The sequence below is a fragment of the Streptomyces sp. NPDC029466 genome (assembly GCF_055574515.1).
In genome coordinates this window covers 1-57,671 of record NZ_JBVHZH010000053.1, presented here as the reverse complement: position 1 = coordinate 57,671, position 57,671 = coordinate 1, and the positions used below count along the sequence as shown (strand labels likewise).

The following is a 57,671-nucleotide window of genomic DNA, read 5'->3' as shown; positions in this document are numbered from 1 at the left end:
GGCGTCGAGCAGGACGACGATGCCGTCCTCGTCACGCTGGTCGAAGACCTCGGCGGCGGACAGGACGCACTGCCCCGCACCGACGCACTTGTCCTCGTCGATGATGACCTTCATCGGAATTCCCTTTCTCCGGTGGCTTGGTGGACGTGCGGCAGCCGGACCGGCTACCAGGTGACGGGCAGCTTGTGGACGCCGTAGATGAGCATGTCGTCGCGCATCGGCACCTGGTCCGCCGGTACCGCCAGCCGCAGGGTGGGGAACCGCTCGATCAGGGCGGACAGCGCGGCCTTCATCTCCACCCGGGCCAGCTGCTGCCCGATGCACTGGTGGACGCCGTGTCCGAAGGCGAGGTGCGGGCTGTAGGGCCGGCTGACGTCCAGCGCGTCCGGGTCGCCGGAGAACTGTGTCGCGTCCCGGTTCCCCGAGGTCAGGGAGGCGACCACGGTGGCGCCGGCCTCGATGCGGTGGCCGCCCAGCTCCACGTCCTCCAACGCGACCCGGCGCAGCCCGTACTGAATGATCGTCAGGTAGCGCAGCAGCTCCTCGACGGCGCCGTCCATGAGGGCGGGATCGGCGCGCAGTGCCGCCAGCTGCCCGGGGTTGCCCAGCAGGCACATGGTCCCCAGCGCAATCATGTTCGCGGTGGTCTCGTGCCCGGCGAGCAGCAGCAACGCGCCGACGCCGGCCACCTCTTCGTCGGTGAGCTGTTCGGACCGCACCAGGCCGCTGAGGATGTCGTCGGTGGGGTGGGCGCGCTTGGCGACGGCCAGTTGGTGGATGTGCTCGTTCATCGCCATATGGGCCGCAAGGGCTTCCTCCCGGCTCGCGTCGATGCGGAGCATCCGGCCGGAGTTCTCCTGGAATTGCTCGCGGTCCGCGTACGGCACCCCGAGGAGCTCACAGATCACCAGCGAGGGAATGGGCAGCGCGAAGGCCTGGAGGAGGTCGACGGGCCCCTCGGCGGCCGCCATCGCGTCGAGGTGCTCGGCGACGATCCGCTCCACTGCCGGGGCCAGCTTCTGCATCCGGCGCACCGTGAACTGGCCGGTGAGCAGCCGCCGGAACCGGGTGTGCTCCGGGGCGTCCATCATGATGAACATGCCCGGCCGGGGCGGCGGCAGCGGAGCGTCGTCCTGCGCGGGGTCGCCGGTCCGGAGCGGTCGGCGGTTGGCGCCGAACCGCGGGTCGGTGAGCACCCCCCGTACGTCCGCGTACCGGCTGACCAGCCAGCCCTTCCCACCGTCCGGGAAGGTCACCGGCGTGACCGGCTCCTCCTCCCGCAGCGTCCGGAACTCCTCCGGGGCGCTGAAGGGGCAGGCCCGTTCCATGGGCATGGGCCTGGCGGCGGGCTGTGTACCGGCGAGGGGCTCGGGGCCGGTGGGCTCGGCGCCGGTGGTGGGCTCGGGGCCGGTGGTGGGCTCGGGGCCGGTGGTGGGCTGCGTAGTGGTCATCGAACGGTCCTTTCCAAAGGGGGCGACAGATCGGGGCTCGGGTCAACGGGGGTGTCGCAGCGGTGCGTACCGACGGCGCGCAGGTGGACGCGCCACCCCAGGAGGGCGCCGAGCGCGAGGACGAGCGGGCCGAAGACATCGGCCGTGCCCAGGGCGACCGTCTGTCCGGACAGGAACAACGGGAGCTGGACCGACAGCGTCAGGAGATTGCCGGCGTAGACGACCAGATGGCCTTTGACGAAGGCCCGGCGGCGCACCGTGCAGCGGCGCCAACTGGTCCCCTCCCCCGTGATCAGCCCCACCAGCACGCCCAGCGGCGGCCAGCCGAGCCACAGCAGCACCGGCGTGACCACGGTCATCGCGCCGTGCAGCACGAGGTGCGGCAGGAAGAAGTTGACGGCGTCCCCGGTGCGCGCGGCCAACAGGCCCTGGACACAGACGACCGCGAGGAAGACGAGCGCCTGCCGTACGGGCTCCCTGCGCACCAGCCGGAGCAGGAAGACCCCGGCGCCGGTGGTGAGGGCGAGCGTCAGCGCGACCCCTAGTTGGTGGGTCAGGGCGAAGGTCAGGGTGAACCCGAAGACGGGCGTCACGTCGATCAGGGTGCTGCGCAGCCGTTTCCGGACGGCGGCGCGGACGGCGTCCGCACCACCGGGTGCAAGGTCTGCGGCAGGGTCCACGGGGTCTCCAGTCGTCGCGGCGGACGGTGGTCGGTCCGGTGTCGTGACTCCAGAGAAACGGGCCCCGTTGACCGGTCCCGGTCGGCAACCTGACCATTGCCTGACAGCCGGAGCCGGCGTGCGCCAGCGCCGCTCGGACCGCCGGGAACCGGCGGACGCGTGCGCACGTTGTCCTCGATGACTCCATGACGTGATGGGTGACTGCCATGCTTTCCGCCTCGCCGACGAGCGACGCACCGCTGCCCCGAGGAAGCGGGCAGCGGCTGCTCGTGGTGGATGACGACCCGCGGATGACGGAGCTGCTCCAGACCACGCTGAGCCTCGCCGGGTACGAGGTCGCGACCGCCGGCTGCGGTGGTGAGGCCCTGCGCGCCTACGCGGACCTGCCCCCGGATCTGCTGGTGCTGGATGTCCTGCTGCCCGACCTGGACGGATTCGCGGTCTGCCGGCGGCTGGTGGCCAACGGGGCGCGGCTGCCGGTGCTGTTCCTGACCGCGCGGGACTCCGTCGAGGACCGGGTGACGGGCTTCGCGATGGGCGCGGACGACTACCTCACCAAGCCGTTCAGCCTGCCCGAACTCCTCGCCCGGGTGCACGCGTTGCTACGGCGGGCCGGGCGGTCGGCGGAGGCCGGCCCGCTGCTGTGCTTCGCCGATCTGACCGTGGACGAGCGCAGCCGGCGGGTCCGTCGCGGGGACCGGCTGATCGCGCTGTCGCCGACCGAGTACAAACTGCTGCGCTACTTACTGATCAACGCCGACCAGGTGATGTCGAAGGAACAGATCATGGACCACGTGTGGCAGCACCACTTCGGCGACGGTGTCGTCGAGAAGCTGGTCTCCCGCCTTCGCGCGAAGGTGGACATCCACGCGCCCGCCCTGATCCACACCATGCGCGGCTTCGGCTACAGCCTGCGGCTCCCCGAAGGCGGGTGAGATGGCCGGCTCCTGGCGCGGCTCCCTGCGGGCCCGCCTGATGGTGGGCGTCGTCCTGCTGGCGACCGTGGGCATGGTGGCCGTCAACGTGGTCTCGCTGATCGGACTGCGGCTCAACCTCGTCGACGTCGCCGACGCCACCCTCACCAAGACCCGGGAGACCGTGCAGCACCGGGTGCGCGGCCGGCACACCCCGATCGACGAGGACAGCCTCAACTCCCTGGTGCCCGACGGCCTCTACGTCGCGCTGCTCGACGACCGGGGCCGGGTGGTCGCCCAGAGCCCCGCCCGGGACCCCGACGGGCAGACCGGCTCCCGCCCCGAACTTCCCGACCCGGTCCCCGACGGCTTCGCCGAGCACATCGTCACCCTCTCCGCCGAGGGGGCGCCCGTCCCCCGCTACCGCGCCCTGAGCTTCCCCTACGGCCACTCCGCCACGGTCCGGCGCGCCCCCGGCTCACCGCCCCAGCAGTTCAGCAGGGTGGTCGTCGCCAAGAGCCTCCAGCCGGCCGAGGACGTCGTGTACTGGCTGGTCGGCGCCGACTCCGCCGCCACGCTGGCCGTGCTCGGGGGCATCGTGCTGCTCAGCCGCGGGGTGCTGAACGTCGGCCTGCGACCGCTGCGGAACATGGCCACCACCGCGACCGCGATCGCCGACGGTGACATCGACCAGCGCATCGACGTCGCCGAGCGCCACTCCGAGGTGGGAGAGGTGGGCACCGCCCTCAACCGGGCCTTCGACGAGCGGCAGCGGTCCGAGGAGCAGCTCCGGCAGTTCGTGGCCAACGCCTCCCATGAGCTGCGCACCCCGCTGACCACGATCCGGGGCTGGGCCCAGCTCCATCTGCACGGGCTGGCCCAGGACCCGGCGCTCATCGAGCGGGCGATGCTGCGTATCGAGGGCGAGGCCACCCGGATGCACACCATGGTCGAGGAGTTGCTGCTGCTCGCCCGGCTCGACCAGGGCCGCCCCCTCGCGCACGCACCGGTGGATCTCGGCGCCCTCGCCGACGACGCCGTCACCGATGCCCGGGTCGTCGACCCCGGCCGGCCCATGACCGTCGAGGCGCCCGGCGAGGTGTTCGCCCGCGGCGACGAGGACCGGCTGCGCCAGGTGCTCCAGAACCTCCTGAGCAACGCGCTGCGCCACACCCCGCCGGACACCCCGGTGTCCGTGACGGCGCGCGCCCTGCCCGACGGCACCGCGCAGCTGACGGTCACCGATCAGGGCCCCGGGATGCCCCCCGCGACGGCCGAGCGGATCTTCGAGCGCTTCTACCGCGGCGACGAGTCCCGCAACCCGACCAGCGGCGGCACCGGCCTCGGCCTGAGCATCGTCCGCTCCATCACCGAGGCCCACGGCGGCACCGCCACCGTCCACACCGCCCCCGGCAAGGGCAGCACCTTCACGATCACGCTGCCTGCCGCACGCTGACGGCGCACCGGAGGCGGACGCGGCGGGCAGTCGGGCAGGTGGGCGGGGAAGCAGGCCGGCGGCCAGGCAGGGAGACGGCCAGTCGGGCAGGCGGGCAGGCGGGCAGGCGGGCAAGCGGGCAAGCGGGCAAGCGGGCAAGCGGGCAAGCGGGCAAGCGGGCAAGCGGGCAAGCGGGCAAGCGGAACACCCCCCGGACGGCGAACTACCCGCCATCCGCCCCCCGTTGACGATATTCCTCGGGTATCTCCTGCTCGAACCAGACCACCTTCCCGGTGCTCAGCAGCGTCGCTCCCCAGCGCCGGGCGAGCTGGTCGACCAGGAACAGGCCACGTCCGCCCTCGTCACCCGCCTGCGCCCGCCGCATCCGGGGCACCTGCGGCGAATCGTCGCCCACCTCGCACCGGAGCACATCGGTGCGCAGCAGCCGCAAGGCGATCGGCCGGGAGGCGTAGCGCACCGCGTTCGTCACCACTTCGCTGACCATGAGCTCGGTCGCGTCGAGCATCGAGCCCAGGCCCCAGCGGTGCAGCGCCCGGCGGGTCAGCTGCCGTGCCCGGCCGGCCGTTTGCGGCTGGGGGCTGAGGAACCAGTACGCGACGTTGAGCGGCGCGAAACCGTCGAACCGGGCGGCCAGCAGCGCCACATCGTCATCCCGGGTGTCCGGGTCCAGGAGGGTCAGCACCGCGTCGCAGAGCATGTCCAGCGGCGGCGGGGCGACCCGCGCGGCCACCTCCTCCAGGCGGCCACGCAGCAGCTCCATGCCCGTCCAGACATCCCTGTGACGCGACTCGACGAGGCCGTCGGTGTACAGGAGCAGCGTCCCTCCGGTGGGCGCGGGCAGCTCCCAGGTCTCGAAGGGGACGCCGCCCACCCCTATCGGCGCGCCGGGCGGGACCTGAAGCACTTCCCCCGAGCCGTCCGGGTGCAGCAGCACCGGAGGCGGATGCCCCGCGTCGGCCACCAGCAGCCGCTGCGATATCGGGTCGTAGATGGCGTACAGGCAGGTCGCCAGGTGCTCGCTGCCGAGGCGCTGGGCCTGCTCGTCGAGGTGGTACAGGACCTCTTCCGGCGGCAGGTCGAGCCGGGCGAGGGTCTGCACCGTGGTACGCAGCTGGCCCATCATCGCGGCGGAGGTCATGGAGTGGCCGATGACGTCGCCCACCACCAGCGCGACCCGGTTGCCGGGCAGCGGGATCGCGTCGTACCAGTCCCCGCCCACCTGGGAGGTCTCGGCCGCCGGCAGATACCGGCTCGCCAGCCGGACACCAGTGGTCTCGGGGAGCGACGACGGCAGCATCCGGAGCTGGAGGGCGTCCGCGGCCGAGGCCTCGTGTCCGTAGGGCATCGACGCGTCGACACCGAGGGCGGTGTGCGTGGCGAGCTGGGCGGCGACGAGCAGGTCGTCCGCCGTGAAGACGGGCCGGCCGGCCGTGCGCAACAGGACGACGGTGCCCAGCAGATGGCGGCGCCCGTACAGCGGGGCAATGATCAGCCGCCGGCCCGGTGCCGGTGCCGCCGCCATGCCCGCCACGGGCTCCAGCAGCTCGGCCACCACGGACCCGATCTCCGGCACGTCACCGAACACGGTTTGCCCGGCCAGCAGCAACTCGGCAAACGGCCCGGTGACCGTCGGACGCACGGGCCCGGCGCCCCCCGCGGGCGCCGCGGTAACCGCGCCTCCCGTCCCCTGAACGAAGCTGTGCAGCCGCAGCACCAGGGCCTCGGCCGGCTGCCCCTCCCCGGTCGGCAGCGGCTCCCGCAGATGCACGAGCACCGCGTCGGCGAACGCGGGAACCGCCACCTCGCAAAGCCCCCGCAGCACGTCATCCAGGCCGACGCCCCTGGCGATCCGCCGCCCCGCAAGGTCGAGAAACCGCAGCCGCTCCGACTGCGCCTCGGGGCCACGCTCCGGGGCGGAGGCACCGGGCCCAGGCTCCGGCTTGGAGGCACCGGGGCCACCCTCCGGCTCCGGCTCCGGCTCCGCGCCACGCTCCGCCTCCAGGTCCGGCTCCAGCTCCGGCTCAGAGGCACCGGGGCCAGGCTCCGGCTCGGAGGCAGCGGATCCACGCTCCGGCTCCGGCTCCGAGCCACGCGCCGCCTCGCCCGGCTGCTGGGCCGGCGGGGCCGTGTTCGTGTCGGCTCGGGGGTGCGGCTCCATCACTTGTCTCATCCGTCCGGAGGTGCCCGGGACCGCGCGGCGCGGTCTCAGCCGCGTCGCGCGCAGTTGAGAAAGATCTGCTCCTCGGGCGGCACGTCCGAGATCTCCGGCGCGTAGGTGTACGAGGACTCCTCAACGATCGCGAAGCCCGCCTGCTCGACGACCTCACGCAGGTCGTCCCGCAGATAGCCGGACACCCGGATGGCATGGCCGAGGAACGGAATCGCGAAGTAGTCCACGTCGGCCTCCACCATCGAGAGGGCGAAAAGACCACCGGGCAGCAGCAGGTCGTGGACCATCCGCAGTACGTCGGGGATCTCCCCCCGCGGCAGCATCAACAGCGAGAAGAAGGCCGCGACGGCATCGAAGCGACCCAGGTCATGAGGGCCGCCGAGCCCGATGTCGGCGATGTCCATCCGGTGAAACGTCGCCCCGGGCACATACTCCCGGGCAAGCTCCACCATCCCGCGGGACAGATCGACGCCGACCACCTCGAACCCCGCGTCCACCAGCTGCCGGGCGGTCGGCAGCCCGGTGCCACAGCCCAGATCCAGCACCCGTGATCCGCCGGCCAGCGACCTGATCAGCCACTCAGCGGCCGCCAGCTGCCCCTTCTTGTAAGGAAACGCCTCGTCATAGCGGTCACCGATCGCGTCGAACGCCTCGGCCTGCCCCTCACGGTCGAGCCGCACGCCCTCAGCACCGGCCTCGCCGCTCTCGTATTCCGCCTCGGCGAATCCCTTACTCACCCATTGCACCTCTTTATGTGCATTCACTCAATTATATCCGCCACACCCCTCCCATCCGCCACGGCCCGCCTCACCCCGCACCCGCCAAGCGCCCACGACCAGCCCACCCCAGCCCACCGAACAACCCCACCGAACAATCCCGCAGAACCCACAGCAGCACCGGAGTTCACCCCCCCGCCCACCCACATGCCCCCACACGCAAAACGGCCCCGGACACAAAGCCCGGGGCCGACAAGAACGCCGCTACGCAGCAAAGCCACAGCCCACCGCGTCCACACTCAGAGCCCCCTGTCGGATTCGAACCGACGACCTTCGCTTTACAAGTGGGGTCGAATCCGTGATCAGGAGTGTTGGATCAGGCTGGGTGGTGCTGTTCTTGCTGGTCAGCGCCACCCAGCCTGGTGCTGAGTCCTGCTTTCGGCACCTATTGCTCCGCCGTCCGCTCACGCATCGCTCACGCAGGGAAAGCTTCGACGCGGCGACGATTGAGTCCAAGGCCCCTCGTCCCGAATGAGGGTCGGGCGGGGGTGACGCCGAGTGGTTGCTGTTTCAACTGGTCAGAGCATTGGGGTGGGGGTATCGGGTGGCTTCGACGGGTCTTGGGGGGCGGGCCGGGCCCAGACGGCCCTCAGATTCTCTGGCTCGGTCCGAGGTCACCTCTCCGGCCTCGCCGAGACCTCTGGCATCTTTCGAGGTTCATCGGATGGCAGATTTCCCAAACGGAGTGCTCTAGCTGAACCAGCTCATTCCACCGGGCGCGCGCCTAAGAAAACCCAAACCGTGTGCTCCACGCGGTAGCTGGCGCTGGGTCACTACGGTTCCTCTTAGTCGGCGAAGCGAGGTCTGGTCCAACAGGCGGACCAGCCCGCTCGGTTGGCCATGTAATGAGGCATCGAGAATGGGGAGATCGACATGGAGTACAAGTTGCTGCTCATGACACTCGCCGCGCAGTTTGCGGTGATCACCGCGCTGCTGGGCGGGATTGTGTCGAGGGTCGGCGGGGCGGCCATGACGGGCGCAATTCGTGCGGGGGCGGCAACCTTCGCTGCCACGATGACCCTTGCTCTGTTGGCCATGTCCAAGGTTGGGCTGATGTAGCCGTGGGCGAACGCCGAAGCGAGAGCCGAGTAAGCCTGAGGGGGAGAGCGGGGATGGAAGTGAAGAGTGGGGCACAGCTCGAAGTGGGGCGGCTGACGCGCGCTCTGGCCGAACGCCTAAACGCACAGGACGCGTGCCGGACCGTTATTGGTCTGATCTATCTGCGCAACCGGGCGAGGGAGCAGCCCGCGGACATCTGGGGCGGCGGCGGACCCTCCTGGACCTGGCTCATCGCGCAAACGCGAAAGCCTCAACCTCTGGGCCCCCGCGTACAGGAGTGTCTCTCTGCCTGGCTGCCGGCGGGGCTCAGTGCGGATGGTGTGGACATGCGCCGAGACTTCGTACCGACTCTCCCGGCTACGGTCGACAGTCATCTGAGACAATTGATTGGGGCCATCGACCGCGTGGAACGAGTAGGCGACCTACTCGAACAGTGCCTGGAAGAACTGTCGTCCGCTCAGGCCAAGGGGGGCCACTACTTCACTCCCCGCGACATTGTGCGTCTGCTGGTCGAGGCGGTATCTCCGCAGGACGGGCAAAGGGTGCTCGATCCGGTCTGCGGGTCCGCCGGGTTGCTAGTCGAAGTCGAACGTCAGGTGCGTGAGCAGACCGGCCTCCGTACGAACGTGTCACTTACAGGCCGTGATCTGCACGCGAACACACTCCAGATCGCCCAGTTGAACCTCGCTGCCCGTGGGATTGAGGCGGACCTGGGGCAGCCCGTCGACAGTCTTGCGCGCCCAGCCGAGGCTCAGTACGACATTGTGCTGGCCAATCCGCCGTTCAACATGGGGCCATGGATGTCCCGTGACCCGGGCCGGAATGACCCACGCTGGCCAGAGGAGGCGCCGCCGCCCCGAGACAACGCCAACTTCGCGTGGATTTTGCACTTTGTGCATGCTCTTGCCCCGCAGGGCAGGGCCGCATTTCTGATGGCTGACGGTGCGGCTACCGGGTTGCGGCATGCCGAGCGGAGGATTCGCGAGCTACTCGTCCGCCGAGATCTCGTCGAGAGCGTTGTGGCGCTACCTCCCGGAATCTTTCCCCATACACGCAACTCCAGTTGCCTTTGGCTTCTCAATGGTGACAAGAGCCCGCACAGAGGCTGGGGGAGTGAAGACCGACGGGGCCAGTTCTTGTTCATTGATGCCAGAAAGGCCAAGGAGCTGGTGCCCGGCACCCGGCAGTGGCGACTAGCTCCTGACGGCGTGAGGGGGATCCTCGAAACTTTGGCCGCGTGGCGAGGCCCGTCGCTGGCGGAAGGCACGGCGTGGCTCGGCTACAAGGACGAGCCGGGCTGGTGCGTCTCCAGCACGGTCAAGGAGGTTGCTGCATGCGATTTCGATCTGCTGCCGCCTCTGTACACCTCCGAGCTGGACAACGGTGATCCGACGGGGCTGTACCGCGTGGAGGCGCTCAGAGAGGGGCTCTACGCAAAGTTCGGCCAGGCCCACGCGCTGGAGCGCGACCTGCGACGTGTTCTGGATGAGTTGTGAAACCTGACTCCGTGACGCGGGCCGGCAGGTGGATGAGCATGCCGCTCGCCAACGCGGCCGAGGACCTGTACGTCACATACGGCATCAGCGACCGCAACTTGCCGGACCACCAGGGAGCCGTGCGGACAGGCGACATTCGGCACGGTCGTATCACCACCCAGCAACCCGGTCGAGCGGGCACAGCCGAATCAAGGAAGACCCGGGCAGCTCTTCGGCGGGACGACTTGGTCGTCGTGCTTGTTCGGCGGGCAGGTGATGCGGCTCTGGTCACCGAGGAGCATGAGGGATGGGTCGCGACCCGGAGCGTTGGCATCGTCAGGTCCAAAAGCCCCTCCGTTACACGGTGGCTGAGAATCTGGTTGCGGACGCCCCGTGCCAGGGCGTGGATCGACCGGCACGTCAGCGCACACGTCGAACCGACCCTGAGTCTGGATGCGTTGAGGAAGATGCCCGTTCTGTTCCCGCCACGGGAGCAGTGCGAACGGATCGACGAACTGGTCACCCTCATCGAGGCTAAGCTCGCCCTCAATCTGAGCATCGCCGCTGACGCGATGGAACTCGCCGATGCCTATCACGCGGTCTGGACACGGCACCGTCCGTCCTGGCCTATCACCGAATTTGGCAAGGTCGCCCGCGCGCGGACCGGAAGATCAGCACCGGCCTCCGTTGGTGAAAGTGGCGTCCACACCACCTGGGTCGCACCCTCTGACGTCCTCAACGCTCCCCTGCCGTACATCGGAGCCACCGACCAGCAAGGCCCCGCCGAATCCGGCGTCGTCTGCGATCCGGGCACGATTCTGATCGCCACTCGGGCGGCGGGCGGGCGGGCCGTCGTCACGTCGCTGCCCGCCGCTGCTGGGCGAAGCGTGCTTTCGGTGCACCCCGCCGATCCCGTGGACCGATGGTGGCTCCTGCACGAACTGCGCTCCCGCGGCGCGGAGCTCGCCGATGCGGCTCAAGGCCGGCACGCGCGCGAAATCACTCAGCGCGCCTTCGGTCGGCTCCCCGTCTCCTGGCCGGACCTGGAGGTACGAGAGCAATTCCATCGTGTTGCGGAACCACTGCACAAGGTGGCTCAGCAGGTGCTCGACGAGAACAAATGCCTGGAAGAACTTCTCGGTACGTTGTTGCGTGAAATTTCCTCAGGAGCAGTTGGCCAGCCGCCCGTCGGCCACGAGGGAGACAAGTGGCAGCGATGAGGGCGTGACATCTTCTCGGTCGCGTCGCGCGGTCTTCGAAGCAGTGCTTCAGCTGGCCAGGAGGAGGTTGCACGGAGGCCATACGGGTGGAGGCGCTGGCACGCGTGAGTGTCCGCTGAGGCCGCCGGGGGATTTCAAGCCAGGTCCCCCACCAGCAGGTCAAGAGTCGCCTCTTCGTGGAGTGCGACGCCGAGAGCGGTCATGGCAGGCCCGAGGCCCGGGTCCCAGTCCGCGTCGACCGGCACGCCGTCGAGTGGTAGTTGAGGGACGCCCTCCGCCCGGCTGGCAGCGGCGAGGCGTTCGTAGTCCTCGGCGCCCATGCGCCAGGGCAGGGCTTCGTAGCGGCGGATGATCCGGTTGGCCAGAGCGATGCCCGGCCAGTCGAAATCGCCGTGATAGGCGAAGCGACAGCCGGTGGCGGCGAGGGCGTCGAGGAGTGTGAGGACCACCGTGGCGGCGCTTCCGGAGGTACAGACCAGGGGCTTGGCGCAGGCCGCATCAGCTGCGGCCTCTACCACGCGCGGGTTCTCGCAGATGTGCATGACGGTTCCAGCCGGCAGTTGGAGCTGGAGGTCGAGCAGATCGCGCGGTGTCAGGTGGGTCTCGGCATTATGGGTGGCGCGCTCTCGCAGCGATCGCTCTCGCCAGCCCTCGCCGGTGGGCCGGAGACCGTAGGTCAGCACCGTGCTGGAGACCTCGTCCGGTGTGACGGAGACCAGCCGCCACAACGCGCGACGGCCGGCTGCATTGCTGGGGAGTTCAGTGTCATGGGCCAGCGCGACGCCGCGTTGGACGAGCCGGGCGAGCCAGGTGCCGTCGTCCAGACCGTGCGCCGAACCGGTCGCCGTCGCGGCGAGCTCTCCTCGGCCTCGCGTGCCGGTGCGTTCCCGGTCGAGCAGCACGGTGAGTACCTGGACCGCCTGCTGAAGCGTCCGCACTGCCGCCTCGGGTGTCAGCCCTCTCGGAACGCCGGTGCGACGCAGTATCTCGGACCACTGCCGGGTCCACTCCTGCCCGGCGAACGGAGAGGCGTCGAGAGACGAGGTGAGCGACGACCACACGCGCCGGCGCTGTGCCGCGTCGTCTTCGCGGGCCGCGCGGCGGTCGGTGAGCGGTGGGCCGAGTTCCTCCAGGACCTCTCTCAGTCCGAGTCCCGCGGCAGAGGAGCGCAGGCGTGCGTCGAGCGCGTCGAGCCGCACCGTCACGGCCGTACCTGTGAGGGGTTTGCCCAGCAGGAGCGACAGGGCGTTCCGTTCCTGCGCACTCACCGCGGTCAACCGGAGGGAACCGGTGGACTGCACGCCGTTGCCTTCCAGACGTTTGCGTACCGCACCCCAGAGCCGGGCGAGACCTGGTTCTGCCAGCCAGTCGCGGGTGGAGGCCGGGAGCCCGCTCATACCGATGCCAGTCGCCGGTGCCGGCCGTTCCAGGTGTAGTGCAACGTGGCCACCCCGCGCACATGGGGGTCGCGGAGGCACTCGTAGATGTGGAGGGACGGAACCTCAGCCCAGTTGCCCATCAGCCGCTCGCTCGTGAGGACGAAGTCGAGATCGAGATCGACGAGGATGCGGCCCAGGCGTCCGTGGGTGGGTTCGTCGACCTTGGCGAAGGCGTCGTCCAGGAGGATCAGCCGCGGCGCGTGCGGGGCCGACTCGGCGAGACTGGTGAAGTGCGCGGCGGCGGCTGCGAAGAGGACGAGGTACGAGAGCACGCGCTGCTCTCCCTGGCTCAAGCCAGTGCGGCCGGTCAGTTTCCTCCTGCGCCCTGGGGCCGCGTCCTCGACCACGAAGGTGTGGAAACGGAACCATGCGCGGTAGTCCAGCGCGGTCCGCAGATGGGCCGTGTAGCCGGCCGAAGGGTCGGCACGGCGGGCGTCCTCGATACGGCGTTGCAGCACCTCGCGCAGCTGCTCGGTCTGCTCACGCGTCCGGAGGCTCGACGGGCTGCGCAGCAGCTCGACGGCCGCCCGCACGTCCGCGTCCACGTCCTCGTCGAGCTTCCACAGCAGTTCCACGCCGAGACCGTGCGAGGTCCGTACAGTCTTCAGCGTGTCATTGAGAGCCGCGACCAGGTTGGCCGCTGTGATGACCTGCGCGGAGAGATGATCACCGAGCTCGCCGGTCAGGAACCGCTGGAACACCTCGCTCTCGCGCTCAGTGAGCCGCCCCTTCGCCTCCGCGGACTGTACGGCGATCCGCTCGCCCACGACCGCGACATCGTGCGAGCCGTGGTCGTCGAGCAGGCGGCACACCTTGATGCCGTCGCGCTCCTCAAGCTGTGCGTCGTATCCGCCAGCCAGTTGGTCGCGGAGCGCCGTGTGCCGCTTGAGCAGGGTGTCGTCCGACACCTCGCCCCTCGAACGGTTGAGGGCCTGCTCCACCGCGTCGGCCAGTGAGCGCAGCGCGCGCAGACGGTCGCGGACGTCCGAACCGGGGTTGTCCGCTACCTGGCCGGGCAGAGAGGATCGGTCCAGACCCGCCCCGCTGATGACCTCCGGGCGGTCGAGAGCCTCGCGGAGGGTGCGGCCGGCGTCGAGGACTGTCGTCTCCTGGTCTGCCAGCTCCTCGCGCAGGCGCTTCTCCTCCTCTTCAGCACGCACACGCAGATCGCGGAGTTCGCTGTGGGCGCGCTCTGCCGCCGGGATGGCACCGGCGGCGTTCGCGATGCGTTGCTTGGCGTCCTGCTCGCGGGTGAGGACCTCCTCCTCGGACGATCCGACAGCCACCTCGCGGGTCCGCAGATCCTGTTGTGCGGTGCGCAGTTGGTGGAGGCGAAGCCGGTAGTTTCCTTCCGCCTCCAAGCGCCCCTCTCGGGCACACTCATACCGCCTGTCGTCCGCCTGGCTTCCGCCGAGCCGACCGACCGTACCGCTGACCGCTCTGCGCAAGTGACCGATACCGCTGAGCAAGGACGCCAGTGCGGTGCGTACGCGGTCCAGGGCGGTGGCGTCGGTGGGCAGGTCATGGGCGGTTGCGGTGGCGTCCGCCTCGGTGCGCGCCGACACGGCGAGAACGCGGGCGTCCTCGGCCAGCCGTGCCGCACGGGTCGCCTTGGCGGTCAGCTCCCGCAGCGCCTCCTCGTCCGAGACGGTCCTGCTCCAGGCGTCGGAGAGCTGCCGGGCCCGGGGAAAGTCCCGTTCCGCGAGGGCGAGGGCTCGCCGTCTGGAGTCGGCTGCGGCGAGTTCGGTACAGGCGTCGGTCAACCGCTGTTTCGTCTGCCCGAGCTGGCCGTTCAACTCAGAGAGGACGCGCCGCCGAGTCTCGGCGCGTACGGCTGCCCCCACGTACTCGGCGACGCTCTTGTGGTGTCGGCCGCGCAGAGCGCCCAGACGCCAGCTTCCGTCGTAGTGGACCACGCTGGCAGCGGCAGTCTCCGAGGCCGGTACGAGCGCGATGGCGGCCAGTAGGCGTTCGACGTGCTCGGACGTGATGCCGCACTCCGGCTGCGGGGCCGGGCGCAGCGCCGAGGCGAGAGTCTGTACTCCCAGCAGCTCAGGGCCGGGCTGGAGAAGCGTGTCCCGGGCGAGGGGGTCCAGAAGGGCACCGTCCGCGCTGACCCACGCGTCGAGGATTCCGCTTGCCTCCAGCGCCGCCTCCAGGCCGGCCCGGTCGGCGGAGGTCACGTGCTCCGCGAAGTCCACCAACCGGTAGAAGGGCGCTCCACCGGCCGGGTTCCTTTCGGCGATGCGGTGGTACGGGGCCGGCGGCTCGGGGTCGGTACGCCGCTCCCAGTCCTGCCTCTCCTTCGACAGGCGGTCGATCTCCTCGCCGAGCCGGGCGACGCCGAGCGCCAGCCCATCGCGGTGCCGGGTGAGGTCATCGGCGTACGGCTCTAGGGCCGCATGGGCCGTCTGACGCGCGTGGGCATCGATGTCGGGCGGCAGCGTGCGCTCCGAGAACGGGGCGTCAGAGGAGGTCTCGCTGGCTACTTCAGCGAGGACGGCATCCAGGGGCGGGCAACCGGGCCCCGCTGCGGTCCGCGTGCTCTCCACCCACGCGACGACCTCGTCGGCGTACCCACAGCTCTCCTCGGCGACCTTCTCTCGGCTCTCTTCGACACGGCCGGCGGCCTCCTCTGCCTCGCCCTCCAGCCGTTCCCTCTCCGTGTCGGCCTGAGCTGCCCTGGTCCGGGCTTCGTCGGCCTTCGAGGAAAGACGGGTTACCTCCTGGACCATCCGTGTCCGGTTCCGTACGACCGCTTCGACAGTTTCCAGCTGTCCCTGCCAGGAGCGCAGCCCGGCCTCTGTCGTGGCCGTGTCCACGCGAACCACCGGCCGGTGCCGTACGGTCTGCGGTTCCCCGTCCGGGCTCGTCAGCTCCGCCTGCGCAGCCTGGGAGCGGACCATGCGCGGCAGGGCAACCGCGTCGCCGAGATGTCCGGTGGGGAGCCCTGCCTTCTCCGCCTGGGACAGCAGCTCGCGGTGTTCGCTGCCCAGCTCGGTGAGCCGGCTCCCTAGGTCTTCGACACCCTCGGCCAGTCGTTCGGCCGCGCCTTCTTCCGCCTCGTGTGCGTTTCGCAGGGCGGTGAAGGCGGTCATGGCCGTGGTGTGCAGGGCCTCCACCGTGCTGCGGCGTTCCGACAGCTCGCGCAAGCTGCGGTAGGCGTGGCTGGCGTGCAGGGCGGCAAGGTCCGTCTGGGCGGCCTGTTCCTCTTCGCGCAGGGCCTCCAGCCCGGCTTCCGACTCCTCTTCCCGCCTCTTCAGGTCGCCCGTTCGCTGCGCGGCATCCCCGGCCGTTCGGCGTCGTCGGGAGAGGGCGTCCAGTTCCCGGCTCACGTCCCGGGCCGAGGTGCGCAGGACTCCGGCGAGGTAGCGGCGGTAGTCGGCGAGGAACGTGCTCAGCGCCGCGTCGGTACGTTCCAGGCGGCCGAGTTCGTCCCGTACGGCGTCCAGGTCGTGGAGGTTGCGTGCCACCTTCTCGACCACGTCCTCGTCGAGGCCGGGCAGGGTCTCGCTCAGCAGGACAGCCAGGCCCCCATGTTCGATGCGGTCCCCGACCGTGGGACGTCGCAGCCGGTGGAGGAGCTGGGTGAGATTGCGGTAGCGCGTCGCGTCGGTGATCCCGAAGAGATCCCGCGCTACACGGGCACGGTGGCCGACCGCTCGGTCCGTCGCGTTGTCGGAGCCGACGATCTCCTTGAGCCGGTCGACGGGCAGCGGCTTGCCCGCTTCGACCAGGAGCAGGTCTTCACCGACCCGCAGCGGGGTAACGAAGAAGGTCGGCACCACCTTCTGCGTCGACTTCGAGGCGCGGACGGCGACGCCGAGCGTCAGATAGCGGTGATCGCCGCCCTCGTTCGTACCCCGGAACTCCACCCACAGGTACCCGAGGCGGTTGGTCTGTTCGAACCCGTCCAGCATCAGCCAGGTGAATGTCGTCCGCCCGGTGCCGGTCGCGTCCAGTGCCCGGGAGTCGCCGTCCAGCAGGTACGGGAGCAGCATTTCCAGGGCCTTGGACTTCCCCGCGCCGTTCTTGCCGCGCAGCAGCAGCCGCCCGTCACCGAAGGCGAACTCCTGCTCGTCGTACTGCCAGACGTTCTGGATGCCCGCGCGGTGCAACCGGAAGCGGGTACCCGCCGTCGTCTTCGACGGGCCGGACCGGGGCAGCGGGATGAGGCCACGTGCGTCAGCGGTCATAGCGGCAACTCCTGCTGTGTTTCGGTAACGTCGCGGTTTGCGGCCGCTGTACGCACGGTGACACGGGTGGCGTAGCGGGCCGCTGCTGCGAGCAGTACCCAGCCCTCGCCGCCGGGCCTGGCCCCGCGGACGTCGGTCACCTGACGGCCTTCCGGCAGCTCTTCGGCGTACCCTTCCGGCAGTCCTTCTCCCTCGGCGCGCAGTGGACCGGCGGGGGCCATCAGCCGCATGCGGGACAGCAGGTCCAGCACGGCTTCCCGCAGAGCGTAGAGATCTTCCAGGTAGCCGCGCTGCCAGTTGCTGCGGTCTCCGTACTCGGCGACCAGGTCAGCCAGCAGCTCATCCACGAGGCCGTCCGGAACGGCCACCCCGACGACGAGTACGCCGCCGGTCGCCGGATGTCCGGGATCGGGTGGACGAAGCCGTTCCACGAGCCGTTCCACCAGCAGCAGCGCGGCTTGGGCGACGGTCCCTGTTCCTGGAAGGTGGAGATCGGTCAGCTCCTCCTCGGGGTCGACCAGTGCCACACCCTCGGCGCGGATCTCCGTGTCCAGGCCGAGGAGTTCGAGGAACGCCTGAGCTTCCCGGCGCTGGCGGGTGCGAAGCCAGTCGCGTTCGGCGTCGGTCAGCTCATCGAGATGAACGACAGGCGTTTCGACGAGCATCCGGCGCACGTAGGTACGAGGTCCTCCGAACCCCGGCTCCGCCGCCCGACGGACCAGATCGGCGCCGTCCCGGGACTGGGCCAGCGGTCCCGCGACGACGACGCGAGCAAGCTCGCGGTCCACCGTGATCAGAGCTTCCCCGCCAGCTTCCTGGGCGATGGCGGCCACCTGGCCCTCTGTCTCGACGAGAACACCCCACTCGACCAGCTGGCGCAGAGCCGCGACCAGGGTCCGTTTCCCGGCCGCCCGGCTCGTCTCCTCCAGTTCGACGTCCGCGTCAGCCGCCGCGGCCCGGATATCAGCGACCAGCTGCGACAGCAGCATCTGCTCGGGCGCGGTCACCAGCACCGAAAGAGCCAGCGCGAGGCAGGCGTACGTGTGCGGGGTGAAGGGGGTACCGGTGGACCGCACGAGCCGGTGTCCCGCCCGTGCTCCCAGCCCGGCCTTGAACAACCGGGCGTAGGAGCTGTCGACCAGGAGGCGATAGCCGAGCACTTGCTGGAACCGTTGGCCCAGCCAGTCGGCGTGCCGACGGACCAGCGGGAAGAGATCGGCGTGCGGGCCCTCCGACGTGACCAGCGGATGGGCGAGCAACAGCCTTGCAGCAGTACGACGTTCGGCTGCCAGGGTCACATCGTGTGCGGAGGGGAGGGTCATGACACGCTCACCTCCGCCTCACCGTCGGCCGTGGCTGAGGTCCGGCCGATGACCAGCTCCAAATCGTCCAGGAGCATGTTCCCGTCGGCCGAGTGGAGGAGCGTCCGGGCGCCCGCTGTCCGGTGCACGGTGAGCCGGATGCCCAGATCTGCGTCCTCGCTCAGCGCCGCGTCCAGACCGAACTGCGGCGTTCCGTCCCCGTCCGCACCGGCGCGCCGCTCGAGCTGCGCGTTCCCGAGTGCCGTGGCCAGCAGCTCCAGGAGGAGGCTCAGCGCCGCCGAAGTGAGCCGTACATCGTCGAAACGGCCCGACGCGCTGCGCAGCTCGTCTGCCGCTGCTTTCCTGGCCGCCGCCCGCTCACGCGCGGCCTCTCGTAGCCGCTCCTTCTGCGCGGAGTGGTCCTCCGCGGAGGCCGTCCGGCCCCGCTGTGCGCGGCTGCCCCTCTCGCGCAGCGCGACCGGGACCTCGACCACCGGGCCGGTCCACCAACTGGTGTAGGCGGGCACCACTTCGTCGGTGGCAGGTGGTATGCCCAGGTGGCGGGCGCCGTACAGCCCGAAGGCGGCGACGGCGATGTCGTGCGCGTCCTGCGGTGCGGCCTCGTCGAACCACCGGGCCAGCCGCAGCAGGTCCCGGCGGCGCGACATCTCCCCGGTGGCCGAACGCAGCATCCGCTTGGCGTTGGCCAGCAGGGACTGGAGGGCCCGCAGGGTGGCGTCACGCAGTTGATCGACCTGGCTGCCCTGACCATCAGTGTTGCTGAACCAGCCGCGCAGCCCCTGCCAGTCCGCGAGCTCGCGCCCGCGGCTGCGCTGCACCCGGGTCTCCGAGCGACCTTCGCTTTGCGGGGAGAGCCCGGCAAGGAGGCCCTGGGCCTGGGCGTCCAGTCGGTCCAGCAGGGCCGGAAGGTGCGGCCACAGCCTGTTCAGTGCCGCCGAGATGCGGGGCGCGCGGAAGGCCACGTCCTCCGTGATCGCCTCGACGTAGTCCAGGAGCAGTTCCTTGAAGCCCTGGTACTCGGCGCTGTCCAGGTCGTACCGGGCGAGCACCTGGCCGAGGTAGGCGTAGAAGTCCCGGATGGAGTCCGCGAACTCGGCGAACTGCACGAACAGCGTGCTGATTCGCTCCAGTCCGTCCTGCGGAGCGATACCGCCAGGCTCGGTCACCAGCTCGGCGAGCTCCCGGAGGCCGCGCTCGACCAGGGCCAGCAGCTCGTTGCTCACTTCGCGTGCGGCATCGGCCTCGGCCAGCACCCCGTCGGCGTCTCGCTGGATCCGTTCGCCCAGCCTCGACAACTGGTAGCGCGCGCGGGAACGCTGGTAATCGGTGATGCTGGACGCCTTCACCGTGTGGCTCCCGCGCAGCAGGTTGCCCCACCTCTCCAGCTGTTCCAGCCGGGCCGTGAGGGTGTCCGCGTCGAGCCCCGCACCTGGTCCGCCGAACTCACGCAGCTTCGCCAAGACGTCCGGAACGGCCAGGTCCGCAAGGAGCGTCCCGCAGAAGACCCGCATGATCGCGATGTGCTCCAGCCGCTCCGGCGCGCTCAAGTAGGCGTACGCATCCAGCCGCCTGCGCGCCTCGTCGTCGCCGGGTTCTGGCTGTGTACCGGGTGCGGGTGCCTCCATGCTTGCGAGGCTACTTGGAGCATTCAACTGTCGTTGGGACAAAGCTCGAAATGCTTCCGAGCATGCGGAAGTGACGTCCCTGTTTCCCCGATCGCCAACGCCTCAACACGAAGCATGGAACCAGGGGCGCACTACGCCCTTTCACTCGGCCAGGAAGAGGTCCCACCCGTCGAAGCGGCGGCGGACGCTGACCCGGTCGGTGGAGAACGAGCACGTTGAGACCGCTTGTTCATGTGAGCCACTCTCGATGCTGCTGCCTAACGAAGTCAGCGCCGTTATGCTCAGCGGGAATTCGCTGCTCTCAGTCCCATCGTGACTACGCAGTGCGGCGAAGCGCTTGACGTGCAGGCTCTTAGGCAAGCAACCTGAGTCGCTGATGAGGCGTGGGCGTACCCCTCGCCACCGTCCCAGCACGGCCGCCAGCCGCCGACAGGAGCACAGTGACCGCCCTGCACGCCCAGCAGCTCGAACACGCCCTTGATGAGCAGTTCACTGGGATCGTCGCCGTTGATGATCTGTCCAAGTTTGAGCAGCGAATCCAGCGGAGCTCATTTCTCTCCCGTTCCCTTGCTGCCCTGGCGATCCGCGAGTTCACGGGCTATCCACTGCAGCGCTGCGCCGAGTTCGTCATCGACTCATTCGGCGACCAGGGCATCGACGCCGTGGCGGTAGATCTCGCCTCAGAAGAGCCTCAGGTCTGGGTGGTGCAGGCGAAGTGGAGCAGCGACGGCACAGCCACCTTCTCAAAGGACGCTGCCCTCGACCTAAAAAACGGTCTGGAACTACTGATCGCCCGGGAGTACCAGTGCTTCAACGCTAAGCTGACGCCGCTCATCCCCGATCTGGAACGGGCACTCAGCAATCCGCGGGTACAGATCACCCTGCTGCCGGCCTGGGCAGGGACCCAGCCGATGGGGGCCGAGGCCAAGGGGGTGCTCGACCGGTTCTGCGCGGAGTACGAGGACTCGCTGCGCCTGCGCATCCTGCGGCTGCCGGACTTCATCCGCATCCTGCGCTCCGGAATCGCCGAACCCCAGATCAAGCTGAAGGCGTCGGCTTCGGCTGTCGATGTCAGTCCGATCAAGGATCCCATCCTGGCGTACCACGGCACGATCGGAGGAGCGGAGGTCGCCCGCTGGTACGAGGTCAACCATCACCGGCTCTTCCAGCGGAATATCCGAAATCCCCTCGGTGTGACCGCGGTAAATCGCACCCTTGTGGAGACCCTTCGTAGAAAGCCCAAGTACTTCTGGTATTTCAACAACGGGATCACGGTGCTATGCGACAAGGTGATCATGGGCCCTCGGGGGGACCTGGAAATGGAGGGAGCGAGCATTGTCAACGGCGCTCAGACGGTCGCCTCCATCCACGAGGCTTACCAGCAGACCCCGGATCTCGTGACACGCGCACGGATCGGTGTCCGCATCATCTCCTTGACGGACTGTCCGGAGGGCTTCGACCACGACGTCACCCGAACGACCAACACCCAGAACAGGGTGGAGCCCCAAGACTTCATCGCCCTGGAGAAGGTGCAGCAGCAGCTCCGCGACGACTTTTTGCTTCGGCTGCGGAAGACCTACGTCCTGCGCCGGGGCGAGGAGCCACCGCAGTCGAAGGACGACGGTTGCAACCTCAGGGAGGCCGCAACCGCGCTCGCCTGTGCCCACGCCTCTCCGGAACTGTCCTTCCAAGCCAACGTGGACATCGATCTTCTCTGGGATCCGAAGCAGCACCACCGGCTATTTCCGCTCCACCGTACCGACGCCGTGAAGACCTGGCGCACCATCCTGGTGCTCCGGGAGGTCGAGCGGCAGATCGGCGTACAACGCCCGCAGTGGGAGGGGCGCGCCGGCACACTCGCCGACCTTGGGCGACTGCTCATCGCCCACGTGACCTTCCAGCGCCTGCCCCGAGGCTGGCAGGAGGTCCCGGAGGCCGATTGGCCAACGGTACCGGCGCGCGTCGCCCCACTCGTTGGCGCCTCCGTCGCCACCTTGATCCACTGGATCGACACGGGGTACGGACCCAAGAGCCAGGTGAGCAGCATCTTCCGTAATGCGGAGCGATATTCCGACGTCGCCGGTTCAGCGCTGGCGACCCTACAGGGCGATAACCAGCCTCCGTCCCTCTCAGCGGAGTACCGCGCGTCCGAGCGTGAAGGGCACGCACGGAAAGCCAAGGCAGTCACCGTGATCTTCGAGAACAACGCGCTGGAGGAAGGGACACTCCTGGAGTTCCGCCCAGTGCCCGGCCGCGAACAGCAACAGCTCACCCCCTGGCTCACGGCGGATCCCCGCCGGGCGCGTGCAACCTGGACCCGGAACCGCCGTAACTGCCTGGTGTGGGCGGTGGACGGTATCGCCTACTCACCGACCGGCCTGGCCCAGAAGATGCTCGTGGAGGCCGGTCACCAGAGCAAACCGCTTCAGGGCACGCGGCGCTGGTTCGTTCCACAGCGCGGCTCCCTAGTGGACATCGCCGACCGGTTGCGCCAGGAAGCAGAAGAAGAGGAAGAATGAGCTTGTCGCCTAACCTCGCAGGACACGAGGCCAGCTGAGGGTGTCCGAACTCGCAGCCGCGACGACGAAGGCCCAGGCCGCTCGAGGCGGTCCGGGGCCTTCCCATATTCGTCAGTCAACGAGGTAGTGGGCTTCGATATAGGCGACGGTGGAGTCGTACGGCTCCCCTACAGGCTTCAACGTGTACCGACGGAAGACTGCAGCTGTGGCGCGGCGGGCACCTCGGTTGCGGGCATCGGCGTTGTCCCAAGACCGGGCGAGGGTCTGCGTGACCACCTGGTCAATCTCCTCAGCCAGGTTCCTCTCCGTGATTGTGAGGCCCGACGGCGCGTGGTCTTGGATGATTCGGGACAGGACACCCACGTGGTCCTCGTCGAGCACGATGACCGCTTCATTGGGGTGCTTCTCGGCGTTGACGACGGCGCGGGCGACCCGGAGCGCGTCGGCCAGGAAGTCGAGGGCGTCCTGGGCGTTCTGGATGATTCGGTCCCGCAGCAGCCTTATCCGCTCCGCGAGGGCGGTGTACTTCGCGGACTCCGGGTCGACACCCTTGTCGAGGGCGGCCTTGATGTGATCCAGGATCTCGGCTGCGGACGGCGGTGTCTTGTCCCCATCGTCGCCTGTGACGGGCTTGGGCCTGACGAGGGCCAGTAATTCCTTGAGGATGGCGATGCCCTGGGCGTCCAGGACGAGGGCTTCCTCCTGGGACGCGGCCACGGAGAAGGAGTGAACGTGAGCGTTGATGATCTCCAGGACCATCGGCCCAAGTTCGCCAAGTCGTTCCTTCCTCTCCTCGTCGGAGGACTTCTTGAACAGAGTTGTGTACACGGATCCGAACAGCGCAAAGCCGTCCTGGTACTTGGCTACCCGCTTGTCGCTGTTGATGAGCGGGTACAGGCGGGCCAGGAGTCCGTAGTCCTTGGCGAAGGACTGTGCGGTGTCAGGGTTGGCGTCCAGGAAGGCGTTGATGGCTCGCATGGACGCGTATCCATGGAACGTGAGGTCCAGGCCGTCCACGTCCGCGAAAAGGTCTTCGATGCGCGCGAATACCGTGCGGAACTCGGCGACCAGCTCGAACAAGTTGGTGACGAACCCGCCACCCTTGCCGGCCTTCTCTTGGGTGGGGTCGACGACGGCCCGCTGTACCTCCTCGGCCAGTCCGATGTAGTCCACGACCACGCCAGAGGTCTTCACGAACCCACTCGGGGACACCCAGGTTCGGTTCGGGCGGGTGATTGTTTGAAACAGGTTGTGCGCCTTCAGCGGCTTGTCCAGGTAGAGGACACCCTCGTTGGGTGCGTCAAACCCAGTCATCAGCTTCGCGGTCACCACCAGGAAGCACAACGGATCGTCCGGACTGAGGAACCGACGCTTCTGGTCCTCCTCCTCGACTTCCGAGAGCTTGTACGGGCGCATGGCGGGCTCTTCGTCCTTGGAATCCGAGACTGAGATGTTCACCTCTGCGGCGATGCGTTGGTGCTTGCCTACTTGGGCCAGTACCTGCGAAGCCTCGTACCCCGCGAGCAGTTCGTTGATCTTGCCCGTGTACGCCACTGCCAGTTCACGATTGAAGGCGACGACCTGAGCCTTCAGACCGTTGCGGTAGGCGCTAGCGAGGTAGTGATCCACGATGTCCTGGCAGACGGTGTGGATGCGGTCAGGGTTGGCGAACACTGAGGTGAGGCGCCCGAACTTGCGTGACAGGGCCTCACGGTCGGGCTCGTCCAACTCGAAGGTATCGGCGAACTCGTCGAATTCGTCCTGCAATGCCTGGTCGTTCATCTCAAAGACGACGGGGCGGGGATCCAGCATGACTGGCACCGTCGCCTCGTCCAGCAGGGACCGGGACACTGAGTACCGATGCAGCACTCTGCCCGGGTCGGTCTCCTCGCCGAAGAGGGCGAAGGTGTCTGTGGCGAGATTCCTGATGGGGGTGCCAGTCATACCGAAGAACTTCGCGTGCGGCAGCGCTGCGCGCATCTGTCCGGCAAGGGACTTCTTGTCGGCGGACTGGGTGCGGTGTGCCTCGTCGACCAGCACGATGATGTTGGTCCGGGTAGAGAGGTTCTTGCCAGCGTCGGCGAACTTGTGGACGGTCGTGGAGATGACGCCCCGCACGTCGTCGGCCAGCAAGGCACGCAGTTCGGCGCTTGTTGCCGGCTGATGGAAGTAGGCATCTCCCATTGCCGCGGTGAACACTCCGGACGTCTGGCGGACAAGGTGCGTCCGGTCCGAAAGCAGAATGATCGTCGGAGAATCGGTGCGGGTATCGGCCAGCATCAGCGAGGCGGCGAACACCATCAACAGCGTCTTACCAGAGCCCTGGTGGTGCCAAATCAAGCCCTTCGAGCCGCCTGCCACGACGCGCTGGTGGATCAGGTGCGCTGCCTCCATCTGCGGGTACCGAGGCAAGTACTTCTTGTCCGCCCCGCCACCGGAAGTGGCGAAAAGGACAAAGTTGGCCAGCATGTCCAGCACCGTCGCCGGCTTGAGAAGCAGTTCGACGGAGCGCTGTATGTCTGCCTGCCCCGACAGGTTCTCGTCGTCATCAGTGGACCGGAACGGCTGCCACAGGTTCGTGGGCGCGCCAGCTGCACCGAACCGCAGCTTCAGCCCATCTGAGGCGATGGCGAAGACATTGGGGGTGAAGAACCACGGGTACTCGGCGACATACACGTTGTTGATCTCGCGCGCGGCATCAGCCCACGCGGACTTAGCGGTAGGTGACTTCACCTCGGCTACTACCAGAGGCAGGCCGTTGACCCAAAACACAAGGTCAAATCGCCGGGATGTCTTCCCGGGGACCGTGATGGTTACTTCGTCGGACACCACTAGCGTGTTGGCGGTCGGGTGCCCGAAGTCGATGACCTTGAGGGTGTGCCACACCCCGCCGGCGTCGCGGAACTCCTTGTGCCCGCGCATCAGGCGCAGCACCTGCTCGTTAGCCCGCACCAGGCCGCCCTCGACTGCGTTCACCGTGGCGACGATCTCTTCGACGACCGCGTCCGCGTCGAACCCCTCGATCACTCCAGGGTTGAGTCGGATGATGGCGTCCCTCAGGTCGCCGACGAGCACCGTTTGCGTCGTCTCACGTTCCAGCGATCTTCCCGCTGTGAAGCCCCAGCCCATCGGGAGGGACCACTGGATCATCAGGTTCTGGAACTCACGCTCTCGAATGCCCTTCGCCACGTATTAGACCTCCAAGTCGGCGGACTTAATGTCGATGGTGCGATCCAGCAGCCCCGAAAGGAGCGCCACCCGAGCTTGCCGGAGGCGCTCCGCCTCAGCACGGAGGGCCGCGACCTGCCGGTCCACGGCGTCAGCCATCCGCGCGATGCGCTCCTGCTCATCACGAGGGGGGACAGGCATGACGATCTTGCTGAGGTTCGCGGCGGAGATGCGAACAACCTTGGTGACGCTCGTGAACTGGCGCTTATGCGTTTGGAATTGAGGCGAAGCGAAGAAATAGGAGGTGAATCTCGGGTCAAGATCATGGCGAAAGATGAAGCAGTCGTCGTGAACCGCCACGGCGTCCTCGCCCAACCACGCCACAGCCTTGCCGATGTCCTCGATGTTCTCGCTCGTCCCAGCGATCACCACATCGCCAGGATGTGCCAGGCGCATCGAGTCGCGGAAACTCTCGGGAAGATGCGTCACCGTGTGTGTGGCCGAGACCCCGTAGTCCGTATAGATCTGGCCGTAGTGGATACACCCGAGGCCCGACTCCACGTAGTCGCTCTTCACGAACCGGCGGCCGCGGGTGAGCTTTCCAGCCTCCGCCAGCGGAGCGGAGGACCAGCCTTCGCCGCCACGGCCCAGCGCATCGCCCAAGGTGGCGTTACGGACTCGGAGGAGGGCGTCTGCCTCATCCCCGAGTGCCGTGATCTGTCCGTCCACCGCACCAATGACCTCGACAATCCGCTCTTGCATGGGCAGGGGCGGGATGGCCATGACGATGTTCAGGAAGTCTGTCGGCTTCACACGCTCTCGCCTGCCGCCCATTCCTTTCGACGCACCTTGGAGCGCGCCCCACATGCGCTGCGTCGTCGTGAGCAGACGAAAGAAGTCGGGATCCAGGTCAGACGTGAACGCGAAGGTAGGGAACTCCTGAGAGGCGAACGATTCCGGAAGATCGCTGGGGGTGACCGTGATCGCGCCTTCGAACGCCTTGAGTCGGCTGTAGACGACAACGCCCTGGCCGATTCGGTTGAGCTTCTTGTAAGCGGTGGAGCTCCCCGCGACCGGATCGCGGTAGAGCAGTCCGCGCCCTCTGTTCAAGACTCCGACCGTTGGATAGGTCTGATGCGGGTCCACATCGATGACCTCAACGTTCGGCGTCAGGAACCGCGAGAGTGGTGCCCGACCCCAACCTTCCCGTGTGCTCGTCGCCGGGTCAGTCATCGAAGCCCTCAATGCCGGCACCCGCGAGCGTGGCGAGCATGTGCTGCTCAGTCTGCTGACGCTCGGCTCGGGATGCGTTGTATTCCTTGATCAGGGTGGGCAGGTCTGCCTCTTCGGCCGTGACCTGCTTGATGTAGCGGCTGATGTTGAGGTCGTAGCCGTTCGCTGCGATCTCGCTCGCGGGTACGAACTGGGCGACAGGAACATCAGTGCCGTCGGGGGCACGCGTGGTGCCGTCAGCCGCGACGCGGGAGTGATAGGCGGCCACCGCGCTGGCAATATCACCCTCGGTGAGCACGTTGCGGTTCTTCCCCTTAGCGAACCGCTTGGACGCGTCGATGAACAGAACGCCGTTCTTACGTTCGTCGATCTTGGTTCCGCGGGCGCGGAATACGAGGATGCAGGTCGGGATGGTCGTGTTGTAGAAGAGGTTGGCTGGCAGCCCGATCACGGCTTCAAGCAGGTCGTCGTCGATCACCCGCTGGCGGATAGCACCCTCCTGGCCGCCTCGGAACAGGACTCCATTGGGCAGGACAACGCCTGCACGGCCCTTCTCCGGATCCATGCTGGCGATCATGTGCTGCACGAATGCCCAGTCCGCCGTCGACTGCGGCGCCACCCCGCCGCGGGCACGCGGATCAGTCGTCCAGGGCTTCCATTTCAGGCTGTACGGAGGGTTGGCGACGATCACGTCGAACTGTTTCACGCTCCCATCCGGCTTCGTGAAGCGCGGATCCTTCAGCGTGTCGCCGACCTCCACCTTGAACTGGGTGAGGTTGTGCATGAAGAGATTCATGCGGGCCACACCGGCGGTGTCCTGTACAGCCTCCTGACCGTACAGCTTGAGCGAGTACCCGCGCCCGCCACGTGCCTTGAGGAGGCTCGCTGAGGCGATGAGCATGCCACCGGACCCGCAGGTCGGGTCGTACACAGATTCGCGGCCCTTGGGATCAAGGATCTCGACAATCAGCTCGACGACCTCGCGCGGGGTGAAGAACTGGCCAGCGCGGGTTCCGGACCCGTCGGAGAACCGCTTGAGCAGGTACTCGTAAGCCCCACCGAGCACGTCGTGGGACATGTTGCCCTCGTGCATCTTCGGGGTGCGGTCCATCGCCCGCATGACCGCCGCCAGGACCTCCCCCGACAGGACCTCTTCGGCAGCCCAGGTCATGGATCCGAACAAGCGGGAGAACTTGCCAGGGTTCGCCGTCTCAATCGCCTGCAGGGAGGCACGGACCCTCTTGCCGAGGCCGGGCTGGGCGATCGTGGCGAGGACGGCCGACCAGAGGGCACGAGGCTTCTGGAAGGTGTCCAGGTGGATGAACGGGATCTCAAACTGTTGGTAGTCGCGGTACTCGATCTCGTGCGCTTCTTCGGCGGAGAGGTCGGCCAGGCTCCCGTTCTCGACCAGAAACTCCTGGTGGTGGTGCTCCCAGGTGTCGGACAGGTACTTCCAGAACATCAGTGGGAAGACGACCGAGGCGTACTGCGCTTCGGGCATCGCGACGCGCAGCTCGTCGGCGGCGTCCCACAACCGGTTCTCGATCTCCTGCTGCGTCACTGCCATCAGTCGGGGGTGTCCTTGCTCGTCAAAAGGTGGCGGCCCGAAGGCCGTGGTGTTCCTGCCGGTCACCCTATTTCGGGCGTGCCCGGCATGTACACGACGGACGCATCCTGCCGGGGGAGCACAGGCGGGGCGCCGCATTCTCTGCGCGGGCGACTCGCCAACGATATCCCTCCCCAGGACCGCGAAATGTGGCAAATGACCCAAAACAAGGGATGCGGCCAGAAGCGGCCAGCCCCCCCCCCCGCTTGTTGATCTTCTCCCCCTCTAGCACACTGCCCGCCTGAGTCACGTCGCTGAACTCCGAGGTCAGGCACGCGCCATGGCCACCCTCCCGACCGGGACCCTGCCCAACTTCGGCTCCACACCCCGCTCCGTGGCAAGGATGTCTTGCTCACCTCCACCTGAGTAGCCGCCTGGCTGCTCGTTCCTGTATGTCGCGGTCTGTACTCAGCGCGGCGTCGGCGAGCAGATGAATGCGCCAGTACAGATGGAGCCGGCTTTCGGTCGTGACGTCGGGCCGACTGGCGAGAGTGAGTATGGGGGTGGGGTCGTCGAGGTCGAGGCGTACGACGAGGCGAGCGAGGTCGGACCGATGGTCGCCGAAGATGGCAAGCTCCCAGTCGATGAGCAGTCGGGAACCGACGGGTTCACGAAGGAGGTGGCTCGGCTGCAGATCGTGATGGAGCAGCACTGGCTGGATTGCGTTGTCGCTGGCGTCGACTTCTTGGTGGAGGCGTCTGACCACTGCGCGTAGGGCCGGGGCGGCTGTCGCGTACGCGTGCAGGCGGTCGTGGAGGTAGCCGGTCCAGCTGCGGTGTTGTCGTGCGCCGGCAAGGCGGCCGAAGTGTGTGCCGGAGATGCGGTGGATGGCGGCCAGCGGTTCGACGAGGTCCGACAGGAACCGATCGAGAGGCACAGGCTTCGCGTGTAGTGCGGCCTGTGCGGTCCATGGCGGGGTGCTACTGCCGCTGGACGCGGCGAGCAGCTGTGGACATGGGGCACGGTGGCTGGTCAGGAGCCGGAGAGCGGCAACTTCGTTGGCGGCACGGCTCGGGTCGCCGTAGTGCTTGAGGATGTACGGCGTCGGTCCTTCCACCGACCAGACGCGGTTGGCCTGGCCGGTGGTGATCTCGCGGGCGCTGGGTGGGACGCGGCCGTCGATACCGTCCATAGCGCTGTCAGGCGACATCGCCGAGGTAGGTGCCGGGGGGCTTAGACGCCTCCGTGAGGGCGGTGATTGGCTGACGGATGGCCCGTGGCAGCAGGTTGAGGGCAGGGACTTTGCCCAGCGGTACCCATTCCAGGCCGGTCTGCACCTCGTCCTGGGCATGGCCGCCGAGCTGGCCGGGATCGCTGGTGGGGGTGCACAGGAAGATCGCTTCGATGCGGTGGGTGTCGGCTTCGCTTTCGGGGTGGTCGTGGTTGGCGCCGATGTATTCACGGAGCCACAGCAGCCGCTCGACGGTGACGGTCAGGCCGGTTTCCTCGTCGACTTCGCGGGCGACGGCGTCGCCGAGACTCTCTCCAGGATGTTGGCCGCCTCCAGGGAGGAAGTAGCACTCCTGGTCCTCCCAGACGGCACGCATGAGGAGGACCTGGTCGTCGTGGAGGACGACGGCTTTGGCGGAGGTGCGGATTTCGGCGGTGGAGGGCTCGGTCATGGTTCTGGTCCAACTTCCTCTTGCGGATTGGATGGTGCTTCAGCGTTCAGTCTTACCGAAGGTCGTGGCGTGTCCGGTGATGCGACGGAAGATCATCCGCCAGGGGCCGGCGAGGCGGATGAACGGTTGGGCGGGGCTGCTTGCGATCAACCCTGCACGGCGGCCACGTGTGGGGCACGGGGCGGCAGCGACGCGGCAGGTCGAGGGAACGACCGCGGCATGAAGGGCCGGGGGCAGCTTGATGAGTCGTGCTGTCAGGACGGGACCATGGAGCAGGACACCCGTGAGGGCGAGCGCGGAGCACAGGGGGCCGGACCAGAAGGCGGAGATCGCAGCGGCGGCGATCAGCGGGGCGCCGGTGATCCAGGCGATCTCGTCGGCCCATTCCCGGAGTACCAGGAGTGCCTTGCCGATGCGGGTGAGGGCGCTCGGCAGGTGAGCGACAGCCTTCGCATGGCGGTCCGGTCGGGCTGACGTGAGGAAGGCGAGGGCGTGGAGGTTGGTCAGGCCGCGAGGCTCGGTATAGGGCTCGTCCAGGACGGCGACGGTGGCGGGTGCGATGTCGGCACCGAGGAGGGAGAGGCGGTGGCCGGTGCCGAGATCCTCCATCGGTTCGGGGAAGCCACCGAGGGTTCGTAGGACCGGCAGGTGGACGGTCATGCCACAGCCGACGCCGTAGATCATTGGCCTCAGCAGTGTCCTTACGAAGTTTGGGACTTGGGTGGTAGTGGGCCAGTGCGTCAGGCGGATTCGGGCGAGTTCGATGCCGACTGAGCGGCGGAGCTGGTAGAGCCATTCTCCCGCCAGGAACAGGCCGGTGGCGCCGGGTGGAAAGGGGCGACGGCCGAGCAGCGGCAGGCGCTGCTGCTGGATCAGGGCCGGTGGCCGGCCGGTGAGGGCCCTGTGGCGAGTAGCCGTCTCGGCGAAGGAGTTCAGCGTGCGGACGTCCGGGATGGCGTCGGCGTCATAGACGCAGAGAAAGGTGTTGTCCGCGTCGTTCTCGTCGTGCCAGCCGAGGGGGCTGAGGATCTCGTCGAGGCGGTCGACGGCGTGGTTGAGCTGTCCGGCCTTTCGGCCGCCGGTGTCAGGTTGGTGCAGGTGCACCAGATGCAGCCCCACGGCTGGCTGGCATACGGCCAGGGCGGCGACGGTTTCGCGGGTCGTGGGTTCTGCGTCGTACAACTCGGTGAGAAGGGGGAGGCGCCTCTCTTTGGGAGCAGCGTTGACCTCGTCAGCGACGTCGCCACAGCGGGCACGGGGAAACGTCCCGCGCAGTTGGGCCTCGGTGAGGCAGCTGGTGTCCGCCAGTTCCGGAAGGCGATCACGGTCGCGACGGCGGGCGTTCTCTTCTCGTTCGGTGGTGATGGCGACGACCACTGCACGTTCTCGTGGGTAGTCGAGGGCCGTGAAGGCGGCGATCGTCTCGGGGGCAAGGGTTTGCTCACGGAGCATGGGCAGCAGGACCACCAGCCAGGGCCCGTCCTCGTCGGCCGAGACGGGGTCTCGGCGTGCGTTGTCCAGCAGCCAACGGGCACAGAGTTCGACTGCGACGAGTGCCCAGAGCCCGCGGGCCAGCAGGAGCACGAGCAGGACGGGAACGGCGTAGTGGAGCCACAGTTCGGCCAGCATCATCGTTCGTCCTCCAGCAGGCGGTAGACGGAGCGAACTTGATCGGCGATGCGCGGCCAGGCGAAGAGCTCGGCGCGCTCCCGGGCCGCGGCACGTCGTGCAGCGTGGGCTGCGGTTCCGAGTTCGCCGATGAGGGTTTCGACGGCTTCGGCGGCGGCAGCTGCGTCACTGGGCGGTGTGAGCAAGGCGGCCGAGCCGTGGCCCGTGTAGTACGAGATGCCTCCGGTGTCGGTGACGACTACCGGGGTTCCGCAGGCCAGGGCTTCCAGGAGGGCATTGTTGGCGGTCGCGTCCGTCAGGGGGAGGAAGACGGCCGTGGCCTGGCGGTAGAGTTGGGTGAGGGTGAGTTCGCTGATTCCTTCCAGCACGCGCACGGCCGGGTGCCAGGTGCGCCGGTCGGCCTGACGGGTGACGACGGCGAGCTCGATGTCGTTGCCGTGCCGTCGATGGAGCTGGTCGTGGACCGTGTCCAGGACGTCCCAATCGCGCAGCCACCAGCCCACAGTCAGGAGCAATGGTCGGCCGCCGGGCTTCGGGACTCCTGACGGCGCGAAGGCGGCGGTGTCGATGCCGTGCGGGATCAGGTGCACGCGCTCCTCGGACAGGTGGTTGGCAAAGAAAGCCAGCTGGTCGGGGGCGAGGGCGATGATCTGGCTTGCGTGTGCGGCGAGCCGCCGCCAGTTCGTGGCCGGCATGAAGCGGGCCAAGTGTGCGGGCGGCTGGTGATAGGTGACGGCGGTCGGGCCCGGTCGGTGGCGCGAGAACCAGAACTGCTCGTCGCCGTAGAGGATGTGGGCGGGCCCGCGCCCGGCGAGGACGCGTGCATCCGTGGCGAAGTGTTCGGCCGGGTAGAACGGCAGAGGGCAGCGGCGGCGAAGCCAGTGATGGGCGGCATTGGCGATCTTCTGGCCGGTGATTCTCCGTGGCGCGGTGATGCGCTTGGCTTCCGGCAGGTAATCAAGGAGCCGGTCGTAGCCCCCATGGTGGCTGTGCCAGGGGACGCGGACGGCCGAGGCGATCACCGTGTGCGGCACGGTGCCACCGCCCTCACAGCTGGGGGCAGCAGACCCAGGGCTCGGAGCTCCGGTGTAACCGCCGTGGATCTGGTGAGGCGCAGCACGGGCAGCCCATGGGGCTTGTTGGGGCCGAGATGGTGGCGCCAGCGACGGCGGTGCTGGCGGTGATGGGCCGGGCCCCAGAGAAGAATCGAGTCCCGGACGAACAGATGCCGGAACGTCTCCCGGTTGCCGGCGAACAGCTCCTCGCCACGGGCAGCTCGCCGGAATGAGCGCCTGAGCAGCCGGGGCAGGCAGGTCCGCAGGGGGAGGTCGAGCCAGATCGCCAGCTCGGCGTGGCCCAGCAGCATCTCGCCGACAGGCCCGCTGTAGTTGCCGTCGGCGATCCAGGTCTCTGCGCCGAGCGCTTCCCTGACCCGGTTCTGGAAGGTCACGGCGTCGACGGGCGTCCAGCCAGCTCCCCAGAACAGGTTGTCGAGGTCCAGGTGAGGCAGTCCCGTGTGTCCGGCAATCTCGGCGGCGATGGTGGATTTCCCAGAGGCCACGGGACCTACAACGGAGATGCGTTTCGGTATCACGAAAGCCTCCTGGCAACGGTGTCGGCGAGGCGTTCCAGCAAGTGGGGAATGCGAACGCCGGCGGTGACCCTGAAAACCGGGACTTTCGCTACCAGGTCGTCCAGTACCTGGTCGGCCTGAGCTCGCAGTCCCTCCACCGACCGGCTCTGACACGCGAACCACGGATGGAGCCAGTCCTCGTCATCCGGGGTGCAGCACGCGGCGGCCAACTCGGCACGGGCGGTTTCGCCGTGCAGCCCCTGGATGCTGAGCGGGGTGTCATCGTCGCGAAGCCGTGGCAGAAGCACGAGGCGCAGTGGAGCGCCCTCGTGGACCTGGGCCGCGAACGCGGCGGCGAAATCCCGCGGGGTGCAGCTCGCCTTCTGATCCGTACCGAACGTGCGAGGGAGCACCCGGTGCGGTGGCAGGGCCTCGCGCGGCGTCAGAGCGGACAGTGTGCCTCCCGCGATGCGGATGGACAGTGGGACACCGATGACGTCGGCCGCGTTCTTAGTGAGCATCGCGCGATCGGAGGCCACCAGGTCCGCTCGGCGGTGGCAGGCGAGAGCGGCGAGCACGGTGGTCTTGCCGGCTGTGGTGGGTCCGGCGATGAGCACCCCGCTTCCGTCGATGGACGCCGCGGCGGCATGGAACGCGGTCCAGCCCCGGTCTTCGCCGCACCGCATCGCGACTTTCCGGACGATGCGCAGCAGATAGCGCTCTCCGCGATGTGCATCAGGGTGGAGGACGATGTGCAGGCGTCCGGTGGAGTCGTGCGCATAGAGATGGTCCTGGGACAGGTGCGAGCGGGGATGAGGGCGCCACCAGTCCACGTCACCCACCCGCGACCGCAGGTACGGCTCGCCGCGGAACGGCTCGACGCACCGGCTTTGCACCGTCTGGAGGCGGGCGGACCGGTCTACGAACAGCTCACGGTTGTGGCGGATACGGATGCTGGTCAGCCGACCACAGGGTGGGGCCAGCGCGGCCTCGGGGACGAAGCTGTGCAGGTGAGTGCGCTGCTCGACGGCGAAGTCCTGGTCCACCTCGACATCGAAGACGTGTCCGGCGAAGGTGACGGACGTCGTCGTGGTGGTGGTCATGAGCGGCTCCCCGCGGGAACCACGTCCTGGCTGCTGAGAAGCTCCTCGGTGGCCCCCGTGACCAGACGGCGTGCGATATCGACGCCCATCTTCACCGCGTGGTCCATGTTGCCGATCTCGTACCGCCAGGTACCGAACCGGCCGCGAGGGTAGATCGCTTGGCCTTCCAGCCACGGCACCGTCAACGCCAGCGCCTCGTCCCGGTCCAAAGTGGGGATCGGGTAGGCGTACGGGATCATCTCCACATGGGCGGTGGCCAGCTCGGCCAGCCCGGGAACCAGGCGATGTCGCCGCAGCGCAGCATCGGCGGCTTTCACCAGGGCACGCTGGTTGACCCGAGTCCCGGGCATCACGGAAATCTCCGTCATCCATGAGCTGAAGGCGGTGGTATCGGCGCGGGGCACGTTGGCAGGCGCGTACTTGCTGAAGTTGGTGGCGCGGTAGAACGGCACGTCGTCCTCCGGGAAGTAGAACCACGACCGCTCGTCCAGGGTGGGCGCCCGGTATCCGAGGCCGACCATGGCGACGGTGGTGTGCTTCAGCCCGCGGGCCGCCTCTCGCACGTCGAGTGGACTCGTCGTCGTCATGGCGGCCAGCCGGTCCAGGGGCAGGGTTGCCACGACCTGGTCGAAAGGCACCGCCTCACCGCTCTCCAGTCGCACGAGGCAGGCGCCCGGATCGATCGACGTGGCCGGGGCTCGGGTACGGACTCGGTTGCCAAGGCGGGCGCCCAGTCGTCGCCAGATCTCTCCAGTCCCCCCGACGGAGGGGAAGGCGAACGTGGAGTTCGGTCCCCACCGCTGCATGGGGGCCTTGACGCCGTAGAAGGCGGCCAGGATCTCGTCGAGGTCGACCGGTGCCACTCGCTCCGCGACCCAGCTCGCGCTCATCTTCTCCGGTGAGGTCGCCCAGACCTTGGTGTTGTACGGGGCGAAGAAGCGCTCGACGAGGCCGCTTCCGTACTGGGCCTGGAGCCACGTCGCGAAGTCGGTGTCGGTCGGCAGGGTCTGTTCACGCTGCTGGCACGCGTGGGTCAGCGACCGCAGGCACGCTTCGGCGTCGGCCTGCGGCAAGCAGTGGAGGTGCTGTTGGAAGGGGTAAGGCACCCAACGGTCGCGGAATCGGATGTACGAGGACCGGTCGTGGTGCAGCAGTTCATGCGGGGCGAAGAGCTCGTCCAGGAGTCGATCGAACTCTCCGAAGTGGGAGAAGACCACGTGGCCACCCAGGTCCCAGGTGAAGCCGGCGCGATCGACCACGGATGACGCCAGCCCTCCGACAGTGAGCGCCGCCTCCAGCAGGTTCCAGTTGCGGTGGCCGAGACGGTCCAGTTCGTTCGCGCATGCCAGTCCGCAGGGGCCGGCACCGAGGATGACGATCCGGCCGGGTAAGGGATTTTGGGCTTTGGGCATGGGTTCCTCTTTTCTGTATGTGCGTTGGTGATCGGTGTGAACAGGTCGCATCGCCGTCAGATCTCGCGTTTGGGCGTGCGAGGGTCAGGGGCGGTGATCTTGAAGGTGATCCAGACGGTCTTGCCGATGCCGTGCTGCTCGTCCACGCCCCATCCATCGGACAGTTCATCCACCAGGAGCAGTCCGCGGCCCGAGGTGTCATCAAGGTGCGGATGCTTCCGATGCGGCTGGTCCACCCCCTGGTCGTGAATCTCCAGCCGAACCACCGGTCCGCTGATGGCCAGCCGTGCCCGGAATCCGAAGCTGGGCGGACCTGCATGTACGAGCGCGTTGGTAGCGACCTCAGACAGAAACAGACACACGTCATCGAGGCGGTCCCGGACTCCCCAAGCCGACAGAGCCTCGACGGCGAACTTCCGTGCCTCGCTCACGGACGAGCCGTGCGGAGAGAAGATCCGCTCGCGCCGCAGGGGTGGGCCGCTATCGCTCCAAACCTCCGCGCTCCGAATGCCGGTACGGGGCGCTGCCTGTCGCCGCATCGCGCTGTCATCTGCTGCTGGCATTGCCGGAACACCACCTCGTCGCTCGCGTTCAGGGCGGGCATCGAGCCTGACGGCCAGGCAGCACGCCTCACTACGACATGAGCGCCGACGTCTGATTCGGTCTTGGCGAGGTGGACGACATGGGTACCGTCACGTTGTCGTCGTCTCCACCGTCATCTCCTTCGCACGCGGCAGCTCGCACTCCCGTATGCGGCATTGCGGGGCTACCGTCGAACCGACGAGCCGACCGGAACCCATCGGGGGATTGATGGCTCAAAGGCCCACTCTTCTAAGGACATTGATCACCAGGCGCCACTGGCAGGTGTTCGAGACCTTCAAGCTTCACTTCGAGCGCACTGCCAACGAACTCGCCGAACAGGACCGTGATCCGACGCTTGTCGGCCTGACGGTGTCCAAGCGGCAGTTTGAGCGGTGGTACGGGGGCGAGGTGAAGACCCGCCCCTACCCGGCCTTGTGCCGGGTACTGGAGGCAATGTTCCGATACCCCGTCGACGTCCTGCTCGGTCCAGCGAACGAGGACGGTGCCGCAGTCGATGCCGTTCCCCAGCTTCGGCTCGTCATGCCGACACGGCCGCCGTCACCCTCGCTCGAACCCAGCGAAGGGGACAGCGGCTTCGACGGCATCGAGTTCACCAGCAGACCCGTTCCAGGCGACAACGCCGGCCGGGACACGTTAGAGAGGCAGGTCGCCATGGCAGCTCGCCGTGCATTCCGCTTCAGCGCGATGGCAGAAGGCAGCAACGTAGGTCCCGAGACCCTGGACGAGCTCCACCAGGAGGTACGTCGTCTAGCCGCCGCCTACCCGCAGCTGCCGATGGCCCCCCTCCTCGGCGACCTCGTCGAAGTCCAAGACCTCTCCTTCCGCTTCCTCGAACACGGCCATGTCCGCCCCAGCCAGGCCCGCGAGTTGTACCTGCTCTCCGCCATCACCTCCGGCATGCTCGCCAAGGCCAGCCACGACCTCGGCGACCCGCGATCGGCGATGACACAGGCCCGGACCGCCTACGTCTGCGCGGACAACGCCGACCACCACGGCATGCGCGCCTGGGTCCGCGGTCTGCAATCCCTGATCGCCTACTGGGACGGCCGACACCAGGAAGCCTCCAAATACGCTGCCCTCGGCATCTCCCAGGTGGGGGGCGTGACCGGCACCAGCGCCGTATGGCTGTCTTGCTTGCAAGCCCGTGCCGGCGCCGCACTCGGCGATGTGGCGGCTGTACGGGAATCGCTCGCGGAGGCTGAACAGGCCCGCGATGCGGTGTCCCCCGACGACCTGGACGAGTTCGGCGGCATCATGACCTTCCCCGTACCACGCCAGCTCTACTACGCCGCCGACGCCACCGCCTGGCTGCCGAACGCCCCCGAGGCGGAGCATCAGGCTGAAGCGGCCGTTGCCGCCTACCGCCAAGCGGAACCCGAAGACTGGGCATTCGGTGACCAGGCCGGCGCCCACACTGACCTTGCCCTCGCCCGCATCCACGCCGGAAATCTCGACGGTGTCGACGAGGCCATGCGGCCCGTTCTCGACCTGTCTGTCGACCAGCGCATCAACGGCATCGTTGCCTCGGTGCGGCAGGTCCACACCGCGCTGCGTGATCCCCGATGGCTCACCGCACCCGAAGCCCGCGTGGCACGGGAGGAAATCGAGGCGTTCACCGCGGCCCCCGTCGCCGCCCTGCCCAGGTAACACCGCCCGCGAGTAGGGTCCCGACCATGCATCCGGTCGACATCGCAGGCCCCCGGCTTCAGTTGCGCGAACTCACCAGCGACGACGTGGACGCCGTACACGCCATCTACGGCGACGCCGAGGCCACCCGCCACCTGAGCTTCGAACCCCGAACCCATGAACAGGTCGGGGAGATCGTCGCCCGCTCCATCGCCTCCTCCGGCGAGCAACCCCGTACCGAATACGCCCTCGGTGTGGTCCGCCAGGAGGAAGGGGACCTGGTGGGCTTCGCCCGCCTGGCGCTCGACCCGCACGCCCAGAAAGCCGCCACCATCGGCTTTGCCCTGCGCCCCCACACATGGGGAGCGGGCCTGGGCACCGAAACCGTTCACCTCATGTGTGACCTCGGCTTCAACCACCTTGGCCTGCACCGCATCTGGGCCGCTCGCGCACCGCTGAACTCTGCCTCCGCCAAGACCCTGCTACGCGCCGGCATGACGGAGGAAGGCCGCATCCGGGAGCACGTGTTCGTACGGGGAGCGTGGAGGGACTCGATCACATACTCAGTCCTGGATCACGAATGGCGGGAGTCAGACGGATCCGCGACGGCCAAGGGATGATAGCCACCACGCCGTGACCAAACGCAGAGCGCCCGCCGGCCATGACCGACGCATGCGGTCATGGCCGATGCATCAGCACCGCGTTCGGTCCACCTCCTATCGGGTCAGCAGATCCACGGAGGCGCTCGGCTTCATCCCCTGGACCAAGGCATGGGCTCGGGGCGGCGATACCACCACCAAGCCTTCTGCGCCGAACCAGCTGTCGGCTCATCATGGCCATCGACGATGACGTGTTCTTCGTCGTCGACCGTCAACTCTTGATAGAGGTTGTCAACCTTGTCGAGGTAGCGCTTGTACAGCGTGGCCACGTTCTCCGGGAGTTGGCGCAGATACCCTTCGATGTCATCGCGATATCCGAGCACTTCCCGGTAGAACTCCACGGGGTACCAACCAGATGGCTCCCAGTCATTCTCGGCGCGTCGAGATAGCTTTTCCCACGCCCCCAGGTATGACTTGGCGATGCGTGCCACCTCGGCAACCTCAGCTGTGATGGTCAAACCATCCGCTTCGTCGCCGGTCCCCTTCAGCGACTGGAGGGATTCCGCAAATGAATCGGCCAGAGGTGTAGCAATCTTCTGCTCACGCACTACTTCCGGAAGGTTCATCACAGGAACATCCGGCAAACCATCAACGAATGCCTCAACGGCTGTGACTGTGAATGTTGGCTCGTCATCGTCTGACTCGCTCAGCCGTGCCCGTGTTGTCAGCCCCTCTGGGGTAACCAACCAGTGAGCGCTCATGGCGCTCTCCTGAGGAGGGTACAAGACGGACGTGCCAAGCCGGCTCGCGAGCGCTGCCGAGAATTCGGCTTCTGGAGGCTGCTGCCCCACCGAGTCCTGAGCGTAGATATCCAGGGATAGCGACACGCTGCCCAGGACGCGCGAGTATTCGCAGGACGCCAGGGCATCCCAGTTGCGGTCCTCTTGGTCGCCATCAGCGTCGGCAACATCCACTTCTCCCAATTGAACTCGGAAGATCGCAGCGAGAGCTTCAGCCATGACGCCCGGGTCACAGCTATCAACGAGGAAAAGATTATACGTCATGGTGTGTAAGTCCCGTTGTAGATGGCCATGGCCTTTTCGACGACTTCCGGGTTGTTGACGAAGCGAGGGTTACGCGTCAGTTGCGGAGCCGCCGAGAGATCCCCCTTAGCCTTTACGATCTGCGATAGCGCCGCATACTCATTCCGGTCCATTTCCACAAACCCTGGACCCTTGGCAGGGTATACGGTCCCGTTCTCATGGACACCGTAAGTGCGACCGTTGATCTCATAACGCTCACCGTCCGGCAGCCAGGTCGCCTTCCCTTCAGCGATGCCGGCGATATCCTTCTCGACCTCCTGAGAATATCCCGGGAGGATGATGGTGTTCTCTTCTTTGATGTTCTTACCCGCTCGACCTGCGCCACCAATGGTATGCCGATCGTTTGGCCGCTTGAGTGTTTTCCCGGCCGCAGGTCCCTTTATATTGCCTAAGGTTTCCCAGCCACTGGCCTTGGGAGTTCCGGAGGCTCCCCCACCGCTGCCCTCTGTGTTGCGCATCAAGGGGCGCCCGGTCGGGCCGACAGGGCCGACTGGCCCCTCGCCGGCCATCACGAGGCGCGGGCCACCCACATCCAGCTTCATCTTGCCGAAGGCGTTCTTGAAGCCGCCGGCGTCGCCTATAGCCTTCGCGGCGCGGCCCGCGCCGCCCAGGGCGCCCCCCAGCAAGACCCCAGTGGCTCCGGCCTGCTTGATCTCATCTAGGTTGATGCCCTTCTGGTCCCCCAGAAGGTTGCGGCCGCCCTGGGCGACGACCACGTCGACGGTGATGGCTTCGATGCCGCCGATGGCGGCAGTGGCCAGGACCGTTCCGGCGATCTCGGTGACGGTGGCAGAAACGGCGATGCCCGCCGTACTCGCTGCGGCGACGATCGCTTCGGTGGCGCCGACTGCCGCGAGCTCGGTGATGCCGCCAGTGAAGACGGCCAGGGCCGTACCGACGACCAGAACCGCGCCGGCGATCTCCAGCTCGTGCTCGATCTTCTTCTTGGCCTCGGCGACCTGGTCGGCGTACTTGTCCAGAGCCTTGGCCATGTCGCGGGCGGCGCTGGCCACGTCGTCGAGGTAGCCCTTGCCGCCGCCGTGGTACTTGCGCCAGAACTCCCCGAACGCATCGATCGACTTGCCCTTGTTGTTGTCGATGACGTCCTGGGCCTTCTTGTGGCAGGCGGCCGTGCAGTCCTCAACGTCGTCCGCGTACGTACGCCAAGCGCGGGCGGCTTCTCGGAGTTCGTCCTCGTTGCCCTCCGGCCACCACATGCCGGTGAGGTCCTGGACGATCTCCTTGGCCTTGTCGGCAGCGCCCATCACTTACCACCTTCAAAGCCGGACTTGGCCGAGTGGTCAGCGTCTTCGTGGTTGGCGGCCATGTCGTTCATGGCCTTGGTGATGCTGGACAGTCCCTTGGCCAGGGCTGCGGCTGCCTTCTCGATCTGCGCCTGGTGCGGGGCGTAGGCGTGCTCGAACTTCTTGCCCTGCTCGTCACCGCCCCACGGCTCCCCCAGTCCGCTCAGTGTGTGGCGAAGCTTGGTTGTCGCCCGTTCCAGGGCAACAGACTCTCGGTGGAACGTTGGAGCGGCGGACTTGAGTTGGTCGGTGTCTATGTCAAAGCCGTCGCCAGCCATACCGTGCCTCCCCGTTGGCCGTGTACTCGTAACCCGTCGCGAGCCGCCGACAATGCTTCGGCTCACAGATAGCGACCCTCGCATACGGCACTGACAATCGCCCTGGTGGGAGCGGGTTTCAGCCACGGTAGGACGCTGCCCGACTAGTGGCAGGGCAAGACCGCAGCCCCCTACCAGCCGGATTCCAGCAGGGGGCGATTCGCCGAGCGCACGTCCAATCGCTCGCTGTACGACCGCAGCAGAGCCACGGTCGTACAGCGGCGTGTTGGACAGCTAGCGACGCGGGCGGCGCTGCTGCTCGGCTGGTGCCGTAGTTGCCACCGCTGGCTGGGCGAAGTCAGGCCCGAGGGATGGGTACGAGTCCGCGGTCGTGGTGCGGAGGCGGGCTGCTGCGGCGCGGCGGTTGGGGATGGGGTTGCGTCCGGTGTGCTGAATGCGGGTGATCAGGACGCGGGCGGGTTGGCGGGCGGTGGCCAGTTCGCGCTGGGCGGCTGCTTCCTTGAGGAGTTGGTGGGGTTTGTGACCGCGGGCTTGGGCGTCGGCGAGGACGGTGGCGAGGGCCGGCCAGCCGGTGTCGGTGAGGATCCGCGCGGCGTGGTCGGGGATGGCGGCTCGTACGTCGCTGGCCAGGGTGCGGCGGGTCTCCTCCTTCGGCTGGCGTTGCACGAGGTCTGTGAGTTCCGGGGTGAGAGCGCGGTCGGCGGCGGTCCGCAGGTGCTGGAGGGCTTGGCGGGCGGCATCGGCTTGGTGTGCGTGGCCCTTGGCCTCATGCCAGCGTCCTGCGACGATTGCGGCCCAGACGAGCGCTGCGACCAGGGCGGCGAGGGCGCTGCCGTCGGGGCCGGTGGCGGTGTGGGCGATGTCGCGGGCCGCGTTACGCAGAGTATGGGCAGCTCGGTCTTCTGCCCGGATCTGGGAGCGCTGGGCCCGTGCGAACGCCTTCGAGGCGGCTTGGAGTTCAGCGCGCAGGTCGGTGGGCGCTGTCTGGGCGGTGGCTTCGATCAGTTCGCCGAGGGCGGTGATGTGCGCCTGGGCTCGTGCGTCGTAGGCAAGGTCGGTGTGGAGACTGTCGAGGGCGTCAGTTGCTCGGTGCCAGGGGGTGCTGGGCTGGGCGCGGCGGGCGGTGGGGTGCTCTTCGGGCTGGCTGGATTCGAGGCGGGCCTTGATCTTGGGAAGGGAGAGGTCGGGGGCGATCTTTCCGCCGGGGTGGAAGATCTGTTCGTCGTCCTTGTTGAGGTCGCCGGGGCGGCCGACGGCGTAGCCGAGGAGGTCGCCGGATGGTCCCCGCTTGGCCTTGACTCGGATGCCCTCGGCTTCGAGGTAGGCGAGGAGTTCCTCGGCGCTTGTGGCGTGGGGGATAGCGGCGCGGATGCGGTCCTGGAGCCAGTCCTTGCTGGTCTGTTCCCAGCCGAGGCGCTGGGCTTTGTGCATTTCGGCCTGGGTGGGACGTCGGGTGCCGGTGCGGTCGCCCTTCTTCAGGCGGCGCAGACCGTAGTCCTACTCGATCTCGCGGCATGCGTCGCCGACGCGGATGCCGCTGTCGTGGAGTTTGGGGCGGCGGCCGTCTTCGCGGACGGTGGTGGCGAGGATGTGGATGTGGTCGTCTGCGTGGCGTACGGCGATCCAGCGGCAGGCCAGGTCATCACCGGCAGGGGCGATGCCGGCCGCGGCGACGACGCGCTGGGCGATCTCGCTCCATTCGGTGTCGGAGAGGTAGCGGTCTTCGGGGGCGGCGCGGACGGGGCAGTGCCAGACGTGGTCGGTGACAGGCTTGCCGAACTCGCTGTTGCGCAGGCGGACGGGCTCGTCGAGGTGGCGGGCGAGTTCGGTGAGGGTGGCCGTCTCGTCGCGGCCGGGGTCGGGCATGCCGAGCATCGCGAAGCCGGCCACGATGTGCGGGTCGAAGTGTTCGTCGTGGGTTCCTCGGCCGTAGAGGTAGGCAAGCAGGCCACGGGTGTTGGCGCCGGGCGCCTTGATGGCGGCGATCATGCGGCAAGGTCCTCCCCCGGGTCGGCAGGCTGGCGCAGGGCCTCGGCTATCAGTTCCAGCAGGTGGTGGAGTTCGTCGAGGCGGTGGCGTATGTCGGGTGGGGTGAGGTCACTGTTGAGGGCGCGGGCGATCTGGTTGACGTTGACGCCGATGCGGTTGAGCTGACGCAGGACCTGGGCGCGAAACATGTGCGTGCGGCGGCGATCCTCGGACAGGGGAAGGTTGGCAGTGAACCGGCCGGTGATGAAGGCCAGGACGACATCGGCGGCGAAGCCGGACTCGCCCTTGTAGCCGTGCTCGGTGGCGGCCTCCTGAAGGCCGGCGTGCTCGTAGTCGGTGAACCGCAGCGGGCCGACGCGGACGGTGCGCTTGTTGCCGCTGAAGCGACGGATCGTGGGCTGGGCGTTCTTCACGGAGGGCTCGCCGGTGGCGCTCTCGGCAGCACGGGCGGGGCGGAGGGTCTCGCGTTGGATGGCGTGGAGCGTGTCCGGGTCGGGGCCACCCTCGGCCCCGACCCCTTGGCCCGGCGTCCCCTGGCGCTGGGCCGTCTCCGCCACCCCTGGGGCGGAGATCCCCGAAGGCCGGCCTTGAGTCGGACTCGGGGTACTACTGGCTCCGCCAGGGGCAATCCATCCGAATGCCCGCCGCAAAAGGCCCATCGCTCCAGGGGACTTCGTCAGCAGCCGTGGCTCGTTGTGAGTGACCTCGGCGTGGTGTGGGTCGTGCGTCATGGGTGGCTCTCCGGAAGGTGCGAGTGGGGCAGGCGGGCTGACGAGGAAGGGCAGGCAGAGTCCAGGCGGTCCACGGCCCCCTCCACAGGTGTGGATGACCAAGCGGTGAGGGGGCGGTGACCGGTGGCGGGGTGACCGGAAGGGTTCCGGTCACCCCATAGGGCGAGCGGTCAGTCCCTATCGGGACCGGTGCCGGAAGCGGCTTCGAGCTCGCGTCGAAGGACTTCCATCACCTCGGTCAGCCGTTCCCCGCTGACCGTCAGTCCCTTGGCCCGTATGGCCTTTTGGACAATGGCCCGGGTGACTTTGCGCTGCTCGGCAGCGGCGATACGACCGATCTCCACGAGTTCGTCGACCGTGGCACCAGCTGGGCGGCCCCCACGTGGTTTGCTGTCCGGTTCACGAAGCTGAGGTTCCGGCGACTGGGCGGAACTGCCAGCCGGTGGCTCAGCGGCGTGGACAGCCGCATCGGTCGCCGTCCCCCGTGCCTCATCCAACGCCGGTCCCAGTCGGCCGATCGGCCGGTCGACAAGCTGGTGGATCTGCCGCATCAGAACACCGAAGGCCAGCAGCGCGGCGGTCGGGGGTACGGCAGCGACCACATAGTCGAGCAGGGGCTTCGCTCCGGGACCGCCGGCTCCGCTGACCCCAGCTACGTTCAGCGCGATGGAACCGACCGACCCGGTGGCCGTGAGGGCGATGGCCCACCCATCGGTGAGCCGCCGCAGGCCCGCGCGAAGCATCAGCAACTCCCCCGCGACGATGAACGCGTCCAACGTCGCGGGCCAGGCCCATTGGCGTACGGGGGAACTCCTGAGTCCATGCTGCCCGGCAACCTCGGCGAGGTGCGCGTAGGAGAGCCAGAACCCACCAGCGGTCAGGGCAACGATGACGGTTCCCGCCGCGACGAGCGCATACGTCTCGGCGGTCTGTTTGGTCATCACCAGTTGCCCTCCTGAGCGCGGAGTGCGGCACGCACCGGGCTCCTGATCGGTGTGGTCGGCGGGTGGTGCGAGGGTGGTCAAGCGGGGTTCTCCTGTGGTGGTGGCGTAGTCCGTCTTGGCCGTCTTGGCCGTCTTGGCCGTTGAAACCGCAGGTCAGAGCTGGTACGGCACAGGTGCTGGCGTTCCGTCTCGGCGGCGGTGCCGACGTATTGCGGCACCGCCGCCCTCGGCGTGAACGTGGGGGTGGCAGTGGACGGGGCGGATCCGTCCTCCGTCTTGGTCCAAGCCCTTGTGACCTGCGGCGATACGGCAGGGACGCCTAGGACGGCACAAGACGGAGATGGGAGACGTCCTGGCGGTCAGCGCGCCGTTGATGATCGCGTTGCCGTCTTGAGCCCGGCTGCCGTCTTACCGACATTCCCTTTGACCTGCGGGATCACGGCAGGGACGGCAAGGACGGCAACCGGAGGGGCGGACCTCAGCCCGAATGGGGCGCGGGACCGGCGTCGACCGGGTGCACGGTGGGGCAGTAGCGCCGCCACGCGTCGAGGAACTTGTTGCGCATGTAGCCCTTGAGCTGCATTCCGTCGGCCATGCGGACGTTGCCGGACCTGATGCCGAACTCGCGCAGCATCGCGCTCAGGTCACGGGCACCCAGCCCGTTTCGTCCCCACTCGGCCCACGGGCTCTCCGCGTCTTGGCGCAATTGGTAGAGGAGATCCGCGGTGGAGAGGCTGTCGACCTCGCGCTGGGCGACGAAGACCCGACGGATGTCGGCGAGGATCCTCGCTCCGCTGGGGTGTTCCTCCTCGGCGGCCGCTTCGGCAGCGACCATCTGCGCACACGCCGCCCGCGCGAGACGTGGCCAAGGTCCGGCAGCGAGGTCCGCGACGATCACCAGGGGCTCCCAGGTGTCGGCGGCACGGTCCTCGACCGGCATGACCGGCTCCAGGTCAGCGGCCTCATCCAGCAACGGCCGGGCCCACGCAGCGATCCGGTCGCGCAGGTGGTGCAGGGCCGGAGTGTCGCGACGTGAGCGGAAGGGCCGGACGGTCTCGCCCTCGGCCCGGCGGCGCATGCGGACGACTACCGACCGGTCCATGATCGTGTCCGGCAGGTCGCCGATCCCCGCAAGAGCCGCCATGGCGAAGGTCTCGAACTTGCGGGGCGTGTGGTCGTTGCCCACCACCCGCGTGACGTAGCGGTTGCGCTGGTGACCGGCGTTGAGCAGGCCACGCATCTCCTCGTTCTTCTCCGCCATCTTCGGCGTGCCGAAGATCGTGTCCGCCTCGTCCACCAGGAGCGTGGGCGGCTCCTCCGTGATCGATCGGAAGACCGCCGCCGGTGTGGTGTTGATGGTGAGCATTGGCTCGTGCACCGTCTCGGTCAGCACGTCCAGCAGCCGTGACTTGCCGCAGCGCTTTGCAGGGCCCACCACCGCCAGGCGCGGCGCGTGCTGCCACGCAGGCTGGAGGTGGGTGGCCGCAACCCACAGCGTGACGGCGTCCAGCGCCTGCTGGGTGGGCGGGATCACGAATCGGGCTATCTGCGCACGCAGTTCGTCCAGCAGCGCAGAGCCCTCGGTCGGCGCCGGATCCGGGACCGCCTCCTCCTCAGCAGGGTCAACGGCCTGCGCACGGGCCGACGCTGCGTCCTCAGTCGCCGGGGCGACCTCGGGTGCGGAGTGGTCGGGCCGACCGGGCACTGCAACCGGAGGCCACACCGCTTTGCCGGCTGCGGAATAGGGCTCAGGTGCCGTAGGTTGCACAGGGCAGCTCCTTACCGGTGACGTGCAGGCCCAGGTCACCCAGGTCGTTCGTGGAATGCGGGCAGTGGAGTGTGCTGAGCCTCCGGCGTTGGCCCGCCGGAGGCTTCCTCGCTTCCTTGGCCGGGGCGAGGGAACACGGACAGTACGTCCACACCTGTCCACAGTCCAGCGTTTCTGTGTCAGCTCAGCGCAGACACACCTGCTACGGGCACGCCCGGTCACGCGGCAAGGCCCAGCAGCTCCAACAGATCAGCCGTCACGACCCGGTACGCCTTACCCAGCCGCAACACCCTGCACGGGTACTGCCCCTGCTTCGCCAGCGCGTACCCCTTGCTCCGCCCCAACCCCAGAGCCCGGTTACCCGTGTCCAGGTCAACAGCCGCAGGCAGTGCCAGCAGCTCCTCCCGGCTCATCCCGAACGACTTACCAGTGATCTCGTCCTCACGCACGCGGCGCTTCCTCCATGAGTGAGCCCTCGGCGAACGCGACGAGCACGTCCGTCTCCAGGCATGAGAACCACTGTGACCAGAGCTAATGTGTCTTCATGACACAACACCGTTCAGACCATGGATACGAGAAGGAAGACAAGGACGACTTCCTTGAGTGGGAGGACCACGTCATGGCCACCGTGGCCGGCGAGGTCCGCAGACGACGAAAGGAACTGCGGTGGAGCGCACAGGACCTGGCCGACAAGTGCGAGGAAATCGGCTACCCCATCCCTCGCAACGTCATCGCCAACATGGAGTCCGGCCGCCGCGCCACCCTGCCCCTGTTCGAGATCATGGTCCTCGCGAAGGCTCTGCTCGTCTCCCCGATCAGCCTGATCTACCCCGTCGGCTACGTCGCCGAAGTCCGCCAGCTCCCCTTCGAGGACCCCCAATCGACCTGGGACGCCCTGCAGTGGTTCGTCGGCGACTCCCCTGCCGATGACGCCACCGACTACATGCTCGATCACTTCCAAGCCCACGACCTCGAACTCCGCTCGGCCCTGGCTGCCGTGGAGAGCGAGGACTACGAACGCTGGAAGGTGAAAACCGCCGCCAACCGCGTCCAACGGGAAGCAGCCGAGCGCGCCCTGGTCCGATACGCCGACCAGGCCACCCAGGCCAAGTACGAACTGCGTCGGCACCGCGACGCCATCCGCGAAGGCGGCGGCACCCCACCCCATCTGCCCTCTCCACTCGCCGACGTCGATCCACCCGAACCCGACACCGTCACCACCGAGGAGAACGATCTTTGAAGGGCTCCACCCACCGCCGCTGCTACTGCCGCGACCCCAAGACCGGCAAGCCGCTCGGCAAGAACTGCCCCAAGCTCAACAGCCGCAAGCACGGCTCGTACTCCATACGCCAGGAACTCCCACCCCGCGAGGACGGCACCCGCCGCTCCTTCAGCCGCGCCGGCTACGAGTCCCTCAAAGCCGCACAGGCCGACCTCGACCACATACGCGCCCTGCTCGGGCTCTCCGACGCCGACGACCCCGAGGGCCTGACCCAGATCGCCGAGCTGCTGGAGAAGGTGGCGGACGAGAAGGCGCCCCTGCCGAACGTCGAAGAGACCCGGCGGCGCCTCAGCCACGGCCTGGACCTGACCAGCCGCCTCACTGTCGGCGACTGGCTGGACATGTGGCTGGCGGGCAAGAAGGGGCGACCGAGTGCCATCAGCCGCGATGAGGGCAACATCCGCCTCCACCTCAAACCGCGGATCGGGCACCTCCGCCTTGACCGCCTGCGCGTCAGCCACCTGTCGGAGATGTTCGAGGCCATCGCCGAGGCCAACGTCGACATCACCGAGGCAAATGCCACCCGTCGCAGGGCGATCGAGGACCTGGCCGAGATTCCCTGGAAGGGTCGCGCCCACCGCGCCCGCCGCCAGGTGTTGAAGGCTGCCATCGCTGAGATGGATCCCTTCCGACGCGTCGCCACTCCAGCCACGCGTCAGCGCATTCGCTCCACGCTGCGAGCCGCGTTGAACGCTGCGATCGCCCAGCAGCTGATTACCTTCAACCCGGCCTCCCACGTCGAGTTGGAGGCCGGCAAGCGCCCCAAGGCTCTGGTGTGGACAGAGGAGCGCATCCTCCACTGGAAGCGCACCGGCGAGAAGCCCTCGCCCGTGATGGTCTGGACGCCGGAGCACACCGGCCTCTTCCTCGACCACGTCGCCGAGGACCGTCTCTACGCGCTCTGGCACCTGATCGTCTTCCGTGGACTGCGGCGAGGCGAGGCGTGCGGGCAGAGGTGGACCGACACACACCTCGATGACGGCCGCATCACCGTCGCCAAGCAACTCGTCGTGAGCGGCTGGGAGGTGTACGAGGACGATCCCAAGACCGACGCGGGCGCTCGGACGATCGCGCTCGACTCAGACACGGTCCGGGCCCTCAAGCGGCACCGCATCCAGCAGGACATGGACCGCGAGGAGTGGGGCAGCGCCTGGGCGGAGACCGGACGCGTCTTCACCAAGGAGAACGGCGAGATGCTCCACCCCGCCAACGTCACCCGCCGCTTCATCGAGCTGTGCGAGGAGATCGGCCTCCCACCGATCCGGCTCCACGACCTGCGCCATGGGGCGGCGACTCTCGCCCACGCGGCCGGGGCCGACTTGAAGGACATCCAGGAGATGCTCGGCCACTCCTCGATCGCGATCACGGCGGACACCTACACGAGCTTGCTGCCCGAGACCGACCGGGCAATCGCCGAAGCCGCCGCCCGCCTCGTCCCCCGCGCACGCCCGACGAAGCCGGCCACCGCGACCGAGGCGGACATCGAAGCGGACGAAGAACCCGGAACCGAAGCCGAAGCTGTGGCGGACAGTGCCGGAGAATCCGCGGCCGAGGGCGGCTCTGGTGCCCCATCCGCTCACGCACCGCGCACGCAAACGGCCCCGGACGAGGAGTCCGAGGCCGAATAGAACGCCTCTCTGGGGAAAAACCCCAGGTCAGCGCGGCATGCTAAGAGCCCCCTGTCGGATTCGAACCGACGACCTTCGCTTTACAAGAGCGGTGCTCTGGCCAGCTGAGCTAAGGAGGCGTGCGTGAAGCAGTGTACCCAGGCGCGCCGGATGCCGGTTCCCATTTCGTGACTGCCGGGCTACTGACATCGGGGCCCGCCGCGGGTAGCGTCACGGAGAGTCCATATCAGTGGACTACACCACTCCTTTTACTCGGATCGTCCGGCACGTTCCTGCCGGTGAAGGGACTTTCACCATGGCTACGGTCACGTATGACCAGGCAACCCGCATCTACCCGGGTTCCGACAAGCCCGCCGTCGACAAACTGGACATCGCCATCGAAGACGGCGAATTCCTTGTTCTGGTCGGCCCCTCCGGATGTGGCAAGTCCACCTCGCTGCGGATGCTCGCGGGGCTGGAGGACGTCGACGGAGGCGCCATCCGCATCGGGGACCGCGATGTCACCCACCTTCCGCCCAAGGACCGGGACATCGCCATGGTGTTCCAGAACTACGCGCTGTATCCGCACATGACGGTCGCCGACAACATGGGCTTCGCGCTCAAGATCGCCGGTGTGCCGAAGGCCGAGATCCGGCAGAAGGTCGAGGACGCGGCCAAGATCCTGGACCTCACGGAGTACCTGTCGCGCAAGCCCAAGGCGCTGTCCGGCGGTCAGCGGCAGCGGGTCGCGATGGGCCGGGCGATCGTCCGGGAGCCGCAGGTCTTCCTGATGGACGAGCCGCTGTCCAACCTGGACGCCAAGCTGCGCGTCCAGACCCGTACGCAGATCGCGGGGCTTCAGCGCCGGCTCGGGATCACGACGGTGTACGTCACGCACGACCAGGTCGAGGCGATGACGATGGGCGACCGGGTCGCCGTGCTCAAGGACGGCCTGCTCCAGCAGATCGATTCGCCGCGGAACATGTACGACCGGCCGGCGAACCTGTTCGTGGCGGGCTTCATCGGCTCGCCCGCGATGAACCTCGTCGAGGTGCCGATCACCGACGGCGGCGTGAAGTTCGGCAACAGCGTCGTCCCGGTCCCCCGTGAGGCGCTGGCCTCGGCGGCCGACAAGGGCGACCGGACGGTGACCGTGGGCGTGCGCCCCGAGCACTTCGACATCGTCGAGCAGAACGGTGCCGCCGCGCAGTCGCTGTCCAAGGAGTCCGCGGACGCGCCGGCCGGTCTGGCCATCACGGTCAATGTCGTCGAGGAACTCGGCGCCGACGGCTATGTGTACGGCACCGCGGAGGTCGGCGGCGAGGTCAAGGATCTCGTCGTACGGGTCAACGGGCGCCAGGTTCCGGAGAAGGGCAGCCGGCTGCACGTCGTGCCGCGGGCGGGCGAGACGCATGTCTTCTCGACGTCGTCCGGGGAGCGCCTCACCGACTGATTCGGGCGGAGAGCGAGCGCGGCGGCGGTCCCGGGCACATCCGGGGCCGCCGCGGCGTTCGCCGGCAACAACTCCCGCACCCCGCCGCCAAGTCGGCACCATAGGGACATAACCCGACTTTCCGCACCAGTGCGTCAACCCCACAACCGCACCGACGGGCCATTGCGTCCCCCGATAAGGTGACCAAATGTCGCCAAATCATCACTCCTCGCTACGATCGCGACCGTGAACTCCGCAGCCCGCCGCATCGGCAGAACTCTCGCCCTCGTCCTCCCCGTCGTCCTGGTGCTGTCCGGGACCCTCGCCGTCACCGCCGTCCCGTGGGCGTCGTCGACGGCCACCGACTCCCAGGTACTGACCGCGGCCGCCGGGAAGGCCGTCACCAAGACCGCCGCCCGCGCCCCCGAGGAGGCCCTGCGCAAGCGCCTCCTGGTCGAGCTCCAGGAGAAGGACCCGGGCGTCGCCCTCACCCACCTCCAGGAGGCGACCACCAAGCGGCCCTCGCTGGCCAAGCACTGCGTCTCCATCGCCCGTGACCTCGGCCGTGCCGCGGTCGCCAAGTACGGCGCCGCACACCGCGCTCAGGCCTTCTCCCGCCCGGTCTGCGACACCTCCTTCGCCACCGGCGTCGCCGCCGCCCAGTGACCCCCGCTCGCACCGCATAGGGTGCGATCCATGACAGGTGCCCCGCATCCATATCCCACGCAGGCCGTGGTCCTGGCCGGCGGCCAGGGCTCACGTCTCCGCCCGTACACCGACGACCGCCCCAAGCCGATGGTCGAGATTCCCGGCACCGGGACCCCGATCATCGGCCACCAGCTGAACTGGCTGGCCGAGGAAGGCGTCACGGACGCGGTCATCTCCTGCGGGCACCTCGCCGGAGTGCTCCAGGACTGGCTGGACCGGGCCGAACTCCCGTTGCGCGTCACGACCGTTGTCGAGACCGAACCACTGGGCCGCGGCGGCGGCCTCAAGTACGCGGCCGGCTCACTGCCCCGCCCGGACGAGCCCTGGTACGCCACCAACGGCGACATCTGGACCCGCTTCCCGCTCCGTGAGATGGCCGCCTTCCACCACGAGCGCGCCGCCGAGGCCACCCTCGCGCTGGCCCGCCCCCGCATCCCCTGGGGTGCCGTGGAGACCGACGCGTTCGGGCATGTGCTGGACTTCATCGAGTCGCCGCCCTCGCCGTATCTCATCAACGCCGGCGTCTATGTCTTCTCCGCCGCCTTCACCGGGCTGCTCCCCGACCGCGGCGACCATGAGCGCACCACCTTCCCGCGCCTCGCCCGCGAACGCCGGCTGGCCGGCTTCCCGCTCCCCCAGGGCGCCTACTGGCGCGCCATCGACACCGCCAAGGACCTCACCGAGGCCGCCAAGGAGCTGAGCGCCCAAGGGCGTTGAGCGGGCGGCGTACGCGGGGCTGGGGCGGGTCCCCGGGCGTCCAGTAGCCGTACGGGCCCCCGGGCGCCGGTAGCCGTACGGCGCCCCCGCGTCGCCACTACGGGCCACCGCGCCCCCACCACGGCCACCACGCCGCCGCCACAGGCCACCACGCCCACCCCGACGCCGTCCACGGGCCACCACGCCGCCGCCTCGGCCCCTCACGACGCCCCGCGGCCATCCTCCGCCCTCCCCTCCCCCTCCCCACACACAACTGTCCCCGACCACCCCTCCCTCCCCCTGGCGGCCGGTGCAGAGGAGCCGTACGGGGAGATCGGGGAGATCGGGGACGGTGCGGGGAGGCGGCGGGTCAGCCCAGGAGGCCGCCCAGGGCGTCGCGGCCGGAGTCGCTTCCGGAGTCGCTGCTGCTGCCGCTGCTGCCGGTGGTGCCACCGCCGGTGCCGCCCGCCGAGGGCGGCACCCGGCTCGGTACCGGGGCCCGCCGCGTCGGCACGGTCTGCTGCGGTGCGCTGGTGGTCGCGCCCGGCTGCTCCGAGAGGCCGCTGCTGCTGCCCGTCGACCGTCCGGTGCCGGGGGCCGAGGCGGCCGGTGTGCCGGGCTTGCGGGCCTTGTGCGAGGCACCCGCGGAGGGCTTGCCGGGGCGCGGGGCGGCGCTGCCGGTGTGCCGGTGGCCGGGCCGGGTGGCGCGCTTGCCGGGGCGGGGCAGCGGGGAGCCGGGCAGGTTGTTGATCGCGGGCTCGCCGGGCCGCGGTACGGGCGCGACCGTCGCGGACCGTACGGCGCCGCCGAGCAGCGAGCCGATGAGCAGGGTCAGTCCGGCCACCACCGCGGTCATCACGGCGCCGCGGCGCAGCACCCTGCGCCGCAGGTCGGCCACCTCGACGCGGGGGCCGAGCCGACGCCAGGCCTCACCGGCCAGCCGCCCGTCCATGGAGTAGACCGGGGCGCCCGCGATGATCAGCGGGCTCCAGGCGGCGAGGTAGATGATGTCGGGGGCGTCGTAGGCGGGGACGGTGCGCCAGCTGACGGTCATCAGCAGCGCCGCGGACAGCAGGGCGCCGATCGCGGCGGCCACCCGCTGCCACAGTCCGCAGATGGTCAGCACACCGACGACGACCTGGAGGAAGGCGACGGTCAGCCCGGCGCCGACCGGGTGCGAGACGGCGAAGTCGCGCAGCGGCACCGCCAGCGCCCAAGGGTCGAGCGACATCAGCCACTTGACCATGGAGCCCCGCTCGCCGCCGTCGAAGTAGACGGGGTCGCAGAGCTTGCCCATCCCGGCGTAGACGGAGATCAGACCGAGGAAGATGCGCAGCGGCAGCAGGACGACGCCGAGGTTCATCCGGCGGCCGGGGTAGTACGCGTGCCGCACGGAGTCGGCGCCGCGCCGCCGGCCGCCGGGGTCGTAGCCGTCCGGTGCCTCGTACCGGTCGTCCTCGTAGCCGTCGTCGAGCGGGCCCCGGCTGCCGTACGCGGAGTTCCGGTAGGGGGTGTCGGCGTACGCGCTGCCCACGGGGCGTACGCCACGCAGCAGCTTGGTGTCGTTCTGGGCAGGGCCGCGCTGGCCGATCACGGTCTGGGCGGGGGGCGCCTCGTCGAGGCGGACCCGGGGCAGGACCTGGGTCGTGCCGACGTCCTCGCCCGGTCCGTCGAGGCCGATGCCCGCGTCGCGTACCGCGTGCAGGAGTTGGGTGGTGGCGCCGGCCGTCCCGCCCGGTGCGGTGCGGCCGCTCCACACCACGGGCGCCCGGCGTCTGGCACCGGCGGACGGGCCCCGGACGGCGGGGATGTGCGCGGTGTCGGCCATGGCGCCGCCCGCCGCGGGCGCGGCGAGCTGTACGCGGAAACTGGCGTGGTTGACGATGACCTGCGCGGGATCGCACGGCACCTTGACCGAGCTCAGGCCCGGCTCGTCATCGAAGCCCGGCGAGCGTCCCCCCGTAGGCGTGCGGGGTGTTCTGGTGTCCACGCTCATCTAACCGAGTGACTCGCGTGAAAGACACTGCCTTGACCGGGTCGATCTGTCCGAGACCCGTCAAAGATCACGGGATCCGGCAAAGACGTACGGAGGGTCAGGTCTTGCCCCGGGGTGGCGCGGCGGTGTGCCGGGCGCCCCCGGGGCAGCGGACTCAGCCGCGGCGGCGGGCCGCCTCCCACAGGACGACACCGGCCGCGACACCGGCGTTCAGCGACTCCGCGCCGCCCGGCATCGGGATGCGCACCCGGACGTCACAGGTCTCGCCGACCAGCCGCGACAGGCCCTTGCCCTCGCTGCCGACGACGATCACGACCGGGCCGTCCAGCGCCTCGACGTCCTGGAGCTCCAGCTCGCCGTCCGCGGCCAGCCCGACGACCGTCAGACCGGCCTTCTGGTACGACTCCAGGGTCCGGGTCAGGTTGGTGGCGCGGGCGACCGGCGTACGGGCCGCGGTGCCCGCCGAGGTCTTCCACGCACCGGCCGTCATCCCGGCCGCCCGGCGCTCCGGCACGACCACGCCGTGGCCGCCGAAGGCACACACGGAGCGGACCACGGCGCCGAGGTTGCGCGGGTCAGTGACGCCGTCGAGCGCGACGATCAGCGGGTCGTCACCGTTGTCGAAGGCGGCCGCGGCCAGGTCCTCGGGGTGCGCGTAGTCGTACGGCGGGACCTGGAGGACCAGGCCCTGGTGGTTGAGGCCGTTGGTCATCCGGTCCAGCTCGGGGCGCGGCGCCTCCATCAGGTTGATGTCGCCGCGCTCCGAGGCGAGCTGGAGTGCGGCGCGCACCCGCTCGTCGGTGTCGATGAACTGCTGGACGTAGAGGTTCGTCGCGGGCACGCCGTCGCGCAGCGCCTCGAAGACCGGGTTACGGCCGACGACCAGCTCAGCGGTGCCCTTGGCGCCGCCGCGCCGCGGGGCCGGGCGGCGCGCCGCGGCCTGCTTCGCCTGGGCATTGGCGACGCGGTTCTTGACGTGCCCCTTGCGTGCGGAGGCGGGCGGGGTCGGGCCCTTGCCCTCCAGGCCCCGGCGCCGCTTGCCGCCGCTGCCGACCTGCGCGCCCTTCTTGTTGGACGTGCGGCGGTTCCTGCGCTGGCTGTTGCCGGCCATGGGTCACCTGTTTCTTCACTGCTCTCGACGTCTCGCGACGTGGAGTGGGGACGTACGTATGGAATGAGTGTCGCCCGCGGCCACCCGGACGGTCGAATCCGGGTGGCCGGTGACGGGCGGGAGGGGGGTCAGGACAGCGACCAGCGCGGGCCCGAGGGGGTGTCCTCGATGGCGAGTCCGGACTGCTGGAGCTGGTCGCGGATGGCGTCGGCGGTGGCGTAGTCCTTGCGGGAGCGGGCGGCCTGGCGCTGGTCGAGGACCAGGCGGACCAGGGAGTCGACCACGCCGTGGAGGTCGTCGCCGCGGTCCGTGCCGCCGCCGGACCAGCGCTCGTCGAGCGGGTCCAGGCCGAGCACCCCGAGCATCGCCCGCAGCTCGGCGAGCCGGGCCACCGCCGATTCCTTGTCGTCGGCGAGCAGCGCGGAGTTGCCCTGGCGGACGGTGGTGTGCACGATCGCCAGCGCCTGCGGGACGCCCAGGTCGTCGTCCATCGCCTCGGCGAAGGCCGGCGGCACCTCGGGCGCGGGCTCGACGACGCCGGCCTTCTCGACCGCGCGCTGGACGAAGCCCTCGATCCGCGCGAACGCGGACTCGGCCTCGCGCAGTGCTTCCTCGCTGTACTCGATCATCGAGCGGTAGTGCGGGGTGCCCAGGTAGTAGCGCAGCACGATCGGGCGCCAGCGCTTGACCATCTCCGCGACCAGCACGGAGTTGCCCAGCGACTTGGACATCTTCTCGCCGCTCATGGTCACCCAGGCGTTGTGCGACCAGTAACGGGCGAAGTCGTCGCCGTACGCCTTGGCCTGCGCGATCTCGTTCTCGTGGTGCGGGAAGACGAGGTCGACGCCGCCGCCGTGGATGTCGAAGGCGGAGCCCAGGTACTTGTGGGCCATCGCCGAGCACTCCAGGTGCCAGCCGGGCCGGCCGCGGCCCCAGGGGGTCTCCCAGCTGGGCTCGCCCTCCCTGGCCGCCTTCCACATCGCGAAGTCGCGCGGGTCCCGCTTGCCGGTCTCGCCCTCGCCCTCCGGCTGGCGGAGGTTGTCCAACTCCTGGTTGGACAGCTGGAGATACTCCGGGAAGGACTTCACGTCGAAGTAGACGTTGCCGTCGGCGGCGTAGGCGTGGCCCCGCTCGATCAGGCCGCGCATCATCTCGATCATCTCGGGGATGTGGCCGGTGGCGCGCGGTTCGTACGTGGGACGCAGGCAGCCGAGGGCGTCATAGGCCGTGTTGAACGCGACCTCGTTCTCGTAGCCGATCGACCACCAGGGGCGGTCCTGTTCGGCCGCCTTCTTGATGATCTTGTCGTCGATGTCCGTGACATTGCGCACGAACGTCACGTCGTAGCCGCGGTAGTCGAACCAGCGGCGCATGATGTCGAAGTTCAGTCCCGACCTGATGTGCCCGATGTGCGGGGCGGCCTGCACGGTCGCGCCACACAGGTAGATCGAGACACAGCCCGGCACGAGCGGGGTGAAGTCGCGAATCTGCCGGGCGCTGGTGTCGTACAGGCGAATCGTCACGGAACCAGGGTAGTCGGAACGAGGCAGTGCCCCGCGACCCATTGGGCCACGGGGAAACAGATCCGCCACAACCGCCCGATTCGCCGGAAGTGTCACCTGCCCGGGGTGGGCCCGGGGCCTGGTCAGATGCTGCCCACCACCTTGCGCGGGGTGATCCGCACCACGACCCGCTCGGCGTCGTCGGCCGACGCCGGGTTGAACTCCGCGTACGGCTTGCCGGTGTACTTCCGCGACAGCTCATCGATCAGCTCCGGCCCGCCCTCGGTGCTGAGCGAGGCGGAGCCGCGGACCTCTGCGTACGTATAGGGCGCGTCGAAGGGCTGGACGACGACGGAGACCCGGGCGTCGCGGCGGAGGTTGCGCTCCTTGCGGCGGCCGACGGTCGTCGAGATCAGCAGATCGTCACCGTCGCGCTTCACCCAGACCGGGGAGACCTGGGGGCTGCCGTCGGGCTGGACGGTCGCCACGGTCACGAAGACCGGGGTGTCGAGGAGCTGCTTGAGGTCATCGGACAGGGTGGCGGTCACGAGGGGTCCTTCCTGCGGGCCGTTCCGAGGGACACGTACTCCGATGGTCCCCCCAACACCCGCGCGGGGGGGGGGGGGGGGGGGGGCGCGGGGGGGGGGGGGGGGGGGGGGGGGGGGGGGGGGGGGGTGGTGGGGGGGGGGGGGGGGTGGGGGGGGGGGGGAAGTGCCGAGCGCGAGGGGCTGGTGACGCGCCGGC

Annotated in this window: 44 protein-coding genes, 1 tRNA gene and 1 pseudogene (1 of these 46 running past the window's edge); 13 read left to right on the top strand and 33 right to left on the bottom strand. The window is 68.5% G+C overall.

The annotated features are described in order from the left end of the window. The 3 genes from ACZ4XD_RS31680 to ACZ4XD_RS31670 form a co-directional block, all read right to left on the bottom strand. Positions 1–114, bottom strand: partial view of a ferredoxin gene (locus ACZ4XD_RS31680; protein ID WP_042147102.1) — the 5' portion only. Its footprint begins 81 nt before the window's first position; 114 of the gene's 195 nt are visible here — the first part of the coding sequence; the start codon lies at positions 112–114; its stop codon lies beyond the left edge, outside the window. Positions 115–164: 50 nt separating this feature from the next. After that, on the bottom strand, positions 165–1,334 hold the full coding sequence (locus ACZ4XD_RS31675; protein WP_468047771.1) for a cytochrome P450: 1,170 nt from the start codon (positions 1,332–1,334) through the stop codon (positions 165–167). Between the two features lie 113 nt (positions 1,335–1,447). Then, entirely contained in the window at positions 1,448–2,131 is a 684-nt protein-coding gene (locus ACZ4XD_RS31670) for a DUF3159 domain-containing protein (RefSeq protein WP_468047764.1), read from the bottom strand. 206 nt (positions 2,132–2,337) lie between these two features. Here ACZ4XD_RS31670 and ACZ4XD_RS31665 point away from each other — a divergent pair, with 206 nt between their 5' ends. Next, positions 2,338–3,066 carry a response regulator transcription factor gene (locus ACZ4XD_RS31665; protein WP_468047769.1) on the top strand — a complete coding sequence of 243 codons (729 nt, stop codon included), beginning with the start codon at positions 2,338–2,340 and terminating at the stop codon, positions 3,064–3,066. Position 3,067: 1 nt separating this feature from the next. Then, positions 3,068–4,501 (top strand): sensor histidine kinase, encoded by a 1,434-nt coding sequence (locus tag ACZ4XD_RS31660; RefSeq protein ID WP_468047762.1) that lies wholly within the window; start codon positions 3,068–3,070, stop codon positions 4,499–4,501. Positions 4,502–4,703: 202 nt separating this feature from the next. On the opposite strand, the gene ACZ4XD_RS31655 is transcribed toward ACZ4XD_RS31660, so the two are convergent. Both ACZ4XD_RS31655 and ACZ4XD_RS31650 read right to left on the bottom strand, forming a co-directional pair. Continuing rightward, complete coding sequence (locus ACZ4XD_RS31655; RefSeq protein ID WP_468047760.1) at positions 4,704–6,659, bottom strand: SpoIIE family protein phosphatase; 1,956 nt, start codon at positions 6,657–6,659, stop codon at positions 4,704–4,706. Positions 6,660–6,706: 47 nt separating this feature from the next. Continuing rightward, positions 6,707–7,408 carry a class I SAM-dependent DNA methyltransferase gene (locus ACZ4XD_RS31650; RefSeq protein ID WP_468047758.1) on the bottom strand — a complete coding sequence of 234 codons (702 nt, stop codon included), beginning with the start codon at positions 7,406–7,408 and terminating at the stop codon, positions 6,707–6,709. A gap of 912 nt (positions 7,409–8,320) precedes the next feature. Between ACZ4XD_RS31650 and ACZ4XD_RS31645 the strand changes: the two genes are divergently transcribed. The 3 genes from ACZ4XD_RS31645 to ACZ4XD_RS31635 are packed head-to-tail and all read left to right on the top strand — an operon-like array spanning position 8,321 to position 11,201. Beyond that, positions 8,321–8,506 (top strand): hypothetical protein, encoded by a 186-nt coding sequence (locus tag ACZ4XD_RS31645; protein ID WP_468047756.1) that lies wholly within the window; start codon positions 8,321–8,323, stop codon positions 8,504–8,506. 53 nt (positions 8,507–8,559) lie between these two features. Further along, on the top strand, positions 8,560–10,002 hold the full coding sequence (locus tag ACZ4XD_RS31640) for an N-6 DNA methylase (protein ID WP_468047754.1): 1,443 nt from the start codon (positions 8,560–8,562) through the stop codon (positions 10,000–10,002). Between the two features lie 38 nt (positions 10,003–10,040). Continuing rightward, a complete protein-coding gene (locus ACZ4XD_RS31635; RefSeq protein WP_468047752.1) occupies positions 10,041–11,201 on the top strand; it encodes a restriction endonuclease subunit S domain-containing protein in 1,161 nt (386 codons plus the stop codon). Positions 11,202–11,335: 134 nt separating this feature from the next. On the opposite strand, the gene ACZ4XD_RS31630 is transcribed toward ACZ4XD_RS31635, so the two are convergent. From ACZ4XD_RS31630 to ACZ4XD_RS31615, 4 genes are read right to left on the bottom strand one after another with little or no spacing between them, the layout of a single operon-like run. Then, positions 11,336–12,598, bottom strand: coding sequence for a TIGR02679 family protein (locus ACZ4XD_RS31630; protein WP_468047750.1), 1,263 nt, complete (start codon positions 12,596–12,598; stop codon positions 11,336–11,338). Continuing rightward, positions 12,595–16,836, bottom strand: coding sequence for a TIGR02680 family protein (locus ACZ4XD_RS31625; protein WP_468047748.1), 4,242 nt, complete (start codon positions 16,834–16,836; stop codon positions 12,595–12,597). The genes ACZ4XD_RS31630 and ACZ4XD_RS31625 overlap by 4 nt, the downstream gene beginning before the upstream one ends. Continuing rightward, positions 16,833–18,158 carry a TIGR02678 family protein gene (locus ACZ4XD_RS31620; protein WP_468047746.1) on the bottom strand — a complete coding sequence of 442 codons (1,326 nt, stop codon included), beginning with the start codon at positions 18,156–18,158 and terminating at the stop codon, positions 16,833–16,835. Before ACZ4XD_RS31620 ends, ACZ4XD_RS31625 begins: the two co-directional genes overlap by 4 nt. Continuing rightward, complete coding sequence (locus tag ACZ4XD_RS31615; protein WP_468047744.1) at positions 18,155–19,783, bottom strand: TIGR02677 family protein; 1,629 nt, start codon at positions 19,781–19,783, stop codon at positions 18,155–18,157. Before ACZ4XD_RS31615 ends, ACZ4XD_RS31620 begins: the two co-directional genes overlap by 4 nt. Before the next feature lie 440 nt (positions 19,784–20,223). On the opposite strand from ACZ4XD_RS31615, the gene ACZ4XD_RS31610 reads away from it, so the two are divergent. Then, positions 20,224–22,302, top strand: a complete 2,079-nt coding sequence (locus ACZ4XD_RS31610) for an AIPR family protein (RefSeq protein ID WP_468047742.1) — start codon at positions 20,224–20,226, stop codon at positions 22,300–22,302. A 111-nt stretch (positions 22,303–22,413) separates the two neighbouring features. On the opposite strand, the gene ACZ4XD_RS31605 is transcribed toward ACZ4XD_RS31610, so the two are convergent. The 11 genes from ACZ4XD_RS31605 to ACZ4XD_RS31555 all read right to left on the bottom strand — a co-directional run bounded on the left by ACZ4XD_RS31605 (position 22,414) and on the right by ACZ4XD_RS31555 (position 36,079). Then, positions 22,414–25,491 (bottom strand): type I restriction endonuclease subunit R, encoded by a 3,078-nt coding sequence (locus ACZ4XD_RS31605; RefSeq protein WP_468047740.1) that lies wholly within the window; start codon positions 25,489–25,491, stop codon positions 22,414–22,416. Between the two features lie 3 nt (positions 25,492–25,494). Next, the gene (locus tag ACZ4XD_RS31600) at positions 25,495–26,703 is read right to left on the bottom strand and encodes a restriction endonuclease subunit S (protein WP_468047738.1); all 1,209 of its coding nucleotides are present in this window, start codon (positions 26,701–26,703) and stop codon (positions 25,495–25,497) included. Beyond that, the gene (locus ACZ4XD_RS31595) at positions 26,696–28,270 is read right to left on the bottom strand and encodes a type I restriction-modification system subunit M (protein WP_468047735.1); all 1,575 of its coding nucleotides are present in this window, start codon (positions 28,268–28,270) and stop codon (positions 26,696–26,698) included. Before ACZ4XD_RS31595 ends, ACZ4XD_RS31600 begins: the two co-directional genes overlap by 8 nt. Positions 28,271–28,661: 391 nt before the next feature. Next, positions 28,662–29,441 (bottom strand): phosphotransferase family protein, encoded by a 780-nt coding sequence (locus tag ACZ4XD_RS31590; protein ID WP_468047732.1) that lies wholly within the window; start codon positions 29,439–29,441, stop codon positions 28,662–28,664. Positions 29,442–29,448: 7 nt separating this feature from the next. Beyond that, a complete protein-coding gene (locus ACZ4XD_RS31585) occupies positions 29,449–29,931 on the bottom strand; it encodes an NUDIX domain-containing protein (RefSeq protein WP_388197494.1) in 483 nt (160 codons plus the stop codon). 39 nt (positions 29,932–29,970) lie between these two features. Continuing rightward, a complete protein-coding gene (locus tag ACZ4XD_RS31580; RefSeq protein WP_468047729.1) occupies positions 29,971–31,563 on the bottom strand; it encodes a glycosyltransferase family protein in 1,593 nt (530 codons plus the stop codon). Further along, positions 31,560–32,594: a glycosyltransferase family 4 protein gene (locus tag ACZ4XD_RS31575; protein WP_468047726.1), complete on the bottom strand. Its 1,035-nt coding sequence runs from the start codon at positions 32,592–32,594 to the stop codon at positions 31,560–31,562. The genes ACZ4XD_RS31580 and ACZ4XD_RS31575 overlap by 4 nt, the downstream gene beginning before the upstream one ends. Then, complete coding sequence (locus tag ACZ4XD_RS31570) at positions 32,579–33,121, bottom strand: P-loop NTPase family protein (protein WP_468047724.1); 543 nt, start codon at positions 33,119–33,121, stop codon at positions 32,579–32,581. The genes ACZ4XD_RS31575 and ACZ4XD_RS31570 overlap by 16 nt, the downstream gene beginning before the upstream one ends. Positions 33,122–33,150: 29 nt before the next feature. Further along, a complete protein-coding gene (locus ACZ4XD_RS31565) occupies positions 33,151–34,236 on the bottom strand; it encodes a hypothetical protein (RefSeq protein ID WP_468047722.1) in 1,086 nt (361 codons plus the stop codon). Next, positions 34,233–35,648: a protoporphyrinogen/coproporphyrinogen oxidase gene (locus ACZ4XD_RS31560; protein WP_468047720.1), complete on the bottom strand. Its 1,416-nt coding sequence runs from the start codon at positions 35,646–35,648 to the stop codon at positions 34,233–34,235. Before ACZ4XD_RS31560 ends, ACZ4XD_RS31565 begins: the two co-directional genes overlap by 4 nt. 56 nt (positions 35,649–35,704) lie before the next feature. Continuing rightward, complete coding sequence (locus ACZ4XD_RS31555) at positions 35,705–36,079, bottom strand: ATP-binding protein (protein WP_468047718.1); 375 nt, start codon at positions 36,077–36,079, stop codon at positions 35,705–35,707. A gap of 433 nt (positions 36,080–36,512) precedes the next feature. Between ACZ4XD_RS31555 and ACZ4XD_RS31550 the strand changes: the two genes are divergently transcribed. Both ACZ4XD_RS31550 and ACZ4XD_RS31545 read left to right on the top strand, forming a co-directional pair. Beyond that, complete coding sequence (locus ACZ4XD_RS31550; protein WP_468047715.1) at positions 36,513–37,898, top strand: hypothetical protein; 1,386 nt, start codon at positions 36,513–36,515, stop codon at positions 37,896–37,898. 26 nt (positions 37,899–37,924) lie between these two features. Next, complete coding sequence (locus tag ACZ4XD_RS31545) at positions 37,925–38,497, top strand: GNAT family N-acetyltransferase (RefSeq protein ID WP_468047713.1); 573 nt, start codon at positions 37,925–37,927, stop codon at positions 38,495–38,497. 131 nt (positions 38,498–38,628) lie between these two features. On the opposite strand, the gene ACZ4XD_RS31540 is transcribed toward ACZ4XD_RS31545, so the two are convergent. The 8 genes and pseudogenes from ACZ4XD_RS31540 to ACZ4XD_RS31505 form a co-directional block, all read right to left on the bottom strand. Continuing rightward, a complete protein-coding gene (locus ACZ4XD_RS31540) occupies positions 38,629–39,495 on the bottom strand; it encodes a hypothetical protein (RefSeq protein WP_468047711.1) in 867 nt (288 codons plus the stop codon). 41 nt (positions 39,496–39,536) lie between these two features. Next, positions 39,537–40,844 (bottom strand): WXG100 family type VII secretion target, encoded by a 1,308-nt coding sequence (locus ACZ4XD_RS31535; RefSeq protein ID WP_414505537.1) that lies wholly within the window; start codon positions 40,842–40,844, stop codon positions 39,537–39,539. Next, a complete protein-coding gene (locus ACZ4XD_RS31530; RefSeq protein WP_468047708.1) occupies positions 40,844–41,161 on the bottom strand; it encodes a WXG100 family type VII secretion target in 318 nt (105 codons plus the stop codon). The genes ACZ4XD_RS31535 and ACZ4XD_RS31530 overlap by 1 nt, the downstream gene beginning before the upstream one ends. Before the next feature lie 273 nt (positions 41,162–41,434). After that, positions 41,435–43,150: pseudogene (locus tag ACZ4XD_RS31525) on the bottom strand (relaxase/mobilization nuclease domain-containing protein). Continuing rightward, positions 43,147–43,707: a MobC family plasmid mobilization relaxosome protein gene (locus tag ACZ4XD_RS31520; RefSeq protein ID WP_168480680.1), complete on the bottom strand. Its 561-nt coding sequence runs from the start codon at positions 43,705–43,707 to the stop codon at positions 43,147–43,149. Before ACZ4XD_RS31520 ends, ACZ4XD_RS31525 begins: the two are co-directional and overlap by 4 nt. 344 nt (positions 43,708–44,051) lie before the next feature. Continuing rightward, complete coding sequence (locus ACZ4XD_RS31515) at positions 44,052–44,822, bottom strand: DUF2637 domain-containing protein (protein WP_468047706.1); 771 nt, start codon at positions 44,820–44,822, stop codon at positions 44,052–44,054. A 481-nt stretch (positions 44,823–45,303) separates the two neighbouring features. Further along, the gene (locus ACZ4XD_RS31510) at positions 45,304–46,593 is read right to left on the bottom strand and encodes a DUF3631 domain-containing protein (protein ID WP_468047704.1); all 1,290 of its coding nucleotides are present in this window, start codon (positions 46,591–46,593) and stop codon (positions 45,304–45,306) included. Between the two features lie 218 nt (positions 46,594–46,811). Then, a complete protein-coding gene (locus ACZ4XD_RS31505; protein ID WP_129298510.1) occupies positions 46,812–47,006 on the bottom strand; it encodes a hypothetical protein in 195 nt (64 codons plus the stop codon). Between the two features lie 131 nt (positions 47,007–47,137). On the opposite strand from ACZ4XD_RS31505, the gene ACZ4XD_RS31500 reads away from it, so the two are divergent. Both ACZ4XD_RS31500 and ACZ4XD_RS31495 read left to right on the top strand, forming a co-directional pair. After that, entirely contained in the window at positions 47,138–47,833 is a 696-nt protein-coding gene (locus ACZ4XD_RS31500; RefSeq protein ID WP_468047702.1) for a helix-turn-helix domain-containing protein, read from the top strand. Next, positions 47,830–49,503, top strand: coding sequence for a tyrosine-type recombinase/integrase (locus tag ACZ4XD_RS31495; protein WP_468047700.1), 1,674 nt, complete (start codon positions 47,830–47,832; stop codon positions 49,501–49,503). Before ACZ4XD_RS31500 ends, ACZ4XD_RS31495 begins: the two co-directional genes overlap by 4 nt. A gap of 45 nt (positions 49,504–49,548) precedes the next feature. On the opposite strand, the gene ACZ4XD_RS31490 is transcribed toward ACZ4XD_RS31495, so the two are convergent. Next, positions 49,549–49,622 (bottom strand) — tRNA-Thr (locus ACZ4XD_RS31490). 176 nt (positions 49,623–49,798) lie between these two features. Here ACZ4XD_RS31490 and ACZ4XD_RS31485 point away from each other — a divergent pair. From ACZ4XD_RS31485 to ACZ4XD_RS31475, 3 genes are all read left to right on the top strand, one after another. Then, positions 49,799–50,935: an ABC transporter ATP-binding protein gene (locus ACZ4XD_RS31485; RefSeq protein WP_468047698.1), complete on the top strand. Its 1,137-nt coding sequence runs from the start codon at positions 49,799–49,801 to the stop codon at positions 50,933–50,935. A 225-nt stretch (positions 50,936–51,160) separates the two neighbouring features. Beyond that, the gene (locus ACZ4XD_RS31480) at positions 51,161–51,580 is read left to right on the top strand and encodes a hypothetical protein (protein WP_190142903.1); all 420 of its coding nucleotides are present in this window, start codon (positions 51,161–51,163) and stop codon (positions 51,578–51,580) included. Positions 51,581–51,610: 30 nt separating this feature from the next. Beyond that, positions 51,611–52,339, top strand: a complete 729-nt coding sequence (locus ACZ4XD_RS31475; RefSeq protein WP_468047696.1) for a nucleotidyltransferase family protein — start codon at positions 51,611–51,613, stop codon at positions 52,337–52,339. 349 nt (positions 52,340–52,688) lie between these two features. Here the strand turns inward: ACZ4XD_RS31475 and ACZ4XD_RS31470 are convergent, their stop codons facing one another. The 4 genes from ACZ4XD_RS31470 to ACZ4XD_RS31455 all read right to left on the bottom strand — a co-directional run bounded on the left by ACZ4XD_RS31470 (position 52,689) and on the right by ACZ4XD_RS31455 (position 57,475). Further along, positions 52,689–54,308, bottom strand: a complete 1,620-nt coding sequence (locus ACZ4XD_RS31470) for a DoxX family protein (protein ID WP_468047766.1) — start codon at positions 54,306–54,308, stop codon at positions 52,689–52,691. 160 nt (positions 54,309–54,468) lie between these two features. Continuing rightward, complete coding sequence (gene rlmB / locus ACZ4XD_RS31465; RefSeq protein WP_388197547.1) at positions 54,469–55,425, bottom strand: 23S rRNA (guanosine(2251)-2'-O)-methyltransferase RlmB; 957 nt, start codon at positions 55,423–55,425, stop codon at positions 54,469–54,471. Between the two features lie 128 nt (positions 55,426–55,553). Further along, the gene (cysS, locus tag ACZ4XD_RS31460) at positions 55,554–56,948 is read right to left on the bottom strand and encodes a cysteine--tRNA ligase (protein WP_468047693.1); all 1,395 of its coding nucleotides are present in this window, start codon (positions 56,946–56,948) and stop codon (positions 55,554–55,556) included. Between the two features lie 122 nt (positions 56,949–57,070). Then, positions 57,071–57,475: a PPOX class F420-dependent oxidoreductase gene (locus ACZ4XD_RS31455; RefSeq protein ID WP_042147072.1), complete on the bottom strand. Its 405-nt coding sequence runs from the start codon at positions 57,473–57,475 to the stop codon at positions 57,071–57,073. Positions 57,476–57,671: the final 196 nt, after the last annotated feature.

Coding starts and splice junctions, on each gene's coding strand:
- ACZ4XD_RS31565 (WP_468047722.1), bottom strand. CDS start 34,236: ATGACCACCACCACGACGACGTCCGTCACCTTCGCCGGACACGTCTTC.
- ACZ4XD_RS31630 (WP_468047750.1), bottom strand. CDS start 12,598: ATGAGCGGGCTCCCGGCCTCCACCCGCGACTGGCTGGCAGAACCAGGT.
- ACZ4XD_RS31515 (WP_468047706.1), bottom strand. CDS start 44,822: ATGACCAAACAGACCGCCGAGACGTATGCGCTCGTCGCGGCGGGAACC.
- ACZ4XD_RS31645 (WP_468047756.1), top strand. CDS start 8,321: ATGGAGTACAAGTTGCTGCTCATGACACTCGCCGCGCAGTTTGCGGTG.
- ACZ4XD_RS31560 (WP_468047720.1), bottom strand. CDS start 35,648: ATGCCCAAAGCCCAAAATCCCTTACCCGGCCGGATCGTCATCCTCGGT.
- ACZ4XD_RS31675 (WP_468047771.1), bottom strand. CDS start 1,334: ATGCCCATGGAACGGGCCTGCCCCTTCAGCGCCCCGGAGGAGTTCCGG.
- ACZ4XD_RS31545 (WP_468047713.1), top strand. CDS start 37,925: ATGCATCCGGTCGACATCGCAGGCCCCCGGCTTCAGTTGCGCGAACTC.
- rlmB (WP_388197547.1), bottom strand. CDS start 55,425: ATGGCCGGCAACAGCCAGCGCAGGAACCGCCGCACGTCCAACAAGAAG.
- ACZ4XD_RS31585 (WP_388197494.1), bottom strand. CDS start 29,931: ATGACCGAGCCCTCCACCGCCGAAATCCGCACCTCCGCCAAAGCCGTC.
- ACZ4XD_RS31660 (WP_468047762.1), top strand. CDS start 3,068: ATGGCCGGCTCCTGGCGCGGCTCCCTGCGGGCCCGCCTGATGGTGGGC.
- ACZ4XD_RS31475 (WP_468047696.1), top strand. CDS start 51,611: ATGACAGGTGCCCCGCATCCATATCCCACGCAGGCCGTGGTCCTGGCC.
- ACZ4XD_RS31615 (WP_468047744.1), bottom strand. CDS start 19,783: ATGGAGGCACCCGCACCCGGTACACAGCCAGAACCCGGCGACGACGAG.
- ACZ4XD_RS31540 (WP_468047711.1), bottom strand. CDS start 39,495: ATGGCTGAAGCTCTCGCTGCGATCTTCCGAGTTCAATTGGGAGAAGTG.
- ACZ4XD_RS31640 (WP_468047754.1), top strand. CDS start 8,560: ATGGAAGTGAAGAGTGGGGCACAGCTCGAAGTGGGGCGGCTGACGCGC.
- ACZ4XD_RS31530 (WP_468047708.1), bottom strand. CDS start 41,161: ATGGCTGGCGACGGCTTTGACATAGACACCGACCAACTCAAGTCCGCC.
- ACZ4XD_RS31655 (WP_468047760.1), bottom strand. CDS start 6,659: ATGGAGCCGCACCCCCGAGCCGACACGAACACGGCCCCGCCGGCCCAG.
- ACZ4XD_RS31595 (WP_468047735.1), bottom strand. CDS start 28,270: ATGGCAGTGACGCAGCAGGAGATCGAGAACCGGTTGTGGGACGCCGCC.
- ACZ4XD_RS31485 (WP_468047698.1), top strand. CDS start 49,799: ATGGCTACGGTCACGTATGACCAGGCAACCCGCATCTACCCGGGTTCC.
- ACZ4XD_RS31620 (WP_468047746.1), bottom strand. CDS start 18,158: ATGACCCTCCCCTCCGCACACGATGTGACCCTGGCAGCCGAACGTCGT.
- ACZ4XD_RS31600 (WP_468047738.1), bottom strand. CDS start 26,703: ATGACTGACCCGGCGACGAGCACACGGGAAGGTTGGGGTCGGGCACCA.
- ACZ4XD_RS31500 (WP_468047702.1), top strand. CDS start 47,138: ATGACACAACACCGTTCAGACCATGGATACGAGAAGGAAGACAAGGAC.
- ACZ4XD_RS31625 (WP_468047748.1), bottom strand. CDS start 16,836: ATGACCGCTGACGCACGTGGCCTCATCCCGCTGCCCCGGTCCGGCCCG.
- ACZ4XD_RS31535 (WP_414505537.1), bottom strand. CDS start 40,844: ATGGGCGCTGCCGACAAGGCCAAGGAGATCGTCCAGGACCTCACCGGC.
- ACZ4XD_RS31505 (WP_129298510.1), bottom strand. CDS start 47,006: ATGAGCCGGGAGGAGCTGCTGGCACTGCCTGCGGCTGTTGACCTGGAC.
- ACZ4XD_RS31635 (WP_468047752.1), top strand. CDS start 10,041: ATGCCGCTCGCCAACGCGGCCGAGGACCTGTACGTCACATACGGCATC.
- ACZ4XD_RS31665 (WP_468047769.1), top strand. CDS start 2,338: ATGCTTTCCGCCTCGCCGACGAGCGACGCACCGCTGCCCCGAGGAAGC.
- ACZ4XD_RS31580 (WP_468047729.1), bottom strand. CDS start 31,563: ATGATGCTGGCCGAACTGTGGCTCCACTACGCCGTTCCCGTCCTGCTC.
- ACZ4XD_RS31590 (WP_468047732.1), bottom strand. CDS start 29,441: ATGGACGGTATCGACGGCCGCGTCCCACCCAGCGCCCGCGAGATCACC.